We start from the raw sequence: 57,164 nt of genomic DNA on the forward strand, positions 1-57,164 counted from the left end.
ACCAGCCATCACATCCTGATCGACGGCTGGTCGATGCCGCTGCTGATGAAGGACCTGCTGACGCTGTACGCGCTCGGCGGCAATTCCCGGCATCTGCCCAAGGTGCCGTCCTACCGGGGCTACCTGGCCTGGCTGGCCGCGCAGAAGGCCGACGCCGCGCGCGAAGCCTGGCGGGCCGCGCTGAGCGGGATCACCGAGCCGACGCCGCTGGCGCCGGTCGATCCGGGCCGCGAAATCTCCGCGGGGGTGGGCGAAGTCGGCTTCGAACTGGCACAGTCCGACACCACCGCACTTACCCGGCTCGCCTCGGGTCTGGGCGTCACCGTGAACACCGTCGTGCAGGCGGCGTGGGGTCTGCTGATCGGGCGCAGCGTCGATCGCGACGATGTGGTCTTCGGCGCCACCGTCTCCGGCCGGCCGCCGCAGCTGGACGGCGTCGAGAGCATGGTCGGGCTGTTCCTCAACGCGATCCCGGTGCGGGTGCGCCTCGGCGCCACCGACACCCTGGGCGGGCTGCTGCGCCAGCTGCAAGCCGAACAGGCCGGGCTGCTCGATCACCATTACCTCGGGCTGAGCGATATTCAGGAAACCGTCGGCGTGGAAGGGCTTTTCGACTCTCTGGTGGTGTTCGAATCGTTCCCCGTCGACCGGGACGGCCTGGACAAGGCCAGTGCGATCGACGGCATGAGCGTCACCGGCGTCGGCGCGGTCAACGGCACGCACTACCCGCTCACCGTGATGGTGGTGCTGGACAGTCAGCTGCGGGTCTCGGTGAAGTACCTGCGCGACCTGTTCGACGAGCCGGCGGCACAGGCGCTCGCGCAACGGCTTTCGGCCCTGATCCGCCGCTTCGTGACCAACCCGCAGGCGCGCGTCGCCGACATCGACGTGCTGCTGGACGGCGAGCGGGCCGAGCTGGCCGCCCGCAACGCCACCGAGGTGCCGGAGCTGCTGGACGACGCGACGCTGCTGTCGCTGTTCGACGCTCAGGTGGCCCGCACGCCGGACGCGGTCGCGGTGCGCTACGGCGACGTCACGCTCAGCTACGCCGAGCTCGACCTGCGCTCCCGCGCGCTGGCCGCGGAGATCGCCCGCTGGGGTGTCGGGCCGGAATCGCTGGTGGGCGTGGCCATGCGGCGCGGTGTCGACCTGGTCGTCGCGATCTACGCGGTGCTGCGGGCCGGCGCGGGCTACCTGCCGATCGACCCGGATCACCCGGCCGAGCGCAATGAATACGTGCTGGCCAGTGCCGCCCCGGCCTGCGTGCTGACCACCGGCGATGCCTTCGTGACCGACACCGATATCGCGGTCGTCGCGGTGGATACCCTCTACCTGCCGCTGGATTCGGTCTCGCGCACCGACATCGGCGTGCACCCGGACAACGTCGCCTACGCCATCTACACCTCCGGCTCCACCGGCCGCCCCAAGGGCGTGGTGATCACGCACCGGCAGATGGTCAACCAGTTCCGCTGGGCGCAGCGGGCTTACCCGCACGACACCGGCGACGTGGTGCTGCACAAGACGCCGATCACCTTCGACATCTCCACCTGGGAGTTGTTCTGGCCCTTGCAGACCGGCGCCTCGATCGTGGTCGCCGAGCCCGACGGCCACCGCGATCCGGTGTATCTGGCGAAGATCATCGCCGAGAACGAGGTCAGCACGGTGCATTTCGTGCCGTCCATGCTGGATGCCTTCCTCGTGCCGGATTCGGCGGCGGACTACCCGAGCCTGCGCCGGGTGTTCGCCGCGGGTGAGGCGCTGTCCGCGGAGACCGCGACGACCTTCGCCGACACCGTTCCGGGTACCCAGCTGGTGAACTGGTACGGGCCCGCCGAGGCGACCGTGGTGACCGACTACCTGGTGGAAGGCACTGCCGCACTGGCGGTTCCGATCGGTACACCGGTGGCCAACACTCAGGTGCACGTGCTCGACCGGCAGCTGCGCCCGGTGCCGCCCGGTGCCGCGGGCGAGCTGTACATCGCGGGCGTACAGCTGGCCCGCGGCTACCTCGGTGCCCCCGCCCTCACCGCGGAGCGTTTCGTGGCGCACGAGGGCGGTACGCGCCTGTATCGCACCGGTGACATCGTCCGCTGGCGCGTTGGCGCGCTGGAGTACCTGGGGCGCAGCGACTTCCAGGTCAAGCTGCGCGGTCAGCGCGTCGAGCTCGGCGAGATCGAAACCGTGCTGCTCGGCCACGAATCCGTGCGTCACGCCGCCGTCTCCCTCGTCGGCGGCCCGTCGGGTGATCGGCTGGTCGCCTACCTGGTCGCCATGCCGGGGGAGACCGTCGACCAGACCGCGGTGCTGTTGCACGCGCGCGGCGCGCTGCCGTCGTACATGGTGCCGTCGGCGTTCGTCGTGCTGGATGCCTTGCCGCTCAACGCCAGTGGCAAGCTCGACCGCAAGGCACTGCCGGTCCCCGAACTCGCCGCCCGCCCGTACCGGCCGCCGACCACCCCGCTGGAGCGGACCATCGTCGAGGTGTTCGCCGAGATCCTCGGCGTCGAACGGGTCGGCCTGGACGACGACTTCTTCGATCTCGGCGGCAATTCACTGGTCGCCACCCGCGCGGTCAGCCGGTTGCGCACGCTCACCGGCGCCGAGGTCCGGGTGCAGTGGTTCTTCACCGATTCCACCCCCGGCGCGCTGGCCACCCGCATCCTCGCGGCGCTGGCCGGAGACCACGACTACGACCTGGACTCGAACGCGGCGCTCGGTGTGCTGCTGCCGATCCGCACCAGAGTGCCGCACGACACGGCCGCCGCCGAGCCGCTGTTCTGCCTGCACCCGATGTACGGATTGTCCTGGTGCTACGCGGGACTGGCTCGGTACGTGCCCGCCAGCAGGCCGATCTTCGGTCTGCAGTCGCCCGCGCTCACCGAAGACGGCTATCTGCCCGTGTCGCTGGCCGAGATGGCGAGCCGGTACGTCGCGGAGATCCGCGCCGTCCAGCCGGCCGGGCCGTACCGGCTGCTCGGCTGGTCGCTCGGCGGGGTGCTGGCGCACGCCGTCGCGACCGAACTGCAAGCCGCGGGTGAAGAGGTCGCGCTGCTGGCCATGCTGGACAGCCATCCCGACATCGACGTCACCGACTTCCGGGCCGCGATCCGGGAGGCGTTGAGCGAGCTCGGTATCGGCGCCGACGCGCTGCTGCCCACCGAGGGCGACATCCACGACCTCAGCGACGAGGCGCTGGCCGCGCTGCACGCCACCATCCCGCCGGACATGGCCGTGCTCACGCCGGAGCGGGTGCGCCGGATCTACCGCAGCGCGGTGCGTTCGGCCGAGCTCATCGCCGAGCATCGCCCGGAGGTGTTCCGCGGCAGGCTCGACTACTACAGCGCGGCCGGGCACGAGACCGCGGCAGCCAACTGGCAACCGTTCGTCGACGGCCGTGTCGAAGATCACCCGGTCGGCGTCGCACACGATCAGATGACCACGCCGGAGGCGCTGGCCGAGATCGGGCCGGGCCTGTCCGACCTGCTCGACCCGCGGGCGCACTAGGTGTGTGCGAAGGTGGGTCGGACGCGTCGGAACAGGGGTAGTTCAGGCATGATGGGGCAACCCTGCGGTAACGATCACCTCTTTTGCCGCGACTACATAAGCCGTATGGTCTGCCGTGGTGTGTCCAGGGCATCCACCGCAGGCGTGTGGGGAATGCAGATGGAATCTCGAGACGAAGCGAAGGTGCGAAATTGATACGTCGACAGACCCGGCGCAGCGGCCTACGTGCCGCCGCGGCGATCGCGGCCACGGCGGTCCTTGCGGGAGTGATGACCGGTCTCGGCGTGACCACCGCGTCGGCAGCCGACCCGATCATCGAGGGTAAGAGTCTGCTCGCCAACCCGACCGCCCCGGACGGATCACGTATCACCAAGGCCGAGTACAAGGATGCGCGCAACATCCGGCTGTACGTGTACTCGGCGGCGATGGACCAGAAGGTCATCATCGACGTCCAGCGCCCGGCCGACGCCTCGGTGCCGCGCCCGACCCTCTACCTGCTCAACGGCGCGGGTGGCGGCCAGGACGACGCCTCCTGGCAGGCGAAGACCGATGCGCTGCAGTTCCTTTCGGACAAGAACGTGAACGTGGTGCAGCCGATCGGTGGCAAGTGGAGCTACTACACCGACTGGATCAAGGACGACCCGGCGCTCGGGCGCAACAAGTGGAAGACCTTCTTCACCGAGGAGCTGCCGCCGCTGATCGACGGCGCGCTGGGCACCAACGGCGTGAACGCGATCTCCGGCCTGTCCACCTCGGGCACCACCGTGCTCGCGCTGCCGATCGCCAAGCCGGGCCTGTACAAGGCGGCCGCGGCCTACAGCGGTTGCGCGCAGACCAGCGACCCGGTCGGCTCGGAGTTCGTCAAGCTGACCGTCGAGACCTGGGGTGGCGGCAATACCGACAACATGTGGGGCCCGCAGGGTTCGGCGGAGTGGGTGGCCAACGATCCGTACGTGCACGCCGAAGGTCTGCGCGGACTGGACCTCTACATCTCCACCGGCAACGGCCTGCCCGGCCAGTACGACACCCTCGACGGCAAGTACGCGCTGCCCGGCGCCTACGGTCTGGCGAACCAGATCATCATCGGCGGCGTGATCGAGGCCGGCACCAACTACTGCACGAACAACCTCAAGGGGAAGCTGGACTCGCTGGGCATCCCGGCGACCTACAACTTCCGCAACAGCGGCACCCACTCGTGGGGCTACTGGCGCGACGAGTTCCAGCTGTCGTGGCCGGTGCTGGCCCGCGGCCTGGGCATCTGAGGCTTCAGCTTCACCAACTGAATACGGACTGACCGCCTGGTTATACCTTCGGGTATGACCAGGCGGTCGGCTTTCAGGGGTAGCTCTAACCAAAAAGTTCGGGAACCCGTAAAATTCTGTTCCGTGAGTGCAACGATGGTCGAGTCCGCTAAGTCTGTGTCCCAGCGGGCCCGTGCGGCCAGCCTCCTGCTGGGGCCGGCCTTCGTGGCGGCGATCGCCTATGTGGACCCCGGCAATGTGGCCTCGAATATCAGTGCGGGCGCGCAGTTCGGGTATCTGCTCGTATGGGTCATCGTGATGGCCAACGTGATGGCCGGACTCGTCCAATTCCTCTCCGCCAAGCTGGGATTGGTGACCGGTATGTCGTTGCCGGAGGCGGTGCGGGAACGGTCGGGCAAGTGGACCCGGCTCGGTTACTGGGGGCAGGCCGAGACCGTCGCCATGGCCACCGACCTGGCCGAGGTGGTCGGCGGCGCGATCGCACTCAACCTGTTGTTCCAGCTGCCGCTGCTGGTCGGCGGTGTGATCACCGGCGTGGTGTCGATGGGCCTGCTGCTGGTGCAGGACCGGCGCGGGCAGCGGCCGTTCGAGCGGGTGATCACCGGGCTGCTCGCCGTCATCGCCATCGGCTTCCTGGCCAGTGTGTTCATCTCACCGCCCTCGGTCGGCGGCACCCTCGGCGGACTGGTGCCCAGGTTCCAGGGCGCCGAGAGCGTGCTGCTCGCCGCGGCCATGATCGGCGCGACGGTGATGCCGCACGCGGTGTATCTGCATTCCGGCCTGGCCAGGGACCGGCACGGACACCCGGCGCCCGGCCCGCTGCGGGTGCGGCTGCTCAAGATCACCAAGGTGGACGTCGCACTGGCCATGGTGCTGGCAGGCACGGTGAACCTGGCCATGCTGCTGATGGCGGCGAATACGTTGCGCGACCGGGAAATCGAGACGCTGCAGGACGCGCACACCGCCGTCGGCGACGCGCTCGGACCGGTCGCGGCGCTGCTGCTGGCCATCGGCCTGCTCGCCTCCGGCCTGGCCTCGACCTCGGTCGGCGCCTACGCGGGCGCGATGATCATGCAGGGCCTGCTGCGCAAGCAGATTCCGCTGATGGTGCGCCGCCTGGTCACCCTGATCCCCGCCCTGGTGATCCTGGCCGTCGGCATCGATCCCACTCGGGCACTGATCATCTCCCAGGTGGTGCTGTCCTTCGGCATCCCGTTCGCGCTGATTCCGCTGGTGCGATTCACCAGCGATCGAGTCCTGATGGGCAACGACGTCAACCATCGCGTCACCACTGGACTAGCCTGGCTGATCGCGGCCATCATCTCGGCACTCAACGTCGCGCTGATCTATCTGACCCTCACCGGCGCCTGAAAGCCGCACGGCCGCCGGGGCATTCGGCGTCGATCGTCAGACCCAGTTCTCGATCCAGTACTTCCAGATCAGCGGCGCGTAACCGGCCAGCGGCGGCACCTTGATATCGGTGCCCGCGAGGGCGGCGGAGGTATTGCGGCAGTCGAACCAGCAGCTGAACTCGCTGTGCTCCAGCACATCTTGCGGAACGCCGACCCGGGGCAGCACCCAGCTCGCGCCCGGCACCTGCAACACCATGTCGAGCGCGCGCTTGGGCATCACCTCGACCAGGTGCGGCGCACCTGCCTCGTCGGCGAACAGGTTCAACGCCTCGGCCACGCTCTGTCTACGCGGATCGACCAGATGGTAGGTCGTCGCGTCCGAGCCTGGTTGGTGCGCAATATGATCCAGCGCCCGCGCTACGAAATCGACCGGGACCATGTTGGTTTCGCCGAGCTTGGGCACCAGCACCGGCAGAATGCGCGGCAACTGGGCGCCCATGCGCAGCAGCCGGAAAAAGTAGTAGGGGCCGTCGATCCGGTCGATCTCACCGGTCCGGGAATGGCCGATCACGATCGAGGGCCGGTAGATCCGCCAGGGCAGCGTGGCCGCGCGCACGATCCGCTCGGCCTCGAACTTGGCCCGCTGCGTCGGCGTGGCCAGCACCTGGCCCACGTCGAACATGTCCTCGGTGAACAGGCCCTCGGCCGAGCCGGCCACCTCCACCGTCGAGACATGATGGAGCAGACCGGCTTTCAAACTTTCGGCGACATCGACCACGTGCCGGGTACCGTCGGCTCGCTCCGCCAGGTCGTAGCTGGACGCCAGATGGAAGACATGATCGATCGCGCCGCGATGCTCGGCCAGCCACGCCGGGTCGATACCCAGCCCGGGCGCACCGAGGTCGCCGGGCACCGGTAGCACCCGATCCGCACCATGCCACTCGCGGGCACAGCAGGCGAACCGGTCGGCGGACTCGGCGCCCGGCCGTACCAGCACGTGGATGACACCCTCGCGTTTCAGCAGCTCGGGGATGAGGAACCGACCGATGAACCCAGTTGCCCCGGTAACCAGGTAGCCCATGAGGCATGAGCCTAGCTCTGTCCGCCTCTCCGGGACTTCAGGCCGGACTCGTGCGCGTTGGATGTCGCGTTGGCGACCGGCGGTTGGGTGGTGAGTGGGGTTGGCCTGTGCCCGGGGAGTTACCCATGTGCTTGCGAAATGAGTTGTTCTGGAGGGGATCCGGCGTTCGGCGGCGTCCGGTGCTCGGAACGGAGTGCGAAGTGGGGGTGGGTCAGTCGGCGAAGACCGCTTTGCGCTTGGTGAGCATGGCGGTGGCGCCCTCGATGAAGTCGGGGGAGGTCAATAGTTCGGTCTGGCCGGACTTTTCGGCTGCTAGGGCGGTGTCGAGGGCGGTCAGCGTCGCTTGGTTGAGGGCCTTCTTGGTGAGTTCGAGGGCGCGGCGGGGGCCTGCGGCGAGCTTGGCGGCGGCGGCTTCGACCTTCGCGTCGAGTTCGGCGTCGGGGACCACCGCGGTGAACAGGCCGGCCTGCTTCGCGGCGGTGGCGGGCAGGCGTTCGCCGAGCAGCGCCATCTCCGCGGCGAGGGGTCGGCCCGCGGCGGCGGCGATCATGGCGGCCGCGCCGCCGTCGGGCATCAGGCCGATATTGATGAAGGCGAGCAGGAGATAGGCGTCCTCGCTGGCGTAGACCAGATCGGCGGCCAGCGCGATGGCGACGCCGACGCCCGCCGCCGAGCCCTTGACGCGGGCGATCACCGGGACCGGTGCGTCGACGATGGCCTTCACCAGACGGTTCGCGGCGTCCATGGTCATGTCGGGGGTGATGCCGCGCTGGGCCTCGCGCGCGGTGGCCGAGAGGTCGGCGCCGGTGCAGAAATCGCCGCCCTCGCCGGTCAGCACGATCACCCGCACCGAGCGGTCCGTGGCAGCCGCGACGAAGGTGTCCCCGAGGGCGACCATGGTGTCGTAGTCGACGGCGTTCTTGCGCTTCGGGTTGGTGATCGTCACCCGCAGCACCTTGCCGTCGTGCACCGCCGAAAAGCCCGTTGCCGGCGCGGAGGACGCGACTGTCGCCGCAGAATCGGAATTACTCATGTCTGCTCCTACGCTGCAACTCAGCAGCTACTCTGCCATGAATACTGGTTAACTTTGCGAATTGTGGTTAACTTAGGTTCCATTGTCGGGCGCTGTCAACCAGCGGCGCCGCCGGAGAACGGAGAGGTGCATGGTCGCGGATCGCAGCGAGGTCGGCCTCGCTTCCGCGCGGCCGGATGCCGATTCCGGTGGCGGTGCGGGCCGGACCGCGGCGAGCCCGGTGCGCCGCAGGCCCAAGGACCGCAAGGTGCAGATCATCCGGGCGGCCGCGCGCGCGTTCAGCGATCGCGGGTACTACCCGGTCGGCGTGGACGAGATCGCCGCCGAAGTGGGGATCTCCGGGCCCGCGCTGTACCGGCATTTCACGAACAAGTACGCGTTGCTCGTCGCGGCCGCCGAAGAGGGTGCGCGGCACCTGCTGAACGTGGCCCGTGCCGCGGACGACACGGAACTGGAACCCGCGCAGCGGCTGGACGCACTGATCCGCGCGATCAGCGAACACACCATCGAGATCCGCCGCGAGGCCGGGCTGTACCGCTGGGAGCGGCGCTACCTGGAACGCGAAGACCGAGTCCGGATCCGGCAGATCTACGACGACTTGAACGGCACGCTCGCCGAACCCATTGCACTGCTGCGCCCGGAGTCGCCGCCCGCGGATGTCGCGATGCTGGCGGCCGCGGTGCTCAGCGCGATCGCCAGCATTTCCGCGCACCGCAGTGCGCTGTCCGGTGCCAGGCTGCTGCCGTTGTTGCACGACATGTCGTGGGCGATCCTGCGCGCCGAGTTGCCGCCCGCCCCGCCGGAACCGGATCCGGGACCCGTCACGCGCGGCCTGCCGGTGTCCTCGAAGCGCGAACAACTGCTCACCGAGGCGATCCGGATCTTCGGCAGGCAGGGCTATCACGAGGCGAGCATCGAGGAGATCGGCGCGGCCGTCGGCATCAACGCCTCCAGCGTGTACCGCTACTTCGCCAGCAAGTCCGACCTGCTCGCCGCCGCGTTCTATCGGACCGGCGATCGGGTCGCCCTCGCGATCACCGAGGCGCTGGCCGAGGCCACCAACCGCGAGGACGCGGTGCGCCGGATCGCCGAGCGGCAGGCCCGCCTGACCTTCGCGATGCCGGAGATCATGCCGGTCTACTACGCCGAATTCAGCAATCTGCCGCAGGCCGAGCAGCACAAACTGCGCGCCATTCAACGCCAGAACGTGCTGGAGTGGGCCAACCTGCTCGATGGTGATCCCGTCGAGGCGCGGTTCCGGGTGCACGCCGCCATCGGCCAGGTGATCGATGTCGGGCGGCTGCTCCGGTTCGACTCCCGCCCAGCCCAATTGGCTCGGGTGACCGCCTTGATGCAAGCCGTCCTGCTCGGTTCCGAGGCATAACCCGGCTTTCCGCACACCGAGTCGCTGTACGGAAAGCCGAGCAGCGCGCGGCAATTCAGGCGCGGCGACCGTGCCGAATGCGGAAGATGGTTCTGGCCAAACGCAGATGGCGTGGATGACGGTCGAACGTCGACAGGTTCACCGGCGCCTGATAACGCTTGCGGGCAATGGCCAAGGTGTGGCTGAACTCCCGCAGCCCTTGATCGCCGTGACTGTGCCCCTGCCCGTACTCGCCGACGCCGCCGAAGGGCAGCGCGGGGATGCCCGCGTAGGCGGTGGAGGAGTTGATGGTGACCACGCCGACGCGCAGGTGCTCGGCGAAGGTCTCGATCTCGTGCACGTCCCTGGTGAACACCGAGACCGCGACATCGTTGCCCACCGCGTTGATGCGCTGGGCGGCCTCCGCCATGCTGGTCACCTTGTTCACCACCAGCACCGGCCCGATGCCCTCGCCGGTGATCGCCAGGCTTTCCTCGGGCACCTCGGCGAGCACGACGGGTTCGATGTACGGCTCGCGGATCGAATCCAGTCCGCCGACCACCGCGCGACCGCCGCGGGCCAGCGCGTCGCGAATCTGCTTGCGCACCACCTCGACCTGCGACTCCAGGATCATCGGACCGTACGACGCGCGCTTGTCCGCGCCGGGCCGCAGTTTGACCGCCTGCGCGACGACGAGCTCCAGGAATCGGTCGTAGACCGACTCCGCGACGTAGGCCCGCTGGATGCCGGTGGCGTTCTGCCCGGCGTTGGCCATCGCGCCGAACACCGCGGCCTCGGCGGCGTCGTCGAGCTTCGCGTCGACGTGCACGATCATGCTGCCCTTGCCGCTGCGCTCCACGACCACCGGCGTCATCGTCTGGGTACACAGCGCGATCACCTCGCGCGCGCCGGACTCCGAACCGGCGTAGGCGATCTTGTCCACCTTCGCCCGGCACAGCGCGGCGCCGGTCGCCTGGTCGCCGGTAACCACTTGCAGCACCGGCTGATTGGGCGCCAGCCTGGTCCAGCTGTCGGCCAGCCAGACGCCGACGCCGGTGGTCAGCTCGTGCGGCTTGAACACCACGGTGTTGCCCGCGGCCATCGCGTAGGCGATCGACCCCATCGGCGTGAACACCGGGTTGTTCCACGGGCCGAGCACCCCGATCACGCCGAGCGGCAGGTAACCCACCGACGCGCGCTGATTGCGGGTCAGCCAGGTGGAGCCGAGCTTCTGCCTGCCGAGCGCGCGCGCCGCGTTCCGGGCCGCCCAGTCCAGGTTCTCCACCGCGAGCATCACCTCGATCGCGGCGTCCGCCTCGGGCTTTCCGGTCTCCTCGGACAGGATCTCGGCCAATTCGCCTGCGCGCCGGGTGATGTCGCGCTTCCAGTCGAGCAGCCAGCGCTTGCGCCCGCTGAATCCCAGTTCGGCCCACCACTTTTCGGCCGACCGCGCACCGCGCACGGTGCGATTGATTTCCCCGGCGCCCATGACGGCGTAGTTGCCGACGGTCTCGCCGGTGCGCGGGTCGTAGGACGTCAGCACGTTCGATCGGCCAGATCCTCCCGGCTGCGCCGCCACTCGTGGCTGCGCGGACTCGGCCATGATCACCTCTCGCAGTGTCGAAATCGGCGTGCGGGCCACCGGTGGAGCGGCCGCCGCGGACGAGTGAGTGTTCCCCCGATTAGCAGACTATGGTCGCCGCGCCGGGCCGACAAGGCTCGTCCGCTGCCGCCACGCTGCCCTTGACACGGTCCACCAGCGCCGATCTGCGTCGCGCCGGACGGATATCGGCGAGTGTGAGTAAGGACACAATTAATCCGCGGTCCTGTTGGGTACCGCGCGGGCGACCCGGTGTGAATCCTGCATGCCGGTAACATCACGCCAAGCGCTACGGATCATTCATCGGGACGTATACGCGCGCGCTCCGGCGGCCCCCGAGTCGTCGCAATTGCCGATAGTGGAGAGTTGATGCCGAGCTTGAACCAAGCAGATCTGCATGCCAGTGAGCCAGCGGTCCGGGTGACGGACGTCCGGAAGTCGTTCGGCGATGTGCATGCACTGCAGGGGGTCAGCTTCGTTGCCGACCGCGCCTCCGTCCTCGGCATCCTCGGCCCGAACGGTGCGGGCAAGACGACGATGGTGAAGATCCTGTCCACGCTGCTGCGCCCGGACTCCGGCACCGCCGTGGTCGCCGGGCACGACGTGCTCAAGGACGCGGCGGGGGTGCGCCGGTCGATCATGATGACCGGCCAGTACGCCGCCCTCGACGAGAACCTCTCCGGCCGGGAGAACCTGGAGCTCTTCGGTCGCCTGATGGGCCTGACCAAGAGCGCCGCCCGCAAGCGTGCCGACACCCTGCTCGAGGAGTTCGACCTGGTGAGCGCGGGCCGCCGCGCGGTGCGCCACTACTCGGGTGGCATGCGCCGCCGGGTCGACATCGCGTGCGGCCTGGTGGTGCGACCGGAGGTGGTGTTCCTCGACGAACCGACCACCGGCCTCGACCCGCGCAGCCGCCAGGGCGTGTGGGATCTGGTGAACGCGTTGAAGGCCCAAGGCATCACGGTCCTGCTGACCACGCAGTACCTCGAGGAAGCCGACGTGCTCAGCGACAACATCATCGTCATCGACAAGGGCACGGTGATCGCCGAGGGCACCGCCGACGAGCTCAAGGAGAAGACCGGCGGCAGCTACTGCGAGGTGGTCCCGCTGGACCCGACGCAGCTGCGCCTGACCGCCGATGCCCTCGGCGACCTGGTGCCCGCCGCGGTACTCGCCGACATCAACGGCGGCGACCGGCTCTCCATCCCGGCCCCCGAGGGTGCGGCCACGCTCACCGAGGCGCTGCGTCGCCTCGACAGCGCGGGCATCGACCTGGCCGACATCGCACTGCGCCGACCCTCGCTCGACGACGTGTTCCTGTCCATCACCGGACGTGCGGGTGGGACGGCGTGACAACGGCTACTGCCCCTGATCGGGCCGCGGACGCGGCCGCACTGTTCGCGGACCTACCCGAGGCTCGCCTGTCCTCGTTCGCGCAGTGGCGTGCGCTGTCCGGGCGCATCGTCTGGACCATGGCCACCAAGGGCGAGCTGATCGTCGCGGTGGTGACGCCGCTGGTGTTCACGCTCGGCTTCTACTTTCCGCTGCGCTTGGTGATGAAGTTCCAGGGCATCGACTACGCCCAGTACGTCATGCCGATCATCGTGCTGCAAACCATGGCTTTCACGATGATGTCGAACGCCCAGCTGGCGGCGTTCGAGGCGTTGACCGGGCTGAGTACCCGAATGCAGACCATGCCGATCGGCATGCTGGTTCCATTGTCCGCGCGGATCGCCGCCGGGCTGGTTCGCTCGGTCACCTCGCTGACCGCCGCCGTCATATTCGGCCACCTGATCGGCTTCCGCTTCGTCGCGGGCTTCGGGCAGGCGGTGTTGTTCTGTGTGTTCTCGTTGGCGGTCGGCACCACGCTCGCGCTCGGCGCCGACGCGCTCGGCAGTTTGACCAAGAGCCCGGAGTCGCTGAGCCAGGCGCTGACCCTGCCCACGTTGATCTTCGGCATGCTGTCCTGCGGGTTCGTCCCGGAACGCAGCTTCCCGGACTGGATTCAGGGATTCGTGCGCAATCAGCCGATCTCCCAGTTCTCCTTCGCGCTGCGTGACATGGCCGCGGGCGGTGTCACGTGGCAGGTGTTGTGGGTACCGCTGACCTGGGTGATCGGGCTCGCGCTCGTATTCATCCCACTGTCGATCTGGGCAAGCGTGAGGCGATCATGAGTTCGGTAGAGGCCACCATGGCACCCATCGACGAGACCGACAAGATCTCCTGGAAGACACCGCTTCCCGAGGTCGCGGCGACACCCGAGAACTCGCTGCGCAACTGGTTCACGCACAGCCTGATCCAGTGCAAGCGGCTGCTGCTGGTCTGGGCGCGTGATCCCGCGACCACGATCCAGACGCTGGTCTACCCGGCGCTCACGCTGCTGATGTTCAAGATCGTGCTCGGCAAGTCGATCACCAACTACACCGGCCAGCCGAGCATCTACGCGCAGATGGCGTTGCTCACTCTCGTCGCGGCGATGTCCGGCGCGGTGGTGAGTGCGCTCGGTTTCAAGGGCGAGAAGATGTCCGGCCTGCTCGGCCGGTTCTGGACCATGCCGATCCACCGGGCGGCGGGGTTGACCGGACGCCTGCTGGCCGAAGCGGTGCGGGTATTGGTCACTACCCTGTTCGTCGTCGGCGTCGGGCTGCTGCTCGGCTTCCGGTTCAACCAGGGCCCGCTCGCCGGTCTCGCGCTGATCGGCATCCCGGTGCTGTTCGGTATCGCCTTCGCCGTGCTCGTCACCGCGCTGGCCACCGTTACCGAGGGCGTGATGCTGGTGAACATCATCGGCATCATCAACACGCTGCTGATGTTCTTCAACACCGGCTTCGCACCGGCGTTCGCCTATCCGATCTGGTTGCAGTCGACGATCCAGAACCAGCCGATGAGCTGTGCGATCGACGCGATGCGCGGCCTGTCCTACGGCGGACCGGTCGCCGAGCCGCTGATGAAGACCGTGCTGTGGACGCTCGGCCTGATCGTGGTGTTCGCCTACCCCGCGGTGCGCGGCTATCGACGGGCGGCCGAGACCGGCGCCTGATCGAAGTCGTAGTCGAGCCAGCGATTGCGGTGGGTCCAGCCGACCAGGTCGTAGCGCCAGTGGAACGGCCAGGTGTGCGAGACGGTGTTGAACAGGACCGCGCCGAGGGCGGTGTAGTCGTCGTGCGCGGACAGCAGGGCGCGCTGTCCGCGCGGCGAGGCGTTGAAGAACGCGTCGAACATGGCGATCGACTGCTCGGTGGTCAGCCGGCCGAGTCCCCAGAGGCCGCGCATCCGCATCCAGTACACCAATCGGGCGCGGGGTGGCCACAGTGCGGCGATCGGGTCGCGACCCTGCTGTAGCGCGCTGATCGCGGTGTCCACCAGCGCTAGCGAGTCGGCGACGCTGTAGCCGGTGCAGGGATGCATCATGCCGCCGCGGGATCCGAACGGAACCGCCTGGGCGACGCCCTTTTTCGGCGGCCGCTGATCGAGCGGATAGTGCGCGGCCTCCGTCGGTTCCGTGCCGGTGAGCCGAATGCCGTGCGCGGCAAGCCGATTCAGGGTCCGTTTGCGCAGCTCGTGCTGCGGCATGCCACCGCGCAGGCCGAGGCTGGTCTCCTCGAAGATCACCGTGCCGTCGCCGAGCGGCACCGAGTAGAGGAACGACGGCGGCTCGTCGGGGCCTGCGCCGTTCTCCGGCCGCCAGTCCAGCAGCAGCCCCTCGCCCTCCTCGACCATCGGCGCGGCCGTCTCGGCGGCGACGAAGATGCCGTGCGCGCTGGCGGCCCGGCGCCGGCCGAGGGTGGGCAGGCCGCGGGTGTCGAAAACGGTCGCCGCGCGCACCGTCGTCCCGTCGGCGAGGGTGACGATGTGCGCGTCGACCTGGGTGGCGCGCCCCGCCAGCACGGTGGCGCCGTCGAGCGGGAGCGCCTCGCGCAGGCCCGTTTTCGACAGCACGCAGTAGGGACGATCGATGCGCAGCGCGGTTTTGGTCCAGACGGTGGGCTGCGGAATGGTGCTGGCGATTGCGCTCGCAGGCAGCCAGTCCGGCAGTTCATCGACCCAGCAGGAATAGGTCGGCGGCCACAGCCGATCGGGCCGCGGATCGATCGCGGTCACGCTGAGCCCGGCGCGCAGCGCGCGATGCGCCAGCGCCCGGCCGGTCGGACCGAGCCCGACCACACACACGTCGACATCTCGGACCGCGCTGACACCCATGAGGGCATTCAATCCGCTGCGGCCGGGCCGACGCAACTGTCCGCGCACATCGAGCCCCCGGAAATCGGGTCTCGCATTAAACCGAACACGGTGAAAGCACGCACTCCGAGAATTGTGTTTCGCAGTGCCCCCAGAATTGGTGGCCCTGCAACTTCAGTGATGAAAAAGTGCTGTGTCACACCGTAGTCTCGGTGCCGGACGCGGGTGGTTTCCGCGTTCAGGAGAAGGGGAATCATGAGTGGCAATACCCTCCGTAGGCTTGGTGTGCTCGCGGTCACAGCCGGTGCGGCTGTATTCGCGGTTATGCCGGCATCGGCGCACGGTGCGCCCGCGGAGTCCGCAATTGTTGCGGTGCAAGAGCACGATGCGCGAAAGCTCACCTTGACAATTCGCTCGGCGGCCATGGATCGCGATATCCAGGTGGAGACCCAGCGGGCGGCCGACACCAGCGTGCCCCGGCCGGTGCTCTACCTGCTGCAGGGTGCGGGCGGCGGCGAGGACGGCGTCACCTGGGAGACGGAAACCGATGCGCTGCAGTTCCTTTCGGCCAAGAATGTGCACGTGGTCTCGCCGATCGGCGGCATGTTCAGCTACTACGCGGATTGGATCAACGACGATCCGCGGCTGGGCAAGCAGAAGTGGAAGACCTTTCTGACGCGCGAATTGCCGCCCCTCATCGATAAATATCTGGCGACCAGCGGGCGCAATGCCATCGCGGGCCTCTCGATGGCGGGCACCACCACGCTCGCGCTCGCCGCGACCACCGGCGACCTCTACTCCAGCGTCGCCGCCTACAGCGGCTGCGCGCAGATCAGCGACCCGGTCGGCCAGGAGTTCATGAAGCTCACCGTGGAGACCTGGGGCTGGGCGAAGCTGGCCAACATGTACGGCGCGGCCAACGACCCGCGCTGGGCGGCCAACGACCCGTACGTGCAGGCCGAGGGGCTGCGCGGCAAGTCCATCTACATTTCCAGCGGCGGCGGCATCCCCGGAAAATACGATGAATTGAACGGCAAGTATTCGCTGCCCGGCGTGGACGGTATCGCGGCTCAGCTCATCAAAGGCGGCGCCATCGAGGCGGCCACCAATTACTGCTCACGCAATATGCAGACCCGCTTGAATACGCTCGGTATTCCGGCAACGTATGACATTCACCCGGACGGCACCCATTCCTGGGGATATTGGGAAGACGCGTTGAAGAACTCGTGGCCCGCGCTGTCTGCTCCGTTGGGAATTTGAGATGTGGATTCGCAAACAGGCCGTGCGGATCGCCGGCCTGATGTTCGCTGCCGCCTGCGCGGCGGTACTGCACGCGCCCGCCGCGGCGGCCGCCCCGCCGATCCCGGCCTTCGCCGGCGCCAACGACTGGGCCTGCCGCCCGTTGGTGGTGCACCCGCAGCCGGTCGTGCTCGTACACGGTTCGGGCACCGACGCGGCCAACAGTTTCGCGATGCTCGCCCCGCTGCTGCGGGCCGAGGGCCACTGTGTCTTCGCCGCGAATCTCGGCCCCACCCCCGGCCTGCGTGATGTGGTCAGCGGCCAAGCCGGTTCCAGCGCAGTGGGTATCGGCCCGGTCGGCGCCGCGGTGCTCGGCCGCACCATCTACGGCGTCGCCGACATCGATCGCATGGCGACCGAGTTGAGCGACGTCGTGCAGGCCGTGCAGAAAGCCACCGGCGCGCAGCAGGTGGCGCTGGTCGGTCACTCCACCGGTGGCAACGTGATCCGTCAGTACCTGCGCTCGCACGGCCCGGCCGCGGTGACCCAGGTGATCACGCTCGGTACCCCGTATCGGGGCTCGACCTGGGCCGGACTCCGCGACAACTACCCCGACCTGGCCTCGCTCGGTCTGGAGAACGCGCAGATCGCCGCCCAGGTCTTCGGAACTCCGGGTCAGCAGCAGGTGGTTGGGTCACCGCTGCTGAACCGGCTGAACGCGGGAGGCGAGACCGTGCCCGGTGTCCGGTACACGGCCCTCGCCTCCCGCGCCGACGAGATCATCACCCCGCAGGAGACCGCGCTGCTCACCGCGCCCACCGGTGACAACCGCAATATCTGGCTGCAGGACGGGTGCCCGGCCGATATCGCCAATCACAGTGGGCTGCTGGGGGATCCGCGTGCGGCCGCGGCGGTGCTCGGCGCACTGGCCAACGACAACCGCCCGCTGCCTTGCTGAGAAAAGGTGCGACTACTTCGGCGTGATCCAGGTGGTGATGTCGGCGTGCACGACCTCGAGGCCGTGCTTGTCGTAGATCGACACCGGAATGATCAGGTCCCGGCCCTCGGTGATCGTCGCGAAGTCGGGGACCTCCGGCAGCTTCGCGACGGCCCGCAGGCTGGTCTCGGCTTTGGCCAGGTACTGCACGTTCATCGCCTTCGGGATCCAGCGGTGCGTGTCCGGCACGGTCGCCTCGCTCAGCATGCCCATGGCCACCTCGGCCAGGTTGCAGGCGGCGATGGCGTGGTAGGTGCCGAGGTGGTTGTGGATGCCGAACCACTTCGGCGAGGTCACCTCGCACAGGCCCGGCTCGAGTCGCACCACGCTCGGCAGCACCGTGCCGAAGTACGGCACCCGCGCCACCATGCCCAGCGAGAACAGCGTGTGGCCGAGCCGATTGTCCGGCAGTTTCTGCCAGCTGCGGTAGGTCGCGGTCGCTTTCGTCATGCGGTCATCTTACTGCGGAGTAAGTTCGGTCTGTCGAGTGTGCCCCAAATCACGATGGCAGCGGGCTCTGGGGCTGTCTGGTCGCCTGTCCGAGTTGTTATGTTTGTCCGTTGCGCCGATCGGTGGCGGGACTGGGGGCCGACGCCATTTCTGTTGGCGTAGAGGGGAACCGGGAGTTCTCGAGCATGGGTATTCGCACAATCGCCGCCGCGCTGGGTATCGCGCTGGGCGGCGCTGTCCTCGCGACATCCGCAGGGGCGGGCCAGGCGGCCGCCATTACTCCGGTCATCGCGCCGCAGGACGGCATCTATCTCGGCCTCGAACTCGATCACAATGGGACGGTCGCGTTGCAGCGCAGTCCGCTCATGGGGGTGCTGAACGGTCCGCTGACCACCGACGGGCTGTTCTACCTCGATGAGGAGTCCGTCTATCAGGGCGGCGAGCTGATCGACGGCATCCAGTACAGCGACGACCTCGAGTTCTCGGGCGTCACCGCGGAAGCGGCCGATAGCCGCAGCGGTTCGATCGCGATCGCCGTGGTCGATCCGGCGGCCTACGACGGCTCGAAGTATGTGATCGTCCAGGTGCTGCGCTGACCTGAGCCGCCTCCGGCGGGTGGGGCCGGATCGGCCGAACAGGCGAGCGGCGGCGGCCGTGCTGGTTCCTCGGAATCGGCACGGCCGCCGCCGTTGTTGCCGGGCCGGCACGCCGATGACCTGGGCGGAGCCGTTCGTGAGGGCCGGATTTGAAGTAGCCGAGCGCGTCGGGCATACTGTTCGGGTTGCCTTGCACCGGGCCGTGCCTGTTTCCGAGTTGAGACGGGATGGCTAGGGAAGGCGAGCAGTACCAATCGTGTACCTCACCGGTTAGTCCGGTGTGGGTACGTCCGGGAACACGATTCCAGGCCTGAGATGAAGTTCGATCCAGCGCCGAAGAATGAGCGGATGGGCGACACGCCCGACCGCGTGGACCGGAGAACCATGACAGATGAACAGCGGCGAGGATCGAGCATGCGTGCTTGATCGCGGTCTCACGTGAGACGTCTTCGTGTGTTCGGGCTGTGCAAATTGAGGGTGGTACGGAAGCCAGCTTCCGGATCACGAAGGTATAAGCGGAGAAAAGGACACTTAGCGTGGCGGGACAGAAGATCCGCATCAGGCTCAAGGCCTACGACCACGAGGCGATCGACGCGTCAGCGCGCAAGATCGTTGAGACGGTGACCCGCACCGGGGCCCGTGTGGTCGGGCCGGTGCCGTTGCCGACCGAGAAGAACGTGTACTGCGTCATCCGTTCGCCGCACAAGTACAAGGACTCGCGCGAGCACTTCGAGATGCGTACGCACAAGCGGCTTATCGACATCCTCGACCCGACGCCGAAGACGGTCGACGCGCTCATGCGCATCGACCTCCCGGCCAGCGTCGACGTCAACATTCAGTGACGGGGACTGGAGATATGACTGACAACAAGAACAGGCCCGCGGCGGGCATCCTCGGCACCAAGCTCGGGATGACCCAGGTGTTCGACGAGAAGAATCGCGTCGTTCCCGTGACCGTCATCAAGGCCGGACCGAACGTGATCACCCAGATCCGCACCGTGGAACGCGACGGCTACAGCGCCGTGCAGGTTGCCTTCGGCGCCATCGACCCGCGCAAGGTGAACAAGCCGGTCTCCGGCCAGTTCGCCAAGGCCGGTGTCACCCCGCGTCGCCACGTTGCCGAGATCCGCGTCGCCGACGCGTCCACCTTCGAGGTCGGCCAGGAGATCAACGCCGACGTCTTCGAAGAGGGCACCTACGTCGACGTGACGGGTACCAGCAAGGGCAAGGGCTTCGCCGGCACCATGAAGCGTCACGGCTTCGCCGGTCAGGGCGCTTCGCACGGTGCGCAGGCTGTGCACCGTCGCCCCGGCTCCATCGGTGGCTGCGCCACCCCCGGCCGCGTGTTCAAGGGCATGCGCATGTCGGGCCGCATGGGTAATGACCGCGTCACCACGCAGAACCTCTCGGTTCACAAGGTCGACGCCGAAAACGGCCTGCTGCTGATCAAGGGAGCGATCCCGGGTCGTCGCGGCAATGTCGTGATCGTCAAGAGCGCAGTGAAGGGTGGTGCGCACGCATGACCAGCCTCGAAAAGAAGGCCAACCTGACCCTGCCGGTCAAGGAACTGGGCGGCAAGACCAATGGCACCGTCGATCTCCCCGCGGAGATCTTCGACGCGACCGCGAACATCTCGCTGATGCACCAGGTGGTCATCGCGCAGCTGGCCGCGGCCCGCCAGGGCACGCACTCCACCAAGACCCGCGGTGAAGTCCGCGGTGGTGGCAAGAAGCCGTACCGGCAGAAGGGCACCGGCCGCGCCCGTCAGGGCTCGACCCGCGCGCCGCAGTTCACCGGTGGTGGCGTCGTGCACGGCCCGCAGCCGCGCGACTACAGCCAGCGCACCCCCAAGAAGATGATCCGCGCCGCACTGCGTGGAGCACTTTCGGACCGGGCGCGTAACGAGCGCATCCACGTGATCACCGAACTGGTTGCCGGGCAGGACCCGTCGACCAAGACGGCCAAGAGCTTCCTCGCGGAGCTGTCGGACCGCAAGAAGTTCCTCCTCGTCCTCGGACGTGAGGACATCGCGGCCTGGAAGAGCGTGCAGAACCTCGAGTTCGTGCACCCGATCGCGCCGGACCAGCTCAACACCTATGACGTGCTGGAAAGCGACGAGGTCGTGTTCAGCGTGGAGGCTCTCAACGCCTTCGTGCACGGCCCCGCCGAGGCGGCACAGGAGGAGAGCAAGTGACCACCATCGCCGACCCCCGCGACATCCTGCTGGCGCCGGTCATCTCGGAGAAGTCCTACGGACTCATCGAGGAAGGCACCTACACCTTCATCGTGCACCCGGATTCCAACAAGACGCAGATCAAGATCGCCGTCGAGAAGGTCTTCGGTGTCACGGTTACCAGCGTCAACACCGCCAACCGTCAGGGCAAGCGCAAGCGGACCCGCTTCGGTTACGGCAAGCGCAAGAACACCAAGCGCGCGCTCGTGACCATCTCGGCCGACAGCAAGCCCATCGAGATCTTCGGAGGCCCGGTCGCGTAAGCGCCTGGGACTCCAGAAAGAAGAGAAGAACTCATGGCAATTCGTAAGTACAAGCCGACAACCCCGGGTCGCCGCGGGTCGTCCGTTTCGGACTTCGCTGAGATCACTCGGTCGACCCCCGAGAAGTCGCTGATCCGTCCGCTGCACAGCAAGGGTGGTCGTAATGCGCACGGTCGCATCACCACCCGGCACCGCGGTGGCGGCCACAAGCGGGCCTACCGTCTGATCGACTTCCGTCGACTGGACAAGGACGGCATCCCGGCCAAGGTCGCGCACATCGAGTACGACCCGAACCGCACCGCGAACATCGCGCTGCTGCACTTCGTGGACGGCGAGAAGCGCTACATCATCGCGCCCAAGGGCATCGCGCAGGGCACCCCGATCGAGTCCGGCCCCACGGCCGACATCAAGCCGGGTAACAACCTGCCGCTGCGCAACATCCCGACCGGTACCACCATCCATGCGGTGGAGCTGCGTCCGGGCGGCGGCGCGAAGATGGCCCGTTCGGCCGGATCCAGCATCCAGCTGCTCGGTAAGGAAGGCTCCTACGCCACGCTGCGTATGCCCTCCGGTGAAATCCGCCGCGTCGACGTGCGCTGCCGCGCCACCGTCGGCGAGGTCGGCAACGCCGAGCAGTCGAACATCAACTGGGGCAAGGCCGGCCGTATGCGCTGGAAGGGCCGTCGCCCCACCGTCCGTGGTGTCGTGATGAACCCGGTCGACCACCCGCACGGTGGTGGTGAAGGTAAGACCTCCGGTGGTCGCCACCCGGTCTCGCCGTGGGGACAGCCGGAAGGCCGTACCCGCAAGCCCAACCGCCCGAGCGACAAGCTCATCGTCCGCCGCCGCAAGTCCGGCAAGAACAAGCGCTGAAGGAGGAGGTAAGAAATGCCACGCAGCCTCAAGAAAGGCCCGTTCGTCGACGACCACCTCCTCGCGAAGGTGGACGTGCAGAACGAAAAGGGCACGAAGCAGGTCATCAAGACCTGGTCGCGTCGTTCGACCATCATCCCCGATTTCATCGGCCACACCTTCGCCGTCCATGACGGTCGCAAGCACGTGCCGGTGTTCGTCTCGGACAACATGGTCGGGCACAAGCTCGGTGAGTTCGCGCCGACCAGGACGTTCAAGAGCCACATCAAGGACGACCGGAAGAGCAAGCGGCGATGACGACTGACACTCAGAATCCGACTGCACGCGCGACGGCCAAGCACGTTCGCGTGACCCCGATGAAGGCTCGTCGCGTCGTGGACCTCGTCCGCGGCAAGCGAGTCGAGGATGCCCTGGCGATCCTGAAGTTCGCGCCCCAGGCCGCGAGCGAGCCAGTTGCCAAGGTCGTGGCCAGTGCCGCGGCGAACGCCGAGAACAACCTCGGCCTGAACCCGGCCACCCTGGTCATCTCGACGGCCTACGTCGACGAGGGTGCGACCATGAAGCGGTTCCAGCCGCGCGCCCAGGGTCGTGCGTTCCGCATCCGCAAGCGCACCAGCCACATCACCATCGAGGTCGAGAGCATCCCCACCGCCGGTGGAGCAACTCGCAACCGCCGGAAGGGAGGGGCAAAGTAAATGGGACAGAAAATCAATCCCCATGGCTTCCGCCTCGGTATCACCACCGACTGGAAGTCGCGTTGGTACGCGGACAAGCAGTACGCGGACTACGTCAAGGAAGATGTCGCCATCCGTAAGCTCCTCGCCACCGGCATGGAGCGGGCGGGCATCTCCAAGGTGGAGATCGAGCGCACCCGTGATCGGGTTCGCGTCGACATCCACACCGCTCGTCCGGGCATCGTCATCGGCCGCCGTGGCGCCGAGGCCGATCGCATCCGGGCCGAGCTGGAGAAGCTCACCAAGAAGCAGGTGCAGCTGAACATCCTCGAGGTCAAGAACCCCGAATCGGATGCGCAGCTCGTTGCTCAGGCCGTGGCCGAGCAGCTGTCCAACCGCGTGGCGTTCCGTCGTGCGATGCGTAAGGCCATCCAGTCGGCCATGCGTTCGCCGAACGTCAAGGGCATCCGCGTGCAGTGCTCGGGCCGCCTCGGTGGCGCCGAAATGTCGCGCTCGGAGTTCTACCGCGAGGGTCGGGTGCCGCTGCACACGCTGCGCGCCGACATCGACTACGGCCTCTACGAGGCCAAGACCACCTTCGGTCGCATCGGCGTGAAGGTCTGGATCTACAAGGGCGACATCGTCGGTGGCAAGCGTGAGCTCGCCGCCGCGGCCGCTCCGGCAGGCGATCGTGATCGTCCGCGCCGCGAGCGTCCGTCTCGCCCGCGTCGCTCCGGATCCGCCGGTACCACGGCGACCAGCACCGAGGCCGGGCGCGCCGCCACCGCGGTGGTGGACGCTCCGGCAGAGACACAGGAGGGCTGACGCAATGCTGATGCCTCGTAAGGTCAAGCACCGCAAGCAGCACCACCCCGGTCGTTCCGGCATGGCCAAGGGCGGCACCTCGGTGGCGTTCGGCGAGTTCGGGATCCAGGCGCTGGAGCCTGCTTACGTGACCAACCGGCAGATCGAGTCGGCACGTATCGCGATGACCCGCCACATCAAGCGTGGCGGCAAGATCTGGATCAACATCTACCCGGATCGCCCGCTCACCAAGAAGCCTGCCGAAACCCGCATGGGTTCCGGTAAGGGTTCGCCGGAGTGGTGGATCGCGAACGTCAAGCCCGGCCGCGTGATGTTCGAGATGAGTTACCCCAATGAGGAGATTGCTCGTGAGGCCCTGCGCCGCGCGATGCACAAGCTCCCGATGAAGTGCCGGATCGTGACCAGGGAGGAGCAGTTCTGATGGCTACCGAAACACCGGCCGCAGAGCTCCGCGAGCTCACCGAAGAAGAGTTGGTGCAGAAGCTGCGCGACTCCAAGGAAGAGCTGTTCAACCTGCGCTTCCAGATGGCGACGGGTCAGCTGGACAACAACCGTCGGCTGCGCGTGGTTCGTCACGAGATCGCGCGCATCTACACGGTCATGCGCGAGCGCGAGCTCGGTCTGGCCTCCGGACCCGCTGACAAGGGAGATGCGGCATGAGCGAACAGAAAGAGCAGCAGCGCGCCAGCCGCAAGGTTCGAGTTGGCTACGTTGTCTCGGACAAGATGACCAAGACGATCGTCGTCGAGCTGGAAGACCGTAACCGGCACAAGCTCTACGGCAAGATCATTCGCACCACCTCCAAGGTGAAGGCGCATGACGAGAACGAGATCGCCGGCATCGGCGACCGCGTCCAGCTGATGGAGACCCGACCGCTGTCGGCGACCAAGCGCTGGCGTCTGGTCGAGGTGCTGGAGAAGGCCAAGTAGGCCGCTCCGATCTTCGAGGCGAAGGCCCGCTTCCCGGTTGGGAGGCGGGCCTTCGTCGTTTCGCGCGGCAGTTCGAAATCCACGTTACTTTCACGTGGGCCACGTGATAGCCTGTGGCATGTCCAAGAGAAATGTGACGCTTCAGCTGGACGAAGAGGTGATCACACAGGCGAAAGTCATTGCGGCTCGGCAGGGGACGTCGGTCAGTGCGCTACTGGCGCAACAGGTGCGCGAGCTCGCCGCCGATGCCGCTCGCTACGAGGCCGCGAAGGTTCAGGCGTTGCAGCTCATGGCGGAGGCGGCGGCGCGGGGCAGTGGTGGTCGCGTGACGTGGAGCCGAGAAGATCTTTACGACCGGGCGGGGGACCGAGACGAATGAAATCGGAGCGGGTTTTCATCGATACCAACGTGCTCATCTATGCCTATGAAGCTGGGGACGACCGTCGCAGCACGATTGCGCGAGAAGTCCTCGCGGACCTGTGGGAGCGTAAGGTCGGCTTGCTGAGCACGCAGGTCCTCCAGGAGTTCTACTCCGTGGCCACCCGCAAGTTGCGGCCGAAGCTGAGCCCCGCCGAGGTCCGCCGCATCATTGCGTTGTACAGCGAATGGTGCGCCCGCGATACCGACCCGCTGATCCTCATGAACGCTTCGTTCCTCGCGGAAACGCACAGCGTGTCGTGGTGGGATGCATTGATCGTCGAGGCTGCGTCCCAGTCCGGCGCGAAATACATTCTGTCGGAAGATCTTCAACACGGCCGCAGCTTCCTCGGGCTAGAGGTGCGCAACCCTTTCCTCGAACGAGCGGGTTAGCCCAGACCCACAGGAGATCGCGGCGAGGCGGTCCAGCGGGCGCGTACTGCGGTTGCCGGTCGCGCCCGTCCTTGTAGTGTCGTGTTGACGGCGAACACTGCGTCGAAGCACCTGGCCTCGGTAGCAGTGCCGGCCGATGCGGAGGTGGGATTGTTGGTGCAGCCATACGACCGGGCGCTGCTGCGTAAGCACTTGCTACAGACCCGGATAGCGGGCGATGTCGCGACGCCACGCGAGGGAAATCTGGCGCATTACCGCAGAATGGTCGCCAAGGACCCCGGGTACCAATTCGGGTTGGCGTTGAAGGACTGGACGTTCGACGAGACCTTGGACATGATGGCACGGCTGTGTGGGGTCAACCCCGACCCGCGGCACCGGCAAGGCGCCGACACCATCGGCGTGGACCTGACCATCGAGGCGCTCGACGAGATGGGCGCCAGAATCGGGCAGGCCGCGCGCGATCGAGAAACAGTGCTGCTGGCCACCGGACACCCCGGGCCGCTCATGGGCGTCTACCGCGCAGTCGAAGACGCGTTGCGCGCCGCCGGATGCGAGGTACTCACCCCCGCCGCGGGCTGGTCGTACCCCGTCATCACCGCGAACGGCTCGCGGATACGCGAAATCGTCTACAGCTCAGGCGTTGCCGCGCTCAGCACCGGCGGCCGATTGCAGCACACGCACGACCCGAACCCCATGCAGGCGATGCTGCAAGAACTGCGCGACCGCCCCGAACCGCATCCCTGGCCCGACCTGGTCATCGCCGACCACGGCTGGGCCGGCGCCGCGGGTGAAGCGGGCATCGACACCGTCGGTTTCGCCGACTCCAACGACCCAGCCCTGTTCGCGGGCCGCGCCGAAGGCAAGATCGCTGTTACCGTCCCGCTCGACGACGGTGTCTTCCCCGAGTACTACGAACCCATGACCGACTACCTGCTCGACCGCGCGGGTCTCGCCAGCTGAACCGACCCGACGGTCGAGCGCAAATGTGAACCACCGCTTGATCATTGGGCGGCAAGTGACAGCGGCGAAATTCATGGGATAAATCGGTAGCGGCTTGTCGGTGCAGCGTGACAAGCTCGGTCGGTGCGGTCCTATCGGGTGGTTTTGGCGAGTGCGGATGTGCGCAACGTACTGCTGCTCGGGGCGCTGGTGCGCATCCCGTTCTTCGCCGGGGCCGTGCTGCTCGCACTGCACGTGGTGCAGACGTTGCACGGTTCCTACGTGCAGGCCGGTGTGCTGAGCACCATCGCCACCGTGTGCATCGCGCTCAGCGGGCCGTGGCGCGGGCGGCTGCTCGATCGATTCGGACTGCGCCGCACGGTCGCGCCGTCCATTCTGGTCGGCGCGGTGTGCTGGTCGATCGCGCCGTTCGTCGACTACGTGCCGCTGCTCATCTTCGCCGCGATCGCCGGACTGTTCGACGTCCCCATCTTCACCGTCGTCCGGCAGGCGGTCATCGCCGCGACGACCGAGCAGAACCGGCAGCCCGCCCTCGCGTTGGAGTCGGTGTCGGTCGAGTGCGCCTTCATGGTCGGGCCGATCGTCGGTGTCGCCGCCGCCAGCATCTGGTCGACCACGATGGTGTTGTTCTTCGTGCAAATGACTTTGGTGCTCGCCGGCATCCTGCTCTGGGTGCGCAATCCACCACTGCGCTCCGCCCAGGACGCCGACCGCGCGAACGCCGTCGCCGTTCCGCGCCGCAGCTGGTTCCGCCTCGAGTTCGTCGCCCTGTGCGTTGGCGCGAGCGCGGCCATCGCCGTGCTGGCCGGCTCCGAACTGACCTTCGTCTCCGCCATCCGCGAGTTCGACGCGCAGAAATGGCTCGGCGTCGTGCTCGCCGTCTGGGGCTTCGGCTCGGTGGTCGGCGGCCTCACCTACGGCGCGCTGCACCGCAAGATCTCCACCTACCTCCTGCTCGCCGCGCTCGGGGCCGTCACCTTGCCGATGGCCTTCGCCATCGGCCCCGTCTCCCTCGCCATCACCGGCCTGGTCGCCGGATTATTCTGCGCCCCAACGATTACCGCCTCCATCGACCAGATGAGCCGAATAGTCCCCGAAGGCGGCCGTGGCGAAGCCATCGGCTGGCACAGCGCCGCCCTCACCCTCGGTAACGGCATCGGCAGCTCGATGGCAGGCATCGCCATCGACGCGGGCGGCTTCCCCGCAGGCTTCGGGGCCGCAGCCGCCCTCGGCCTGGGCATCGGCCTCGGCATCCCGTTGCTCCTGGCCCTGCACAACCGCCGCCACCCAGCCGTCGACAAAGAACCGAGCCAAGTCGGCGCCTGAGCCTCGGCAGCTAAGTCCGCTGTGAGAGTTCATCCGTCGTGATCGAGCGCGGTCTCGCCTGCCTGTAGTGATCAACGACAGACAGGGCCTTGCGTTATACGTATACATCTACATATAGTGGTCGCGACGGGTGCTGGTGTGCAGTGGCCCGGGGAAATCGAGACCGAGGATCTGGGCCGGCGGGGCGAATGAGGGGTCCGTTGGTCTGGATCGATGCGTGCATGCGCATTTACGTATGGATGGAGTCGTCATGAGTAGTGAATCGGTGCAGGCGGTTGCGGTCGAGGGGGGTGTCGACTTCGAGAAGGCGGACCCGGAGGGGTTTCCGGAAGTCGTGCTGAAGGTGGGTCCCGGGGGGTGGCTCTTTTACACATCTGACGCCGCCGACGAAGGCGTAGGGGGAGGTCTCGGGGGGCGCCGGGACCTTTAAAAAAAAAAACGAGTGTGAGGGGCACGGTGCGGGAGGTCGAGTGAGGACACAGAGGCGCATGTAGACGGTGGTGTGNGCCGGGCGGCGGGTGGGGGAGTCGACGCAGGTCACCAAGGCGGGGGTCGAGCTGGTCCGGGTCTATCGGAGCCGCAAAGGGAAGTACGTGGTGCACAAGCAAAGTGCGGAATGGACCGATTTCTCGGTAGTGGCCGATTGGGTCAAGGAATTGAAGAAGATGCAGAAGACGAACTGGCGTGGCGGGCTGGACCTGGACAATCAGAGTTGGGGCGACCGCACGCTGGAGGTGGTGGATTCGTTCGAGGAACTGCGAGAGCGGGTGCCCGCCAAGATCTTCCGCACACTCACCGATACTTCCGCGCACCCTCCCATCGAGGATCTCGACATCTGAGCGGCAGCTCGGATACCGAAAGGACTCAGTCCCATGTTTGCTCGACTCGGGCAGTTGGTCGTGCACCATCCGTGGAAGGTGATCGGCCTGTGGCTGCTCATCATCGTCGGTGTGGTGGCGACGGCGCCGCAACTCAAATCGACCACCGATCAATCCGACTTCCTGCCTTCGCATTACGAGTCGATTCAGGCACTCGACATGCAACAGAAGGCCTTTCCGCAGAGTGCGGCGCCCGCGGCGCTGATCGTCTTCGCCCGCTCCGACGGAGCGCAGTTGAGCGATAGCGATACGGCCGCGGTGGCATCCATCGGCGCGAAGCTGAGTGCGGCCAACATCAAGGATGTCACTGGGCTACAGCCGATTCCGCCGTCGGAGAACCGGCTGATCCAAGTGATCGCGGTGCAGCTGACGAAGGTGACCAGTGCGGGCGATACGACACAGAGTGACGCGGTCGAGGCGCTGCGTGACGCGCTGAAGACGGAAGTGCAAGGCGGCGAACTGAAGGCGGGCATCACCGGTCAGGCGGCGCAGATGCTGGATCAGATGGAGTCCAGCGAGAAGGGCATGGCGATCATCGGTGTCGCGACGATCGTGCTGATCCTCGTGCTGTTGCTGATCATCTTCCGCAGCCCGGTGATCGCGCTGCTGCCGATTGTCACCATCGGCGCCGTCTCCAGTCTGGTCGGCGGGCTGATCGCGATGACGGCCGAGGCCTTCGATCTGAAGGTGGACAGTTCGGTGAACGCCATCCTGCTGGTCGTATTGTTCGGCGTCGGCACCGATTACATCCTGTTCCTGATGTTCCGCTACCGGGAACGGCTGCGGGCGGGGGAAGATCCGAAGACCGCCATGGTCAGCGCCGTCACCCGGGTCGGCGAGGCCATCACCTCCGCGGCGGCGGCGGTGATCATCGCGTTCATGGCGCTGACCCTGTCCACGCTCGGCATGTTCCGGGCGCTCGGTCCGGCGCTGGCCATCGCGGTCGCGGTGGCGCTGGTCGCCGGTCTCACGTTGGTCCCGGCCGTTGTTTCGTTGTTGGGCACCAAGGTGTTCTGGCCGTCCAAAGCCTGGCAGGCGGAGCCGAAGGGTGCACGTTTCGCCGCGCTCGGTGCGGCGCTCGGCCGTCGTCCCGCCGCCTTCGCGGTGGTCTCCGGCGGTCTGCTCGTCGCGCTGGGCATCCTGGCCGTCGGCTTCAATCCGACCTTCGATCTGAGTTCGGGCTCGACCTCGGATGCGTCCGAATCGGTGGTCTACAACAAGGAACTGCTCAAGGGCATGCCGGCCGGCGCCACTCAGCCGTCGGACGTGTTGTTGCGGGCCGACAACGGCGCGCTGACCAGCGACCAGCTCGCGACCTACCGGACGGCGTTGACCGCGGTGCCCGGCGTGGGACAGGTGGCGGAACCGCTGCTGTCCGAGAACAAGACGACTGCCAACTTCCAGGTGACACTCACCGCCGCACCGGAATCGGACGCCGCCATCGAGACGGTCCGTAATCCATTGCGCGACGCCGCGCATGCGGCCGCGCCGGCCGGCACGACCGCCGCCGTCGGCGGGATGACGGCCATCTTCGTCGACTTCCAGGACGCGATGAACCACGACTACGCGATCGTATTCCCGGTAGCGGCGATCCTGATCATGATCGTGCTGGCCTTGCTGCTGCGCAGTCTGGTGGCGCCGTGGTATCTGATGGCGTCGGTGTTCCTCGGCTTCGCCGCCACGCTCGGCGCCGCGGTGCTGGTGTTCCAGCACCTCCAGGGGGAGACCGGCCTGATCTTCACGCTGCCGGTGATCATGTACCTGTTCGTGGTCGCGCTCGGCACGGACTACAACATCCTCATGGTGGCCCGGTTGCGCGAAGAGGCCAGAGAAGGGCGCGATCCGCGCCAGGCGGCGGCGCTCGGTTTGCAGCACACCGGCCCGACGGTCGCGGCGGCAGGCCTGATCCTCGCAGGCACCTTCGCCTCGATGATGTTGGCGGGCAACAACGTTCTCTCGCAGATGGGGTTCGCCATCTCGGTCGGCATCGGTATCGCGGCCTTCGTGATGGCGATGTTCTTCACCCCGGCGCTCACAGCGTTGCTCGGGCACCGTGCGTGGTGGCCGGGGCACGGTGACGAGCAGCCTGGTGCGTCCGCGGAGCGAAGGGCACAACCCACCAGCGAGGTGACGGCGCCGACCGCACGCTGATCGTGTCGAGCGGAAAAGGGCTGCCCTCCGGTCACTCCGGAGGGCAGCCCTGCTGTTGTCGAACGGGAATGACCCGCGCGGATCAGCCGCTGATGGCGAAGGGGCGGCGGACCTTGATCCCCGCCTCCACCGCACGGGCTACGGCCGCACGGGAGACGCCGACCTCGTTGGCAATGCCCGGAGTCAACCAGGATTCGTCGGCGAGACGAAGGATCTCGGCGAGCTGCTCGACGGAGAGATTCGACATCCCGCGACGTGCGATCTCGTGTGCGAGAGCGGTGATTTCGTCGTCCTCATCGATCTCGTCCTCGTCGTCCAGGAGCTCCGGCTCCATATCCACAACGGGCGCGGCGCGGCCAACAATGCTGGCGGGTTCGGTGCGCCGGCTAGGGCGCGGCGGTTCAGGATTCTCCTCGAAGACGAGTTGTTCGATCTCGGCATCGGAGATGCCTGCGGCGGCCGACTTTCGGCGGCTGGTGGTGGGGCGAGAAACCGTTTCCCCCGAGATCGCCTGTGCGACAGTGTCGGCGATCGTTGCTGCGGCCTTACGAATGGGGTCACCAGGGTGAGGCTCTTCTGGCTCGTCGCCGAGCGACGCGTCTGCGATGGGCCCGGGCGCCGGGGCGGTGGGTCCGGAATCGGCGGGTTCACGCGGCATGTCGTCTATCGGAAACAGCGGCATCGCGTGCCCATTGTGCGAGGCCTGGCCGTTCGTCGGCGTCCGGCCGCTGTCGACGGTGCGGCCGTTGACGTGTGCGGTGTCGCCGTTGCTGGATGGTGTGGTTCGGGCGGCGCCATTGACCGGCTGGCCATTCGTTGACGTGGGTCGGCCGCCGTCGGTGGCGTGATCGTCGGTGACCGCGCGGCCGTTCGTCAGGGTGTGGCCGTTGGTCGCGATCGCATGGCCGTTGCTGGACGCGACGGTGTGGAAAGGCGGATGCGCGGCCGTTCCGGTGGAACTCGAGGTGGCGACCGCGTCCCGAGGTGCGCGGTTGGCCGAATCAGCTTGCAGCGCAGACCCGTTGGTCGCGGGGCGCGCATTGTCGATGGACGGTGCAGTACGCGGGTCGCGCAACTCGACGGGCAGTGGATGACCGTTGATGGCCGAGAACGGCGCTGCGACATGCCCATTGGTCGCAACATGGCTGTTGGTGGTGACATGGCCGTTGGTGCCGGAATGGTCCGCTACCGGTGCCGAAGCAGCCGCGCGCTGATCGTCAGCCGAAACCGAGCGCGTGGCATGCCCGTTGGTCGCGGGGCGAGAGCCTTCAGTGGGCCCATACGTCCCACGCTGGGCGCTGTCGGCCGAGAACGGCGACACCGCATGCCCGTTGGCCGCCGGCTCTGCCTGGTGGATCCGCGATTTCTCCGAATGTCTATCGGCACCCGTCGAGCCTGCGTCCGCATCAGCTCCAGGCGCCCGAGCAGCGATCGTCGCCTCGTACGAATCGACTCCACCGAGCAACCACCGCCGATCATCCGGCGCATCGACGGTGAGCCCGACGCGCGAATCCCGTTCGCTGACCCGGTGCCGGACCGTCGTATCCCGATCCATCACCGGCGCACCATCGATGAGCAGCGCATAACGCGCGGAAACCCAGGCGTGCAACCAGATCACGACGCCGACCATGATGGGCGCGATCGAGTATTCCGCGGCGCGCCCCCACGACCCCGTGGCCAGATGCGGCCCGGCGTTCAACGCGATGGTGGTGCCGAGCAGCGCGGTCTCGAAGAAGATCACCTTGCCGCGGGCGAGCTCGCGCCCCCAGCGGGCGGCGGTGGTCGCGGCGACCATGATGGTGATGATCGGAATCGAGATCATCGCCTCGATCCCGTAGCTCAACCAGTACAGCGGGTCGGACATGTCGCCGCTGGGCACCAGGTTGTGCTGCACGTTCACCCCCGCCCACACCATGCCGAGCACGACTACGGCGATCAGCGCCCGCGACGACCATTCGGCGCGCCGGTAGAGCTGGGCCAACCGCGCGTCCTCGCTCGACACCCGCCGCCGCGCGGCCAGCGCCCGCCGATGCCACCGCTCGTCCGCCTCGTCGGCCCGCCGAATCTTGGCCGCGGTCCGGCGATCTCGCTTCTCCGCGGCCAGCTCTTCTTCGACCGCCCGCCGCCGCTGCTTACGCCGCTGCGCCCGAACCCATTCCGCGAGCTCGCGTTCCGCCCCTATTTCCCCCTCGGACAACACCTCGAACAGCGCCGTGTCGTGCTGCAGCGGCAATTTGCCACGGGCCGTCTCGACCCGCTGCGCCAACGCGGCGATCTCGGAACTACCGGTGGATTGTTCGTCGCGCATCGCGAGCCTTCCCGGAGCAGATCGTCAGCAGACCTACTTGCTCGAACGTATGTGTGATCGCAATGAGGCTAAACCGGCCACCGGCCGAGGTCAATGCCGACGCTCGAAAACCAGTGCGAATATCTCGGACGTTCGCGTGACACGCCGCTAAAAGCAACACGCCGTCGGACCCGAGCTGAAATAGCGCCTGCAACGGCGGCAGACAAGGCGGGAATTCCTATGCGAGATGCACGATTTCGGCGGCGTATGTGGTGAGAAAGGCGCGTGCGCGATCGACCGGCGCGGCTGCTCAATTCATAGTGGTATGCCAAACGATGGCAGCAGCCAGCGCTCCCGCGCCATTGACCGACCAATGCAGCGCGATCGGTGCCAGCAGACTGCCGCTGCGCCGGCGCAACCAGGTGAATACGACACCGGCGGCCGCGGTAGCCACGACGGCGAGCAGAATGCCGATGATCTGCCCCATGACGCCACCGCCGACGAATCCGGAAAGCCCGCGATTGCTACTGGTCAAACCCAGCGACGAGGCGATGTGCCACAACCCGAAAAGCAGTGACCCGGCAGCGAAGACGCCGCGCGCGCCATAAACCCGATCGAGCGTGCCGTGCAGCACGCCACGGAACGCCAGCTCCTCGGGAATCACCGTCTGCAAGGGAATCACGATCATCGAGGCGATCAGCGCGCCGGAGATGGTGGCGTAGCGATCGGCCAGGAAGAACGGCCGGGTGATCGGCAGTGCCGCTCCGATGGCCACCGCCGCGAGCACCACGCCGACCGCGCCGAGCGCGTAGAGCGTGCCGCGGCGCCAGTGCCGGGGAGAGAGGCCGAATTCATGCCAGTTCATGCCGCGGCGGCGCATCAACGCCAGCAGCACGAGGGCGGCCACAGGCACGGTCACAATGCTGGCCCAGGCGGTGGTGAAGTGCGCGATCAGATTGGTCCCCGCCAGGACCACGACAACCACGGCCACGTCGGCATATGCATGCAATTTGTGGCGGGGCGGAGTGGTTTCCGCGAGGTCCTGTGCGAGCATCCCGCCCAGTGTACGGATGGGTGCCAGGCCTGCCGCGTGGTCCGTCATTTGGGGTCGGCATACCCGAATCGGCCGGATTCATCGGTCTCGATGTGGTGGCGCGCCGCAGCGGTTACTGTGACTAGAACTTGTTTCAGTTACAGGAGCCGCGCCCGACGTGGCCTGAGCCACCGCGGCGGGCGCCCCGGGCCGGCTGACTGCCAGTGTTTGTCAGCCGGCCCATCCCACCGGGTCGGTCCAGGCTTGCAGTTTGCGGGTGGTCTCGAAGCGGCGTGGCACGTTGCTGATCGGATCGGTGAACTCGAGCGATGCGGCGAGCAACTGCAGCGGCCGGGTGAAGTCGTCGACCGGCTTGTCGGTCAGCACGGGATAGAAGTCGTCGCCGAGGATCGGGACGCCGAGGCCGTTCATGTGCAGCCGCAGCTGATGGGTCCGGCCGGTCAACGGGCGCAACCGATACCGGCCGAGCCCGTCGCGATGCTCGACCAGCTCGATCGAGGTCTCGGCATTGGGCTCGCCGTCGACCTCCTGCGCTGCGAGCACATGCTTCTCTTTCATGATCCGGCTGCGCACGACGCGCGGCAGGCTCAGCGCCGGATCGTACGGCGCGATCGCCTCGTACTCCTTACGGACGGTCCGCTTGTGGAACATCGTCTGATACGCCCCGCGCCGCGCCGGGTTGATGATGAACAGCACCAGCCCGGCCGTCACCCGATCCAGCCGATGCGCCGGTATCAAGTCCGGCAGTTCGAGGTCGCGGCGCAAACGCACCAGCGCGGTCTGCAGGATGTGCTGGCCGCGCGGAATGGTCGCGAGGAAGTGCGGTTTGTCCACGACGAGCAGGTCGTCGTCGCGGTGCACGATGGTGAGCTCGAACGGCACCGGCGTCTCGACCGGCAGGTCGCGGTGGAACCACACCGCCCCGCCGGGAACGTAGGGCGCGTCCGGCCTGATCGGGCCGTCGAGATCCACGATCCCGCCGTCGCGCAGCAACTCATCGATCCGGGCCGGATCCACCCGGGGCAGCCGCTCGACCAAATGGTCGCGAATCGTCGCCCAGTCGCCGTCCTCCGGCAGCCGGAGCCGGGCCGGGTCCAGGCCGTGCCGCTTCGGCAACGGCGGTTGCTGCCGCCTTCTCATCGGCATCGACCCTAGTCGCCGGGGGTTTCGCCGCGCGCTGCCGGGTCAGTGGGCGCGTATCGCGATGCCGGGGTAGTCGAGCACGAAACCGGACTCGTCATAGGTGAGCGTGCAGCGGAAATCGAACTGCGGGGCCTGGTAGGCGAACCGCTGATGCGAACCGTCGTCGGCGATCCGACGGTAGACCTGCTCCAGCCGGGTCACCTCCAATCCGGCGGCGTGCACGTAGGCTGCCGGCGCATCGATCGTCGCTTCCACGTCGAGGCCGAGCCGGTGCACCGGGAACGCGTTGGTCAGGGCCGAAGCCTCCAGATCGACATCGAGGCAACCGCTCAGCCCGGCGTGCGGCACCCCGTCGACCGTCCAATTGCCCGCACCGTCGGTGTCCAGCGCGACCGTGTGCCAGCCGCCGGGACACCGGGTCGCGACCCTGGCTCGCCGGGTGTGCCACGACGGGTCGAGGGTGAGCTGATAGTCCACCGCCCAGGCGCGGCCGTCCTCGACCGCCGTGGCGCATCCGTCGATCTGTACGCCGCTCTCGGTCACCTTGAAGTAGGCGATCTCGAAACCGGTGCGTGCGCCGCGATGCTGCCAGGCGGCCGACTGCGGTGCGGGTTCGAACATGATCGGCGCGAATTCAGAAGCCGCGCAGGCGATCCGGGCGAATCCGGACGACAGCGGAGTATTCGGTGAAGAACTGCTCGGCGGTCATCGAGATGTCCTTCAGGCCATCGGTGTATTTCGCTGTGTACGTGGCGATTTCGTCGGGCGTGGCGGCCACGTCATCGATGCGGGCGGTGCCGGTGAATACGACGACTTCGCCGCCCCACTCGGTGGCGTTGAAGTTCAGCGCGACGCGCGGGTTGCGGGCCAGGTTGCGCAGCTTGGCCTGATCGGGCTTGCTGAACAGCAGGAACTCGTCGTCGCCCCACTGGAACCAGACCGGATTGGGTTGCGGGGTTCCGGAGGCCCCGACGGTGGTCAGCCAGATGACGCGTTCTTTGTCGAGTCGCTCGGCGACCTTGGCGCCGAAGTCGGTGCTCGGGTCGACGACGGGGGCAGCAGCGGATCGGTCGGATGCCGTTGTGGTCATGCACGGGACAACACCGCGATAGCCGGGACGATTCCTGTTCGGCGCATTTCGGCTGCCGCGGTCCCGGGACGTGCCACGGCAGGTCCCGGGTACGCGCGCAGCGGGCTACGGCGTCGCCCGCTCGTCGAGCACCATCCGCCGCGCTTCCACCAAGGTCCGCCGTGCTCGGCGGCGCATCCGGCACATATCCACGCTGCAGTTCAAATGCACCTGCATGGCGCGGTGGGCCTGATCCGGTGTCAGCGCACCCGGGTCGATAGAACACGGCGAAATTGTGGAAATGATCCGTGTAACAAACATATTCACGACTCCAATGTGGTGTTTCCGTATGGTGAAAGCTAGCCATGTATCCGCGCTATCGGGCCTGGTCGAGCCGCCGTTCATGGAGCGTTCCCCGAGGTGACGGATATCGGAAAGCCTTGTGTACGAAGCCGTTTTCGCAGGTAACCGGAACAAGTCCGCAGCGCGACAAGCTATTCGGCGATAAACACGCGCATTTCTGAAGGAGGTCGAATGAACACCGAGATGCTGGACGAACTTTGGCGATCGTGGGCCGAACGCGGGGCTGCCCTGACGGAGGAACAATGGGCGACGCCGACCCGGCTGCCCGGCTGGTCGGTGCGCGCGCTGTTCGCGCATGTAGCGCCCGATCCCGCGATCATGGCGACGATGCGTGACGCCCGGGTGACGGGCCCACCGGCAGCCGCCAACGGATCGGAGATCCTGCGAATCTTCAACGCTCCCGGCGGTTTAGCGCACACGGCAGCCGACGACATCGCCGGGCAAGCCAGTGCAACGGCGGAGCGTATCGACACCGACGCACTGCTACGCCGCTTCGTCGAGGACGGCCCGCGGGCGCTGGGGGAACTCGGCGCTATCGACCCGGCCACCGTGCTGCCGCACCCGCACCTCGGTGCCGTGACCTATCAGGCCCTGCTCGAGGTGGCCATCGTCGACGTCACCGTGCACCTGCTCGATCTGATCGCGGCGGTCGGCGGGCCGCCGGTGCCGCAGGCCACGCTGCGCAGCGTGGTGCAGGTGTTGGCCGCCGTAGCCGACCCGGCTGACTTCATCGAGGCCGCGACCGGGCGGAGTACGAGCACGGTGTTGCCGGTGATGCGATAGCGGACCGCCGGCAAACCCGCATTCCGGCAAAGTTAGGCTAACCTATCTTCTCGGCTCGGGTTGTGTGACGATGAGCCGGTTCGGGGGAGGCACTGGTGATGACGGCGAGAGGCAGCAAACTATGACGGTGGAGGTCGCGCCGCTACCTGTGGCGGAGACGGGGAACCGGCCGCCGCGCGCGGCGCGGCAAGTGCGCAAGAAGGCGGAAGCCTTGGCGCGTAAGGAGATCCTGGCCCCCGTGCGACGGGCGCTCACCCTTGCGAGCCTCCTCGTGGCCGTCGCCTCGGTGTGCACCGTGCTGCCGTTCGTGCTGATCGTCGAGGCCTGCCGGGAACTGCTAGCCGACCAGGTCGATACGGATCGGGTCTGGCGGCTGCTCCTTGTTGCCGTTGTCGTGCTCGTCGTGCGCGGCCTGCTGCAAGCCGTAGCCCTGACCTGGTCGCATCTGGTCGACGCGAATTACCAGCTGTCGCTGCGCAGGCTGCTCGCGGCCAAATTGACCAGGGTGCCGCTGGGCTGGTTCAGCGATCGTTCTGCCGGTGCGGTGAAGAAGCTGCTGCAAGACGACGTCGAGGCGCTGCACTATCTGGTGGCGCACGCGCGGCTGGAGTTCGTCGGCGCGCTCACCGTCCCGCTCATCACCCTCGGCTACCTGTTCACCGTCGAGTGGCGACTGGCCTTGGTGCTGCTGGTTCCGCTGGTCGCTTATGCCGTGACCTACAGCAGGATGCTGGACCAGGACGGCCGCGACCGTTTGACGGTCTACAACCGCTGGGAGCGCCGCACCCAGGAGGCGACCATCGAATTCGTCGACGGCATCCAGGTGGTGCGGGCATTCGGCCAGGCGGGTAAGGCGCACAGCGTATTCCAGGAGGCGGTGGACGGCCAGGCGGCCAGCCTCGACCGGTTGAAGACCCCGATGATCCGGCTGCAATCGGGCTCCGACCTGGTGGTCGCGCCGGTCTTCGTGATGCTGTTGATCGTGCTGGCCGGCCTCGCCGGCGTCGGCCTGCACTGGGTGGAACCGGTGGACGTGCTGCCGTTCCTGCTGGTCGGACTGGGTTTGGGCAGCGCGCTGCTCGGGCTCGGGTACGGCACGCAGGCGCTGCGCACCGCCGGTGCCGCCGCCGTCCGGCTGCACGAGTTGCAGCAGACGCCGGAATTGAGCACGGACGCACCCGATTCGGATCGGCCGACCGCCGCGCCGGCCGGTGTCGTTCGGTTCGAGGGCGTCACGTTCGGCTATCGCACAGACCATGATGTCCTGCGCGACATCGACATCGAACTAGCACCGGGCACCCTCACCGCGCTGGTCGGCCCGAGCGGGTCGGGCAAGTCGACGCTCGCCAAGCTGTTGCCCCGGTTCTACGACGTCGGCTCCGGCCGGATCACCATCGGCGGCCGGGATATCCGGCACTACTCGACCGAGGAGCTGTATCGCACAGTCGGTTTCGTCTTCCAGGACGTTCGGCTGATCGGCGGCACCGTGCGCGACAACCTGCTGTTGGCGAGGCCGGACGCCGATGACGCGGCAGTGGCCCAGGCGGCCCGCGCCGCCCAGATCCACGACCGCATCATGGCGCTGCCGCGCGGCTACGACTCCGAGATCGGAGTCGAGGCCGTCCTGTCCGGCGGTGAGGCACAGCGGCTTTCGATCGCTCGCGCGCTGCTGGCCGACACACCGGTGCTCGTGCTGGACGAGGCGACCGCCTTCGCCGACCCGGAATCCGAAGCGGCGGTGCAGGACGCGCTCGCGGTGCTGGTCGCCGGGCGCACCGTCCTGGTCATCGCCCATCGGCTGCACACCATCACCGGCGTCGACCGAATCCTGGTGCTGGAGAACGGCAACCTCGTCGAGCAGGGCGACCATCGCAGGCTGCGCGACGCGGGCGGGACCTATCAGCGGCTGTGGGAAATCAACGAGGCGGCCCTCGGTGCGATCGCCTTCGCCGAGACGGAGGAACACCGATGATTCGCAAGGTACTCGGGCTGGTGCCCGCCGAATTCGATCCGCTGACCCCGAAACTGCTCGCCGCGATCGTCGCACAGGCGTTGAGCCAGGCGGCGGCCTATCTGCTGCTCGTCCCGGTGCTGGAGGCGTTGTTCGACGACGATCTGGCCCGCGCCTGGATGTGGACGCTGTGGATGGTGGCCGCGGTCTCGGCCGTCGTGGTGTTCGGCTTCATGCAGGCGGTGATCGGGCTGCGCATCGGGGTCGGCATGCAGCGCGGACTGCAGACCAGGCTGGGCGATCATCTCAACGCCTTGCCGCTCGGCTGGTTCGAGTCGCAGAGTGCGGGCGTGCTGTCCCGGGTCGTCGTCGAAAATGTCCGGGAAATCCAGGGTTTGGTCGCCTATCTGCTGACCAAGGTGATCACCAGCATCCTGGTACCACTGGGTGTCGCGGTGGGCATGCTGTTCATCGACTGGCGGATCTCGGTCGCCATGCTGCTCGCGGCGCCCGTGCTGTACGCGATCAACAGCCTGGCCAACCGGGCCTACACCCGCTCCGATGCGCGGATGCACGCGGCCGCGGCCGAAGCGGACGCGCGGGTGCTGGAGTTCGCGCAAGCCCAGCCGGTGCTGCGGGCCTTCGGTGCGGTCGGGGCGGGCAACCGGGCGCTGGAGGCGGCGCTGCTCGGGCAGCGGTCCGCGATCTCGCGGCTCATGGTCGCGACGGTGCCCGGACTGATCGTGTTCGGATTATTCGTGCAGGCGGTGTTTCTGCTGCTGGTCTACGTCGCCGTGGGCCGGGTGACCGAAGGCGCCATCTCGGCGGCCGCCGCCATCGCGCTGATCGCGGTGAGTTCCCGGTTCATCGAGCCGCTGAATCAGGCTGCGCAGCTGGCCAATGCGCTGCGCTCCGCCGCGGCCGCTGCGGACCGGGTCGGCACGCTGCTCGCGGAACCGGTACTGCCCGAGGCGAAGACCGCGGTGACGCCCGGCGTGCCGGCAGTCGTGTTCGACAAGGTGAGTTTCGGCTACCGGCCGGGGGAGCCGGTCGTCACCGACCTGACGTTCAGCGTCCCGGCGGGCACCACCACCGCGATCGTCGGCCCGAGCGGTGCGGGTAAGACCACCCTGTTGCGGCTGGTGGCCCGGTTCTACGACATCGACGCAGGCCGAGTCGTAGTCGGCGAGCACGATGTGCGGGAGCAACCGTCGGAGACGTTGCTGAACCAGCTGTCGCTGGTCTTTCAGAACGTGTACCTGTTCGACCAGTCGGTGGCGGACAACATCCGCATCGGCAAACCGAACGCCACCGACGCCGAAGTGCGCCGGGCCGCCGAAGCCGCGCGCGTCGACGAGATCGTCGAACGGCTCCCGGACGGCTGGGACACGCTGGTAGGCGAGGGTGGCGCGGCGCTGTCCGGCGGTGAGCGGCAACGGGTTTCCATCGCCCGCGCGCTGCTCAAGGACGCCCCGATCGTGCTGCTGGACGAGGCGACCAGCGCGCTCGACCCGCACAGCGAGGCGGTCGTGGTGCGTGGCATGCACGAACTCACCAGGGACCGAACGGTCATCGTCGTCGCACACCGCCTCGCCACCATCGCGCACGCCGACCAGATCCTGTTCTTGGACGGCGGTCGGATAGTCGAACGCGGTACGCACAGCGAGCTTTTGGCGGCTGGTGGTCGCTACGCCGACTTCTGGAACGAACGCTCCCGCGCGACCGGATGGCGACTGGAACCCGCAGGGGTCTGAGCCGACGCTGATAGCACACCGCTCGAACTCGCCTAAGGCGCAAGAGTTCTGGTGTTCAGCGCACCGACCCGCCGCGGATGTCTCGGTAGCGGGCCGCGGCGACGCTGGGATCGGCGCGCCCCGCCCCGAGCGGCTCCTGGAGAAACGCCACCAGAATGTCGTTGGTGGCCCGCTGAGTTTCCCGTGCCCCGCGCGCGCCGCCGATCAACTGCGCCGCCAGGAATCTTGCCGGGTCGGCGAGGAAGCGCGGAGCGTCGGTGAAGCTGTAGTGGTTCGCCTCGGCGATCTCGAAGCGAAAGCCCGGCGCGGTGGACCGGGCGAGCAACGATCCATTGCCGTCCAGGAACTGCTCGGAGTGTTCGGTCTCCGCATAATCGCTCTGCACCAACAGAAACGGCTTGTGCAATGACCGCTGGGGCAGTTTGCCGTACAACGTGCCGTCGATATTCGCCGCGGCCATCAGGCGGGGATCGTCGGCCAGCGCGGCCGCCGCGGCCGCGCCTCCGAACGAATGACCGACGGCGGCAACATGTTCGATGTCGAGGCGACCGGACAGGCGCGGCCCCAGCGTATCCGGGCGGTGCAGCTGATCGACCACGAAGCGCAGATCCGCCGCCCGGACATCGAGTTGCACGCTCATATAGCGCGATCCGTCCGGGTCGTTGTCCGGGAAGTGTTGCCTCGGTGTCGCGATGGTGCCGTCGGCGAGTTCGGTGACCGCGACCTCGTACGGATGATCGACGGCGAGCACCACGAAGCCCCGGCTCGCGAGGTCGGCGATCAACCCGGTGTAAAAGGCGCGTGGCGCACCGTATCCGGGCGAGAACAGCACAACAGGCCAGTGGGCCCGGTCCGGGTTGACCGGCAGGTTCAGCCGAGCGTGGGTATCGACGCGGTGATAGCCGCGCATGAGTAAGCCCGGCAGCACCGTGACCTGCTCCGGCAGCTGATTCAGCCCGTCGAGATACACGGCGGGTCGACCGTTCCCCGCCGGGTCCGCCGGATACCAGGCCTGCACAATGACATTGCGCCGATCCTCGGCCGAATCCGTCGCGGGTTCCGGCCTGTTCCGGTCGACCCAGCGAAAGATCTCGGTACCCACCGCATATGGCCCGGTCGGTCGCGGCAGGTCGGGGACAGGAACCACCGCCCAGGCGAGCGCCGCGGGCACCATCAGCAACCCGACACCACCGCGAGCCAGCGTCAGCGGCAGCCGTCGCGCACGGGTCGCCGTCGGGTCACCGGCCCACTTCGCCTGCGCGACAACGAGTCCGCCCGCCACCGCGATCAGCACATACGTCGGTGCGAACTGCCAGTAGAACCCCTCGATCAACCACTGGAGGACACAGCCGACGACGAGCACCGGCACCACCACTGGGGCCACCCGGCGCGCGACCCGGCGAGACGCGACCGCCGACACCGCGAACGCGATGGCGCCGAGCGCCAGCAGGACATCCATGATCGACATGCGTCGCTGACCTCCACTCCGGCGCCGGTCCCACGGAAGTCCGTCGACCGGCCCTGAGTACCAGCGTGCGGCAACTACCGCCGCGTGCGCGTCGACAACTGGTCGCGATCGAGGTCATCCTCGGGGATGAGTGGCTACCCCGGCGGACACCGCCGCCGACCTACTTCCAGTAAGCCTGCGACTTGATCGAGGTCTTGGGCAGGCCGTGGGTCGTCTTGAGCGACTTGACGATCGAACGCGTGGTGTGGCCGTCGCAGGCCACCCAGGCGAACGCGTCCTTCGGGATCTCCAGCTGCTGCGCCTGCTCGCGCAGCAGTCGGCCGTTGTCGACGCGCTGCAGCCAGGTCACCTGGTGCTGCGGCTTGTTCCGTACCGGCAGCGTGGTGTCGGACTCGTACTGCCATTCCAGCCACACCCGGGCCGGGGTGTCGCCGATCGCGTCGAGCAGCGAGTTGATCGCGGCCAGTGACGCGGTGTCGCCGAAGACGACGAACTCGCTCGGCAGCGGATCCGGTAGCTGGAAGTCCGAACCGAGCACCGACACATCGATCTCGGTGCCGACGGTCGCGTTCTGCGCCCAGACGGCGGCCGGGCCGTTGTGTATCGCGAAGTCGATCCAGAAGCGGTCACCCGCGGGATCCGGGTCGACCAGCGTGTAGCCCCGCTGATGTTCCTTCTCACCGTTGGGGATCCACAGTCGGACCCACTGCGTCGGGTGCACGGCGTGGTCTTCCAGCAGCCCCCCGGCGGAGAAGCCGAGCCGCACGAACTTGTCCGTGATGGTCTCGGTCGACGTGACGGTGAGGCGGTAGTCCTCGGCGCGCCACGCCTTCAGCATCAAGCCTTCGAATCCTCTACCCATGTGGGTAAGGCTAACCTAAGAACAGCGGGAATTCGCGTGTGTCGTGGGCCACACTGCGGCAGCCGGAAATGGCCTCCGGTGCGCGGGAGGCCATTCCCGTTGTAGCGCAGTTATTTACACGGTGCAGGGCAGGAAAGCGACGCTGGCGATGGTGCACTGCGCCTCGCGAGTGAGCTTCCAGGTGCCGTCGATGTTCTTCCAGGTGAGATCGAAATGGAAGGGGTCGTAGCCATCGACCGCGGTTTGCAGGGTGGCGCCGAGGATATCGCCGTTGACGGTCACCGGGCCAAGGATGTTCCACCGGAAGCTGGGCGGGGTGGCCGCCATGGCGGTGCCGACCTGATCGGCCAGCGGCAGGCCCGCCTCGCCTGCTTCGAGCTCGGCGGCACGGGCGGACCGTGCCGCGCCGGTGTTCAGCACGACCTGCAGCTTTGCCTTCAGCTCGCCCGTGCCGGGTGCGCTGGCCTGCATCGGGGCGACGATCGGCGCTGCGGCCGCGGGGACCGTGGTCGCGACCGAGCCGAAGGTGCCGATGAGAGTTGCTGCGGTGAGCGCGATTAACGACGCCGACTTCTTTGTTGTGGTGCGGAGCATTCTGTCCATCCAATCGTTGCGTGTGATGCCATTGTGCGGCCAACCCTCTCGCAATATAAGGTAAGCCTACGCAAACATAGCTGGGCGGGGGATTGTTGTTGTGGGCGCGAACGCAACATCAATGACACTGCGCGCGAGAGTGGAGAACCGGTGGAGACACTTCTGGTAGTCGGCGCGGGGCCGAAAGCCCTTGCGGTGGCGGCGAAGTCGCACGTCTTACGGAACCTGGGACTGCCTGCGCCGCGGGTGGTGGTGGTCGAGGCGCATGCCGTCGGCGGCAACTGGCTGCCCAGCGGCGGCTGGACCGACGGGCAGCACCGGCTCGGCACCAGCCCGGAAAAGGACATCGGCTTCCCGTACCGCTCGACCTGGGCACGTGGCCACAACCAGGCCATCAACGCGGCGATGAAGGCATTCAACTGGACCTCGTTCCTGGTCGAGCACGGCACCTTCGCCGAGTGGATCGATCGAGGGCGCCCGAGCCCGCACCATCACACCTGGGCCAGGTACCTGCAGTGGGTCGCCCGCGCGATCGACCTCGACCTGGTCATCGGCACGGTGCGGTCGATCCGGCAGGGGGACAACGGATGGTCGGCCTCGGTGACCGACGCCGAAGGTCGCGACACCGAGTTGGCCGCCGACGGTCTGATGATCACCGGCCCCGGGCGCAGCACCAGGACGCTGGCCGAGCACTCGCGCATCCTCAGCATCGCCGAGTTCTGGGAACTCGCCGGACGTCGCGCACTGCCCGCGGCGTCCAGAGCCGCGGTGATCGGCGGCGGCGAGACCGCCGGGTCCGCCCTGGACGAGTTGGTCCGGCACGAGATGCTGACCATCTCGGTGATCTCGCCGATGGCGACCATCTATACCCGCGGCGAAAGTTATTTCGAGAACGCGCTTTTCAGCGATCCGAGCAAATGGGCGGCGCTGAGCATGCAGGAACGCCGAGATGTCATCCGCCGCACCGATCGCGGCGTCTTCTCGGTGCGGGTGCAGGAAAACCTGCTGGGCGACAACCGAGTCCATCATCTGCAGGGCCGGGTGGTGCGCGTCGCCGACCACGCGGACGGTGTCGCCGTCACTCTGCGCAACGAACTGCGCGCGGATCAGGTGCACACTTTCGACCTGGCGATCGATGCCACCGGCGGCCAGCCGTTGTGGTTCCTCGAGCTGTTCGACTCCTACGCAACGGATCTGCTGGAGCTCGCGGTCGGCGGCCCACTCACCCAGTCGCGGCTCGAGTCGTCGATCGGCTACGACCTGGCGGTGTCCGGGCTGGCGTCGAAGCTGTATCTGCCCAACCTCGCGGCCCTCGCGCAGGGGCCGGGGTTTCCGAATCTGAGCTGTCTGGGGGAGCTTTCGGATCGGGTGCTGAGCCCGGAGCCGGCTCGTGCCGGATCCGGCGCCCGGCGCCTGGTGGTTCGGTAAGGATCGGACGTGCTCGAGCGGTCAGCGCCGCAGGGCGGGCATATCCTCGGGTTCACGCGGGAGGGTGTGCAGCGAGATCCGGCGATCGGGACGAATGTCGAACTCGCCGAGATGGCGCCAGCCGTTCTTCTGCAATGCTTTACGCATCGGCAGGTTCCGATAGTCGGGGTCGCACATCAGCCGTCGGCACTGCGGCTCGGCGCGCCACACCTCGGTGGCCAGCTGAGCGATCCACGCCGACATGACGCCCCGGCCCACCAGGCTCGGCTCCGCCGTGGCGATGTGGAAGCCCATGTCCAGGGCGTCGGCTTCGTACAGCTTGGCGATCTCGTCCTTCGCGGCGCGGTACAGCTCGACATACGCGACGTCGCTACGCCCGAGGTCGGGTCGATCGACGGCCGCGAAATCGAAGCCGAGAATGCATGGCCGCGAGTAGGTTCCGGCCAGCTGCGCCCTGCTGTCGATCCGCCGCCGGTCCGCCGACCACGCCTGCTCCCAGGTCTCGACCAGATGCGGGCGAGCCATCCATTCGGCGAGCGTCTCGGGGTCGGCGCTGTCCGGGTCGACCATGCGCAGCGAATAAGGCTCAGGGAAGCTCGGCACCACCGGTTCGGGAGCTTCGCGAACACTGTCGGAAATGTCGGTCAGCTCGCGGGGAAAGACGTACGGCGTCCCCGTTCCATTCCTCGGCATGGTGCTCCGTTCGTCCGTTACCTATGTCACTATCGCCATTAGGGTAGCCTACGCTAAGCTTACGCTGCAAGATTGGGCCGGCTGAGTACGCGGCGTCGTCAATATCGCACCGAACCGGCGGTTTCTTTTGGCGTACAACGTATTTCGGCAGCATCGGACGTTTCGCGAATGTGTGACGGCCATTTCGGGTCGTACGCGCCACGCGTGGTAACGACTGCCGGTGCAATATCCGCGATGGGTAGGAGTAGGGCATGGCACGGGAACTCGGTTGGCTGCGGCAATTCCAGGCGCCGAGCTCTGATTCACTGCCGCCACTGCTGATCTTTCCGCATGCGGGTACCGGCGCCTCTGCTTATCGAGTGATGGCCAAGCGGCTCAGTGTGCATTTCGACGTGGTGATCTTCCAATACCCTGGTCGTCAGGATCGTGCCCGTGAGGCGGCGCTGGCGACCTTGCCGGAGATCGCGGCCGGCGCCTTCGAGGCCTTTCGGGCTTCGGCGCACAACCGTGGCCTGCCGATCACCGTCTTCGGGCACAGCATGGGTGGCATCGTCGGGTTCGAGTTCGTGCGATTGGCCGAGGTCGCGGGCATGAATGTCCGGCTTCTCGTACCCTCGGCGACCGCCGCGCCCGCGAAAGTCGCCGAACTGCCCGACCATCCGGACGACGACGAAGCATTGCTCGACCACGCCGCCGTGCTCAACGGCACCGGCGGTGAGGTGCTGGCCAGCCGGGAGATCATGAAATTGGCCTTGCCGGTCATGAAGGCCGACTACCGGGCATTCGACGCCTACTCCTGTGCGGCGGACGTGCGAATCGATGCGCCGATCCAGGTGCTCGGCGGTGACGAGGACCCGTTCATCACGCCGCGCTATCTGTATGCGTGGTCGGCCCATAGCCGTGCGGATGTCCAGGTGACCGTGTTCACCGGCGGACATTTCTACCTGAACGAACATATCGACGGCATCGCTGAATTGCTTGTGTCGGCTACCAGCGCGATCGCCTAGCGGTCGAACGAAGGACATGATGAGTACCTCGAGCACGGATGATCCGATCGTCGTCGTCGGAATGGCAGTAGAGGCGCCGGGCGGTATCGATACCCTGTCCGCGCTGTGGGAAGTACTTGTCGAGTCCCGTGAATTGATAGGACGATTTCCGCGCGATCGGGAATGGCCGATAGCGGAAGTTCTCGCGCTCGGAAATATCGAAGGCTGGAGCGATGTCCGTGATGCCGGTGGTTTTCTCACCGGTGCAACGGAATTCGACCCTTTGTTCTTCGGCATCACGCCACGGGAAGCGGTCGCGATGGATCCGCAGCAGCGGGTCGCGATGCGCGTCGCCTGGCAGGCGCTCGAGCACGCTGGGATCAATCCAGGTGCGCTGGAGGGCGATTCGGCCGGATGCTGGATGGGCGTATCCACCAGCGAATACGGCCCGCGCGCGGCTGAGGTCAACGAGTTCAGCGGCTATCGGGTCACCGGCTCGGCGCTCGGTGCGGTGGCAGGCCGAATCTCGCACTCGCTCGGCCTGATCGGTCCGTCGATCAGTGTGGACACCGCCTGCGCGTCGTCGCTGACCGCAGTCCATCAGGCCGCCGCGGCCATCCGCTCGGGCGAGTGCGAGTGGGCACTGGCGGGCGGGGTCTGCGTGATGGGCTCGCCCGCCGCTTTCTACGAATTCTCGAAGAACAACGCCCTCGCCGCCGACGGCCACTGCCGTTCGTACGCCGCCGACGCGACCGGCACGCTCTGGGGCGAAGGCGCGGGGGTGGTTGTGCTGGAACGCGAGTCGCGGGCCCGGCAGCTCGGCCACCGCGTCTACGGGCGTCTGCTCGGCTCGCGCATCAACCACAACGGCAAGGGCGCGCCGATCGCGGTGCCCAGCGCGCAGGCACAGGAGCGGTTGATCCGCGACACCCTGGCCGCGGCGGGGATCGCGGCGGACGCGGTGGGTGTGATCGAGGGCCACGGTACCGGCACCCCGGTCGGCGACCCGCTGGAGCTGACCGCGCTGGCGAAGACCTACGGAACCACCGAGCGCGGCACCGCCGGGCCGTGGCTCGGTTCGGTCAAGTCGAACGCCGGGCATGCCCAGGCGGCCGCGGGGATGCTGGGCCTGATCAAGGTGCTGCTGTGCGGCGCGAACGGCACCGTCGTGCCGAGTCTGCACGCGGACCGTCCGACCACCGAGATCGACTGGGCGGCAACCAGCTTGCGACTCGCCACCGAAGTCGAGGCATGGGAGCCGGTGGACGGTGTCCGTTACGGCGCCGTCTCCTCGTTCGGTGTCGCGGGTACCAACGCGCACGCCATCGTGGCGATGCCCGTGCTGGAGGAGACCGATGTCTGACTATCGATTGCCGGACGGCACCATCCCGGTACTGCTGTCCTCCGACACCGACGCCGGGTTGCGCGCCGAGGCCGCGGCGCTGCTGGGCTACCTCGAGCAGCACTCCGCCGTGTCCCCGGATCGGGTGGCGGACATGATATTTCGCACTCGCGTCGCCCGGCGACGGCGCGCGCTCGCTATGGTGACCACCCATCAGGAGCTCTGCGACGCCGTACGGTCGATCGCCACCGGCGCCGAGCATCCGGCGGTGGTTTCGACGGCAGGGACGGCCCGCGCGCATCGCATCGGTTTCATCTTTCCCGGCCAGGGCAGTCAACGCCCCGGCATGGGGCGGGTCTATTACGACTGCTCACCGACGTTTCGCGCGGCCATCGAGGAATGCGCGACGATCTTCGAGGACCGGTACGGCCATGCGCAGCCGCTGCACTACCTGCTGGGCGATGAGGGCCGGTTCGAGGACACCGTCCAGGTGGTGCAGCCTGCGCTGTTGTTCCAGATGACCGGCCTCGCCGCGATGTGGCAGGCGGCCGGCGTCAGCCCGGCCGCGACGATCGGCCACAGCCAGGGCGAGCTGTCGGCCGGCGCGGTCTCCGGTGTGATGACACTGCGTGATTCGGTGCTGGTGGTCACTCATCGGGCCATGCTGGTGGATCAGCTCAGCCCGGACGGCTACTCGATGGCTGTGCTCGGGATGGATCGTGAAGCCTGTGAAGCGTTGCTGGCCAGGCACTCCGGCTGGGCTGAGCTGTCGGTGGTCAACTCGCCACACATCCTGGCCATCTCCGGGGACCGGGCGACCATCGTCGACGCGGTGGCCACCGCGACCGCGCGCGGGCAGTTCGCGAAGGAAATCCGGGTGGCCTACCCGGCGCACACCTCCATGGTGGTCGAGATCGGCCGCAAGGTCGGCAACTTCATGGGTGACGAACTGAGCAGCCCGAACTTCGCGCCCACCGAAATCCCCTGCTATGGAGCGACTCTCGGCGAACCGATCACCCCCGACCTGGCCCAGGCGGAGTACTGGTACTGGAATCTGCGCAACCGGGTCCGGTTCGACCGGGCCATCGTCGCGGCGGCCACCGACGGCGTCGACCTGTTCATCGAGATCTCCGAGCATCCGATGTTGCAGCTGGCCGTCCAGGAGAACCTGACCCTGGTCCCGCGCGATCCGATGCTGCCCCCGCGCGATGTACAGGTGATCGGCACCTCGCGGCGCACCGCGACCGGGCTCCGCGAGTTCACTCACCATCTGGCCACCGTCGCGGTGCACGATCTGAACTACCGGTGGGCGGCGCTGCGCACCTCGACCACGGTCTCGCTGCCGTTGCGGGACTTCCCGGCAACGCGCATGAATCCCAAGAAGCTGTGGGCGCCGTACCCCGTCGACCCGGCCGCACGAGCCGAGCCGTCCGTGCCGAACGAGCCGCCGAAGCCGCAACGTCTGGTGGAACACTGGGAGCGGCTGGACCGTCGATCGCTGGTTCCGCCACGCAGCATCGCGCTGATCGACCACACGGGCCGGTGTGCAGAGCTGGTGTCCGCCATGGTTTCCGCGGCCGACCGGCACGGTGCGACCGCCACCGCGGTCGACGGCTCAGCGGCCGGCGAGTTCGATACCGCGGTGGTGCTGCTGCCACCGACACCGGAGATCGACAGCGCCGGATCGGTCGCCGACATCACCGACTTCTTCGCCACCAGGGCCTGGGTGCACGGTTTGACGAGATTGCGGCCCGGTACCGAATGTTGGCTCGTGACGGTCGGTGGTGAAGCCGTCGTGCCGAATGATCCGGTGCCGCACCTGTTCCACGGGTCGGTCAGCGCCGGATTCCGAGCCGTCTCCACCGAGCACTCCGAGATACGGTTGCGCCACCTCGACCTCGCGGCCACGGAAGCGGCTGCCGAGCAAGCGATCCGGATCGTCGGTGCGCTGCATACCGCAGGCGAGCCCGAGCTGGCCTTGCGCGCGGGCAGCACCTACGTCAAGCGGTTACGGCCCGATACGTCCGCGCCGGGAGCCGCGGCGGATCTCGATCATGTGTTGATCGTCGGCGGTACCGGGCAACTCGGACTGCGGTTCTGTGAACACTACGTCCGGGCCGGGGCCGCGCGGATCACGCTGCTGAGTCGCACCGGTGCATCCGAGGCGGTAGCCGGGCAGCTGGACCGGATCCGAGGCCTCGGTGCCGCCGAGGTCATCGTCGCCCGTTGCGACATCGGCGACGCGGCGGCCGTCCGCCGGTATGCCGAGGACAGTGCGGGCCGGCCAATCAGTCTGCTGATCCATGCTGCGGTCAATTATGTCGACGCCGAATTGGCCGACATCACACCGGAAATGGTGGCGACCGCCGCCCGATCGAAGCTCGTCGGCCTCGACCACGTGCTGGGTGCGGTAGCCCGTACCGAGGCTTGCCGGGTGGTGCTGTGTTCGTCTTTCGCGGCCACCATGGGCGGACGCGGGCAGATCCTCTACGCGGTGACGAACCGGATGCTCGACGTCACCGCGCGCCGGTTGCGGGCGCAGGGCATCGACTGCGTCTCGTTGCAGTGGGGGCTGTGGGCGGTGGTGGGCCAGCTGGACGAGGCCGGTGCGTCCCGGGTGTCGAGTGCGGGCGTGATCCCGATGGATCCGGCTGCCGCCATCGCGGCGGGGCTGTGCGATCAGCCCGGCGACGCGGTGGTCTGTTCAGCGGATTGGTCGCTGCTGCACCAGATATTGAGCGTGTACGGACATGGCTCGGCGGTCGCCGGGCTGGTACCTGCGCCGTCTACTGCACCGCCGGTCCAGCCTGCGACACCGGTCACCGCCGGGGTGCCTGCCGCCACAGTGGCCGCTGCGCCGGTCGCCACGATGGCGGCGAACGCCCCATCCTTGGCCACGCAGATGCGCGTCGAACTCGAAAAGGTGATGGGGGCAGCGGATTCCGACGTGATCGACGGATCCGTCCCGCTGATCGCCCTCGGCCTCGACTCGCTGCAAGCACTGGATCTGCGCAAGCGGGTGCAGGCCGAACTGAACCGCGATCTTCCGGTGGCCGCGATCCTGGGCGGTGCGTCGCTGGACGACGTCGTGCGCCTGATGGCCGATAGCAACGTCTGAGCGAGGGAATTGCATGTCGAACAACGAGCCGACGACCGCGCTGGATCGGCGCAAGGAGCTGCTGCGCCGGCGTCTCGCCGAAAGCGGCCTTGCCGCGGCACCGGTCGCCGCCGCCCCGGTGCGGCGGGCGGAACCCGGTGTACCCCAGCCACTCTCGCCCGGCCAGCGCCGCATGTGGTTTCTGCAGACGCGCGATCCCGACGACGTCACCCTCAACATCTGTGTCGCTTACCGGCTGAACGGTGCGCTCGACGAGGCACGGCTGCGCGCCGCGGTCGCGACGGTCGTCGCACGGCATGCGGTGCTACGCACCACCTACGGCGTGGATGCCGACGGCGAGCCCTATCAGCTCGTCCGTTCGGACCTCGAATCGGCGTGGCAGGTGCATGATCTACGTGACCTGCCCGAAATCGGCCGGGCGAGCAGGCTCGAAGTGCTCGCGCGGCGGGAGTTCAACAGGCCGTTCGACCTGACCGCGGAGCCGCCGCTGCGAATGTCGCTGGTGCGCACCGGGAACGAAGAGTTCGCTCTGGTCCTGGTGGTGCATCACATTGCCTGGGACGACAACTCGTGGGCCGTCTTCTTCGCCGAGCTCAATGCCGCATACAACGGTGCCGCGCCGCTGCCCGAGCTCGGCCCGCAGTTCATCGATGTCGCGGTGCCCGGCACGTCTGCGGGCGACGATGCCGGCCTCGAATACTGGCGCCGGACCTTGCGTCCGCTGCCGGAAGCCCTGGAGCTACCCGGGAACGCGCGGGCCGGTACCGGTCCGGCCAAGCAGGCCGAACGCCGGACCCTGGCGCTGCCGGGGGCGCTGGTCGACCGGGTGGAGACCTTTGCCAGGGCGCATGCGGCCACCCCGTTCATGGTGTGGCTCGCCGCCTTCGACGCGGTGATCCACCGGTACACCGCCGCAACGGATTTCCTGGTCTCGGTCCCGGTCACGGTGCGCGAGACCGCGGCGGCCGAAGCGCTCATCGGTTACTTCGGCAACACCCTGCTGCTGCGCGCCACGGTCAGTGCTGACACGACCTTCGCCACCTTCGTTGCCGCCGTCCGCGATAGCTGCACGGGCGCGTTCGCGCATCAGAGCGTCGGCATCGATCGTGTTGTCCGCGAGGCGAACCCGGATCGGGTCAGCGGCCGCGACGGCCTGGAGCAGCTGGTGCGGCTGGGTTTCAGCGTGCGGAAGAGCGCCGATGGCTTCGCCTTCGACGGCATCGACTCGACCCAGCTGGACCTGGCCGGCCAGGTCGCGCAGGTACCGCTCGGCCTGACTGTGGTGCTGGAACCCGAGGGTGCCTACCTCGAGGCCGAATACCAAGTGGCCGTGCTGGAACCGGAGTTGGTCGAGCAGCTGCTCGACCACTGTGTGCAACTGCTCGACAGCGCGCTGACCACCCCGGACCGCAAGCTGGGCGACATCGATATCCTCGGCCCGAACGACCGCGCCACAATCTTGGCGCTTTCGCACGGCGAGATCGTGCCTACCTCGCGGGCCACGCTGGTTTCGCTGTTCGAGGATCGGGTGCGTGCGACCCCGGACGCGCCGGCCATCGTCGCGCCCGGCGAGCGCGGCACCGCCGACCTCGAACTGGACTACGCCGCACTGAATCGGCGCTCGAATCGTTTGGCGCACTGGCTGATCGGTCAGGGCATCGGTGCCGAGCAGACCGTCGGATTGCGGTTGTCGAACTCGGTCGAGTTCGTCGTCGCGGTCTTCGCTGTGCTGAAGGCGGGGGCTGCCTACCTGCCGATCGACCCGGCCTATCCGGACGAGCGCATCGATTACCTCGTCGCCGACGCCGCGCCCAGCCTGGTGCTCGGCCGGGTCGAACTGGATGCCGCCGAGACGGCCGCGACCGGCCTGCCGGACACCGATCCGACCGATGCCGACCGGGTGCGGCCGCTGCGCCCCGGCAACCTCGCCTACGTCATCTACACCTCCGGCTCCACCGGAAAACCCAAGGGTGTCCCGGTCGCCCACGCCGCCATCGCCGAGCACATCTCCGCCTTCGTCGCCGAATGGAGCATGACCGCCGACGACCGGCTGCTGCAGTCGTCGTCGGTCAGCTTCGACGCGTCCCTGCTGGACATCTTCGTGACCTTGACGCTGGGCGCGCGGCTGGTGATCCCGAAACGTGATGCCTTCCGCGACATTCCCTACGTGGCGGAGTTGATCACCCGCTGCGGTGTCACGGTGTTGCACATGGTGCCGTCGATGCTGAGCACCTTCTTGCTGCTGCCCGACGTGAGCGAATGGCGGGCGCTGCGCCATGTTCCGGTCGGCGGTGAGGCGCTGCCCGGTGAGGTCGCCGACAAGTTCGCCGGCGTTTTCGACGCGGAGCTGCGCAACCACTACGGCCCGACCGAGGCGGTGGTGTGCGCCACGCACATGCCGGTGGACGGACCCCAGGGCACGCGGATCGTGCCGATCGGCGTGCCCAATCAGAACGTCGCCGTGTACCTGCTCGACCGGGCGTTGCAGCTGGTGCCGACCGGCGTGGTCGGCGAAATCTATCTGGGTGGTGCGCAACTCGCGCGCGGCTACCTGAACCGGCCCGGCGCGACGGCCGAACGATTCGTCGCGGATCCGTTCGGACCCGGCGCCCGGCTGTACCGCACCGGGGATCTGGCCCGGCGCAACAGCAACGGCGAGATCGAGTTCGTCGGCCGGGCCGACGAGCAGGTGAAGGTGCGCGGGTTCCGGATCGAGCTCGGCGAGGTCGAGGCCGCGATCAGCACCCACCCGGCGGTCGGTCACTGCGTTGTCACGGTGGTCGCGGATCCGGCGGTCGGCCCCATGCTGGCCGCGTACCTGGTTCCCGCCCCGGCCGAAACGGGCAGCGGGAGTATCGATCTGGAGCAGGTGCGCCTGCATGCGGCGGCCGTACTGCCGGAATACATGGTGCCCCGCGCGTTCGCGGTGATCGATGAGATCCCGCTGACCATCAACGGCAAACTCGACAAGCGAGCGCTGCCCGACCCGACGCCTGCCGTTGAGCGCCGGTACCGGGAACCGGCTACCGCCACCGAGCGGCGCATGTGCGCGATCTTCGCGCGACTGTTCAAGCTGGAGCGAGTGGGCGCGGACGATTCCTTCTTCGAACTCGGCGGCCACTCGTTGCTGGCCGCCCGGTTGGTCGCGCAGATCCGCGCTGAGTTCGGGGTCGAGTTCGACGTGCGCGTCGCCTTCGACACCCCGACGGCGGCGGGTCTGGCGGAGCGGTTGGTCGCCCAGTTCCGCGCCGAGTTCGACATCGACCTCGACGCGGTGGAACACGATGAACCTGCCGAAAACCGCTCGGCGGCAACGATCTCGGACCGGCCGCTGTTGGAGCCACGGCCGCGCCAAGGCCTGATTCCGTTGTCGTACTCGCAGCTCGCGATGTGGTTCCAGTGCTGGATGGAGGGCCCGAGCGCGGCAGGCAACCTGCCGTTCGCGGTCCGGCTGGACGGACCGCTCGACCATGCCGCGCTGACCGCGGCGGTCGGCGACGTGGTGGCCAGGCACGAGGCGCTGCGCACCACCTTCCCCGAAAGTGGCGGTGTGCCACACCAACTCGTGCACCCGGCCGACGAGGTGCCGGTGCCGATCACGCGGATCGACGCGGATCGGATCGATGCGGAGCTGGCCGAGATCGCGCGGTATCGGTTCGCGCTGGACGGTGAACCGCTGCTCCAGGTGCGGTTGCTCGAGGTCGATGCGCAAACGCACGTGCTGTCCCTGCTGGTACACCACATGGTCGCCGATCATGCGTCGTTCGGCGTCTTCCTCGCGGATCTGGTCACCGCGTATCGGGCGCGCATCGACGCCGGACGGGCCCCGGAGTGGGCACCGCTGCCGGTCCAGTACGCCGATTACGCACTGTGGCAGCGAGAGGCCTTCGACCAGGGCACGGCAGGCACCCCGAGTCCGTTCGCACAGTCCCAGCTCGACTACTGGCGTAGCGCGCTGGCCGGGCTGCCCGACGAGATCGCGGTGGCGCACGATCGGCCACGTCCGCCGGTGCTCGGCAAGCGCGGCGAGGTGGTGACGTTCACCGTGCCGTCGGCGCGCCGGGATGGCTTGACGGCGCTCGCCGAACAGTGTGGCGCCAGCGAATTCATGGTCTATTCGGCGGTGGTCGCGACGGTGCTGCATCGACTCGGTGGCGGCAGCGACATCCCACTCGGCACCCCGGTGGCGGGCCGGGTCGACGAGACGATCGAGAATTCGATCGGCCTCTTCGCGAACATGGTGGTGCTGCGCAACGACCTGTCCGGCCGGCCGACCCTGCGCGACACGGTGATCAGGAGCCGCGATGTCGTGCTGGATGCGCACGGGCATCAGGAACTGCCGATCGAGCGACTCGTCGAGGCACTCAACCCGCCTCGGTCGCGCGCACGGAACCCTTTGTTCCAGAGCATGATCCACTTCCGTGGCGCGGATTGGGCACCGGCGGCCCTCGACCTCACCGGCTCCGGTGGCACCACGGCCACCGTCCTGCCGGTGGACTTCGACATCTCGTTCCTGGATCTGAATCTGAGTTTCACGGTGACGCCGACCGGCGGTTTGGCCGTCCGGGTCGTCGTCAACGCGGACCTCTACGACCCGGCGACCGCACAGCTGATCGCCGACGCGGTAGCCGCGACGCTGGACGCGTACGCCACCGCTGCGGATACCGCCGTCGCCGACCTGCGCATACTGCCGGAGTCCGACCTCGCGCGGCTGCTCGCGCCGCCGCTCGCCGCGGTACCGGCTGCGATGACCGTGGCGCGCCCAACGGGCGATGGACCGCGGACGCAGACCGAACAGACGTTGATCGCGCTGCTCGAGGAATTGCTGGAGATCACCGACGTCGAGGCGGACGACGGATTCTTCGCCCTGGGCGGTGACAGTGTGATCTCCATTCAGTGGTCGGCCCGCGCGGCCGCGCTCGGCGTGCCGCTCACGCCGCAGCTGGTGTTCGAGCATCCGACCATCGCGGAGCTGGCCGCCGCGCTCGACGCGGCCGCGGAACAACCTGCGCCAGAAACTGATCCGGCACAGCACGGGCAGGTGGCGCACGCGCCGATGAGTGCGTCCGGTCTGGACGCGGCCGCGCTGGCCGCACTGACCGCGTCGTGGCAGGCGCAGTCGTGACGGCGCCACCGCAGATCGAGGACATCCTCGCGCTCAGCCCGCTGCAGGAGGGGCTCTACTCGCTGTCGCAGTTGACCGGTGACGAGATCGACCTGTACACCATGCAATTCGTCGTCGACATCGACGGACCGGTGGACGTGGCGCTGTTGCGCGCGAGTGCGCAGGCCATGCTCGACCGGCACCCGAACCTGCGTGTGTCGTTCTGGGATCGGGAGGTGCCGAAGCCGGTGCAGATCGTGCCCACCCGGGCCGAGCTGCCATGGGCCGAACGGGTCGCGTTGCCCGCGGAATTCGCGGCGATCGCGGAGTCGGAGCGGCGGCGGCCATTCGATCTGAATCATGGTCCGGCACTGCGTATTCTGCTGCTCACCGTGCCGGGTAGCGTGCCCCGCCGGCGGCTGCTGCTGACCGCCCACCACATCCTGATGGACGGCTGGGCGGTCGCGGTGTTCTTCACCGAGCTGCTTGCGGTGTATCAGGCAGGCGGGTTCGCGGATTCGCTGCCCGCGCCGCGGCCGTATCGGGATTACATCGGGTGGCTGGCCGCTCAGGACAGCGCCGCGGCGC

General features: G+C 67.5%; 51 protein-coding genes (2 of these 51 only partly in view). 37 read left to right on the plus strand and 14 right to left on the minus strand.

What is annotated here, in order from left to right; genetic code table 11:
• The 3 genes from DBO33_RS05825 to DBO33_RS05835 all read left to right on the plus strand — a co-directional run.
• Positions 1-3,504, plus strand: the end of a protein-coding gene (locus DBO33_RS05825) for a non-ribosomal peptide synthase/polyketide synthase (protein ID WP_407670482.1). The gene continues 13,323 nt to the left of window position 1, outside the view; only the last 3,504 of its 16,827 coding nucleotides appear in the window; its start codon lies beyond the left edge, outside the window; it ends in the stop codon at positions 3,502-3,504.
• A 269-nt stretch (positions 3,505-3,773) separates the two neighbouring features.
• Positions 3,774-4,766 (plus strand): alpha/beta hydrolase, encoded by a 993-nt coding sequence (locus DBO33_RS05830; RefSeq protein ID WP_107654101.1) that lies wholly within the window; start codon positions 3,774-3,776, stop codon positions 4,764-4,766.
• Between the two features lie 135 nt (positions 4,767-4,901).
• A complete protein-coding gene (locus DBO33_RS05835; protein ID WP_107654102.1) occupies positions 4,902-6,137 on the plus strand; it encodes an Nramp family divalent metal transporter in 1,236 nt (411 codons plus the stop codon).
• Positions 6,138-6,173: 36 nt separating this feature from the next.
• Here DBO33_RS05835 and DBO33_RS05840 read toward each other — a convergent pair whose 3' ends face one another.
• Positions 6,174-7,199, minus strand: coding sequence for an SDR family oxidoreductase (locus tag DBO33_RS05840; RefSeq protein ID WP_107654103.1), 1,026 nt, complete (start codon positions 7,197-7,199; stop codon positions 6,174-6,176).
• 211 nt (positions 7,200-7,410) lie between these two features.
• Positions 7,411-8,232 carry an enoyl-CoA hydratase-related protein gene (locus DBO33_RS05845; protein WP_107654104.1) on the minus strand — a complete coding sequence of 274 codons (822 nt, stop codon included), beginning with the start codon at positions 8,230-8,232 and terminating at the stop codon, positions 7,411-7,413.
• Positions 8,233-8,362: 130 nt separating this feature from the next.
• On the opposite strand from DBO33_RS05845, the gene DBO33_RS05850 reads away from it, so the two are divergent.
• Positions 8,363-9,616, plus strand: coding sequence for a TetR/AcrR family transcriptional regulator (locus DBO33_RS05850; protein ID WP_107654105.1), 1,254 nt, complete (start codon positions 8,363-8,365; stop codon positions 9,614-9,616).
• A 55-nt stretch (positions 9,617-9,671) separates the two neighbouring features.
• On the opposite strand, the gene DBO33_RS05855 is transcribed toward DBO33_RS05850, so the two are convergent.
• Entirely contained in the window at positions 9,672-11,198 is a 1,527-nt protein-coding gene (locus DBO33_RS05855) for an aldehyde dehydrogenase family protein (RefSeq protein ID WP_107660018.1), read from the minus strand.
• Positions 11,199-11,564: 366 nt separating this feature from the next.
• On the opposite strand from DBO33_RS05855, the gene DBO33_RS05860 reads away from it, so the two are divergent.
• Genes DBO33_RS05860 through DBO33_RS05870 form a run of 3 tightly spaced genes read left to right on the plus strand, consistent with a single transcriptional unit; the run spans position 11,565 to position 14,235 of the window.
• Positions 11,565-12,548 carry an ATP-binding cassette domain-containing protein gene (locus tag DBO33_RS05860; protein ID WP_107654106.1) on the plus strand — a complete coding sequence of 328 codons (984 nt, stop codon included), beginning with the start codon at positions 11,565-11,567 and terminating at the stop codon, positions 12,546-12,548.
• The gene (locus tag DBO33_RS05865) at positions 12,545-13,369 is read left to right on the plus strand and encodes an ABC transporter permease (RefSeq protein WP_199856539.1); all 825 of its coding nucleotides are present in this window, start codon (positions 12,545-12,547) and stop codon (positions 13,367-13,369) included. Before DBO33_RS05860 ends, DBO33_RS05865 begins: the two co-directional genes overlap by 4 nt.
• Positions 13,366-14,235: an ABC transporter permease gene (locus DBO33_RS05870; RefSeq protein WP_199856540.1), complete on the plus strand. Its 870-nt coding sequence runs from the start codon at positions 13,366-13,368 to the stop codon at positions 14,233-14,235. Before DBO33_RS05865 ends, DBO33_RS05870 begins: the two co-directional genes overlap by 4 nt.
• Here the strand turns inward: DBO33_RS05870 and DBO33_RS05875 are convergent.
• Positions 14,205-15,395, minus strand: coding sequence for a lycopene cyclase family protein (locus tag DBO33_RS05875; protein WP_107654107.1), 1,191 nt, complete (start codon positions 15,393-15,395; stop codon positions 14,205-14,207). The two genes, DBO33_RS05870 and DBO33_RS05875, sit on opposite strands and share 31 nt — an antisense overlap.
• A gap of 303 nt (positions 15,396-15,698) precedes the next feature.
• Here DBO33_RS05875 and DBO33_RS05880 point away from each other — a divergent pair, with 303 nt between their 5' ends.
• Together DBO33_RS05880 and DBO33_RS05885 are read left to right on the plus strand one after the other, a co-directional pair.
• Positions 15,699-16,634 carry an alpha/beta hydrolase gene (locus DBO33_RS05880; RefSeq protein ID WP_234390707.1) on the plus strand — a complete coding sequence of 312 codons (936 nt, stop codon included), beginning with the start codon at positions 15,699-15,701 and terminating at the stop codon, positions 16,632-16,634.
• A 1-nt stretch (position 16,635) separates the two neighbouring features.
• Positions 16,636-17,571: an esterase/lipase family protein gene (locus DBO33_RS05885; protein ID WP_107654109.1), complete on the plus strand. Its 936-nt coding sequence runs from the start codon at positions 16,636-16,638 to the stop codon at positions 17,569-17,571.
• Positions 17,572-17,583: 12 nt separating this feature from the next.
• On the opposite strand, the gene DBO33_RS05890 is transcribed toward DBO33_RS05885, so the two are convergent.
• On the minus strand, positions 17,584-18,060 hold the full coding sequence (locus DBO33_RS05890) for a hotdog fold domain-containing protein (protein ID WP_107654110.1): 477 nt from the start codon (positions 18,058-18,060) through the stop codon (positions 17,584-17,586).
• 185 nt (positions 18,061-18,245) lie between these two features.
• On the opposite strand from DBO33_RS05890, the gene DBO33_RS05895 reads away from it, so the two are divergent.
• The 19 genes from DBO33_RS05895 to DBO33_RS05985 all read left to right on the plus strand — a co-directional run bounded on the left by DBO33_RS05895 (position 18,246) and on the right by DBO33_RS05985 (position 30,577).
• Complete coding sequence (locus DBO33_RS05895; protein ID WP_107654111.1) at positions 18,246-18,656, plus strand: hypothetical protein; 411 nt, start codon at positions 18,246-18,248, stop codon at positions 18,654-18,656.
• Between the two features lie 536 nt (positions 18,657-19,192).
• A complete protein-coding gene (gene rpsJ / locus DBO33_RS05900) occupies positions 19,193-19,498 on the plus strand; it encodes a 30S ribosomal protein S10 (RefSeq protein ID WP_003938093.1) in 306 nt (101 codons plus the stop codon).
• Between the two features lie 14 nt (positions 19,499-19,512).
• Complete coding sequence (gene rplC, locus DBO33_RS05905; protein ID WP_040731331.1) at positions 19,513-20,178, plus strand: 50S ribosomal protein L3; 666 nt, start codon at positions 19,513-19,515, stop codon at positions 20,176-20,178.
• The gene (gene rplD, locus DBO33_RS05910; protein WP_107654112.1) at positions 20,175-20,849 is read left to right on the plus strand and encodes a 50S ribosomal protein L4; all 675 of its coding nucleotides are present in this window, start codon (positions 20,175-20,177) and stop codon (positions 20,847-20,849) included. Before rplC ends, rplD begins: the two co-directional genes overlap by 4 nt.
• Positions 20,846-21,151 (plus strand): 50S ribosomal protein L23, encoded by a 306-nt coding sequence (rplW, locus tag DBO33_RS05915; RefSeq protein WP_040731336.1) that lies wholly within the window; start codon positions 20,846-20,848, stop codon positions 21,149-21,151. The genes rplD and rplW overlap by 4 nt, the downstream gene beginning before the upstream one ends.
• Positions 21,152-21,184: 33 nt before the next feature.
• Positions 21,185-22,024 (plus strand): 50S ribosomal protein L2, encoded by an 840-nt coding sequence (gene rplB, locus DBO33_RS05920; protein ID WP_107654113.1) that lies wholly within the window; start codon positions 21,185-21,187, stop codon positions 22,022-22,024.
• A 15-nt stretch (positions 22,025-22,039) separates the two neighbouring features.
• Entirely contained in the window at positions 22,040-22,321 is a 282-nt protein-coding gene (rpsS, locus tag DBO33_RS05925) for a 30S ribosomal protein S19 (RefSeq protein WP_107654114.1), read from the plus strand.
• A complete protein-coding gene (gene rplV, locus DBO33_RS05930) occupies positions 22,318-22,719 on the plus strand; it encodes a 50S ribosomal protein L22 (protein WP_107654115.1) in 402 nt (133 codons plus the stop codon). The genes rpsS and rplV overlap by 4 nt, the downstream gene beginning before the upstream one ends.
• Complete coding sequence (rpsC, locus tag DBO33_RS05935) at positions 22,720-23,523, plus strand: 30S ribosomal protein S3 (protein ID WP_107654116.1); 804 nt, start codon at positions 22,720-22,722, stop codon at positions 23,521-23,523.
• A 4-nt stretch (positions 23,524-23,527) separates the two neighbouring features.
• Entirely contained in the window at positions 23,528-23,944 is a 417-nt protein-coding gene (gene rplP / locus DBO33_RS05940; protein WP_025347180.1) for a 50S ribosomal protein L16, read from the plus strand.
• Positions 23,944-24,183, plus strand: coding sequence for a 50S ribosomal protein L29 (rpmC, locus tag DBO33_RS05945; RefSeq protein ID WP_039822417.1), 240 nt, complete (start codon positions 23,944-23,946; stop codon positions 24,181-24,183). Before rplP ends, rpmC begins: the two co-directional genes overlap by 1 nt.
• Positions 24,180-24,452, plus strand: coding sequence for a 30S ribosomal protein S17 (gene rpsQ / locus DBO33_RS05950; protein WP_107654117.1), 273 nt, complete (start codon positions 24,180-24,182; stop codon positions 24,450-24,452). Before rpmC ends, rpsQ begins: the two co-directional genes overlap by 4 nt.
• A gap of 118 nt (positions 24,453-24,570) precedes the next feature.
• Complete coding sequence (locus DBO33_RS05955; protein WP_159080128.1) at positions 24,571-24,831, plus strand: DUF6364 family protein; 261 nt, start codon at positions 24,571-24,573, stop codon at positions 24,829-24,831.
• Positions 24,828-25,262 carry a PIN domain-containing protein gene (locus tag DBO33_RS05960; protein ID WP_107654119.1) on the plus strand — a complete coding sequence of 145 codons (435 nt, stop codon included), beginning with the start codon at positions 24,828-24,830 and terminating at the stop codon, positions 25,260-25,262. Before DBO33_RS05955 ends, DBO33_RS05960 begins: the two co-directional genes overlap by 4 nt.
• Positions 25,263-25,418: 156 nt before the next feature.
• Positions 25,419-26,222, plus strand: coding sequence for a phosphatase (locus tag DBO33_RS05965; RefSeq protein ID WP_107660021.1), 804 nt, complete (start codon positions 25,419-25,421; stop codon positions 26,220-26,222).
• 123 nt (positions 26,223-26,345) lie between these two features.
• Positions 26,346-27,548, plus strand: a complete 1,203-nt coding sequence (locus DBO33_RS05970; RefSeq protein WP_234390708.1) for an MFS transporter — start codon at positions 26,346-26,348, stop codon at positions 27,546-27,548.
• Positions 27,549-27,798: 250 nt separating this feature from the next.
• Complete coding sequence (locus DBO33_RS05975) at positions 27,799-27,978, plus strand: hypothetical protein (protein ID WP_159080129.1); 180 nt, start codon at positions 27,799-27,801, stop codon at positions 27,976-27,978.
• Between the two features lie 88 nt (positions 27,979-28,066).
• Positions 28,067-28,387 carry an EXLDI protein gene (locus DBO33_RS05980; RefSeq protein ID WP_159080130.1) on the plus strand — a complete coding sequence of 107 codons (321 nt, stop codon included), beginning with the start codon at positions 28,067-28,069 and terminating at the stop codon, positions 28,385-28,387.
• A gap of 33 nt (positions 28,388-28,420) precedes the next feature.
• Positions 28,421-30,577, plus strand: coding sequence for an MMPL family transporter (locus tag DBO33_RS05985; protein WP_107654123.1), 2,157 nt, complete (start codon positions 28,421-28,423; stop codon positions 30,575-30,577).
• 82 nt (positions 30,578-30,659) lie between these two features.
• Here DBO33_RS05985 and DBO33_RS05990 read toward each other — a convergent pair whose 3' ends face one another.
• From DBO33_RS05990 to DBO33_RS06010, 5 genes are all read right to left on the minus strand, one after another.
• Positions 30,660-32,885: a hypothetical protein gene (locus DBO33_RS05990; protein ID WP_107654124.1), complete on the minus strand. Its 2,226-nt coding sequence runs from the start codon at positions 32,883-32,885 to the stop codon at positions 30,660-30,662.
• Between the two features lie 289 nt (positions 32,886-33,174).
• Entirely contained in the window at positions 33,175-33,918 is a 744-nt protein-coding gene (locus tag DBO33_RS05995; protein ID WP_107660022.1) for a CPBP family intramembrane glutamic endopeptidase, read from the minus strand.
• 210 nt (positions 33,919-34,128) lie between these two features.
• Complete coding sequence (locus DBO33_RS06000; protein WP_107654125.1) at positions 34,129-35,058, minus strand: RluA family pseudouridine synthase; 930 nt, start codon at positions 35,056-35,058, stop codon at positions 34,129-34,131.
• 45 nt (positions 35,059-35,103) lie between these two features.
• Complete coding sequence (locus tag DBO33_RS06005) at positions 35,104-35,682, minus strand: putative glycolipid-binding domain-containing protein (protein WP_107654126.1); 579 nt, start codon at positions 35,680-35,682, stop codon at positions 35,104-35,106.
• 13 nt (positions 35,683-35,695) lie between these two features.
• Positions 35,696-36,151 carry a TIGR03667 family PPOX class F420-dependent oxidoreductase gene (locus tag DBO33_RS06010; protein WP_107654127.1) on the minus strand — a complete coding sequence of 152 codons (456 nt, stop codon included), beginning with the start codon at positions 36,149-36,151 and terminating at the stop codon, positions 35,696-35,698.
• 513 nt (positions 36,152-36,664) lie between these two features.
• Here DBO33_RS06010 and DBO33_RS06020 point away from each other — a divergent pair.
• The 3 genes from DBO33_RS06020 to DBO33_RS06030 all read left to right on the plus strand — a co-directional run bounded on the left by DBO33_RS06020 (position 36,665) and on the right by DBO33_RS06030 (position 40,981).
• A complete protein-coding gene (locus DBO33_RS06020; protein WP_107654129.1) occupies positions 36,665-37,276 on the plus strand; it encodes a maleylpyruvate isomerase N-terminal domain-containing protein in 612 nt (203 codons plus the stop codon).
• Positions 37,277-37,397: 121 nt separating this feature from the next.
• Positions 37,398-39,248 carry an ABC transporter ATP-binding protein gene (locus tag DBO33_RS06025; RefSeq protein WP_107654130.1) on the plus strand — a complete coding sequence of 617 codons (1,851 nt, stop codon included), beginning with the start codon at positions 37,398-37,400 and terminating at the stop codon, positions 39,246-39,248.
• The gene (locus DBO33_RS06030) at positions 39,245-40,981 is read left to right on the plus strand and encodes an ABC transporter ATP-binding protein (protein ID WP_107654131.1); all 1,737 of its coding nucleotides are present in this window, start codon (positions 39,245-39,247) and stop codon (positions 40,979-40,981) included. The genes DBO33_RS06025 and DBO33_RS06030 overlap by 4 nt, the downstream gene beginning before the upstream one ends.
• Before the next feature lie 55 nt (positions 40,982-41,036).
• Here the strand turns inward: DBO33_RS06030 and DBO33_RS06035 are convergent, their stop codons facing one another.
• The 3 genes from DBO33_RS06035 to DBO33_RS06045 all read right to left on the minus strand — a co-directional run bounded on the left by DBO33_RS06035 (position 41,037) and on the right by DBO33_RS06045 (position 43,905).
• Entirely contained in the window at positions 41,037-42,449 is a 1,413-nt protein-coding gene (locus tag DBO33_RS06035) for an alpha/beta hydrolase family protein (protein ID WP_107654132.1), read from the minus strand.
• Between the two features lie 160 nt (positions 42,450-42,609).
• Positions 42,610-43,311, minus strand: a complete 702-nt coding sequence (locus tag DBO33_RS06040; RefSeq protein ID WP_107654133.1) for a siderophore-interacting protein — start codon at positions 43,309-43,311, stop codon at positions 42,610-42,612.
• Between the two features lie 114 nt (positions 43,312-43,425).
• Entirely contained in the window at positions 43,426-43,905 is a 480-nt protein-coding gene (locus DBO33_RS06045; RefSeq protein ID WP_107654134.1) for a hypothetical protein, read from the minus strand.
• Between the two features lie 150 nt (positions 43,906-44,055).
• On the opposite strand from DBO33_RS06045, the gene DBO33_RS06050 reads away from it, so the two are divergent.
• Positions 44,056-45,333, plus strand: a complete 1,278-nt coding sequence (locus DBO33_RS06050) for a SidA/IucD/PvdA family monooxygenase (RefSeq protein ID WP_107654135.1) — start codon at positions 44,056-44,058, stop codon at positions 45,331-45,333.
• Between the two features lie 21 nt (positions 45,334-45,354).
• Here DBO33_RS06050 and DBO33_RS06055 read toward each other — a convergent pair whose 3' ends face one another.
• On the minus strand, positions 45,355-46,026 hold the full coding sequence (locus DBO33_RS06055) for a GNAT family N-acetyltransferase (protein WP_107654136.1): 672 nt from the start codon (positions 46,024-46,026) through the stop codon (positions 45,355-45,357).
• A 251-nt stretch (positions 46,027-46,277) separates the two neighbouring features.
• Here DBO33_RS06055 and DBO33_RS06060 point away from each other — a divergent pair, with 251 nt between their 5' ends.
• The 5 genes in view from DBO33_RS06060 to DBO33_RS06080 are tightly spaced (at most 19 nt apart) and all read left to right on the plus strand, a layout consistent with a single transcriptional unit that may run on beyond the window.
• Positions 46,278-47,033, plus strand: coding sequence for a thioesterase II family protein (locus DBO33_RS06060; RefSeq protein WP_107654137.1), 756 nt, complete (start codon positions 46,278-46,280; stop codon positions 47,031-47,033).
• 19 nt (positions 47,034-47,052) lie between these two features.
• Positions 47,053-48,375, plus strand: coding sequence for a beta-ketoacyl [acyl carrier protein] synthase domain-containing protein (locus DBO33_RS06065; protein WP_107660023.1), 1,323 nt, complete (start codon positions 47,053-47,055; stop codon positions 48,373-48,375).
• The gene (gene nbtC / locus DBO33_RS06070; RefSeq protein ID WP_107654138.1) at positions 48,368-51,472 is read left to right on the plus strand and encodes a nocobactin polyketide synthase NbtC; all 3,105 of its coding nucleotides are present in this window, start codon (positions 48,368-48,370) and stop codon (positions 51,470-51,472) included. The genes DBO33_RS06065 and nbtC overlap by 8 nt, the downstream gene beginning before the upstream one ends.
• Before the next feature lie 13 nt (positions 51,473-51,485).
• Positions 51,486-56,597, plus strand: coding sequence for a non-ribosomal peptide synthetase (locus tag DBO33_RS06075; protein WP_107654139.1), 5,112 nt, complete (start codon positions 51,486-51,488; stop codon positions 56,595-56,597).
• Positions 56,594-57,164 carry the beginning of a non-ribosomal peptide synthetase gene (locus tag DBO33_RS06080; protein WP_234390709.1) on the plus strand. It continues 3,962 nt past the right edge of the window, so 571 of the gene's 4,533 nt are visible here — the first part of the coding sequence; the start codon lies at positions 56,594-56,596; its stop codon lies off the right edge, out of view. Before DBO33_RS06075 ends, DBO33_RS06080 begins: the two co-directional genes overlap by 4 nt.

It is taken from the genome of Nocardia suismassiliense, from assembly GCF_900269665.1.
GTDB classification, from domain to species: Bacteria; Actinomycetota; Actinomycetes; order Mycobacteriales; family Mycobacteriaceae; genus Nocardia; species Nocardia suismassiliense.

Excerpts from the sequence above, each read along its gene's own strand:
- DBO33_RS05850 (WP_107654105.1), top strand. The coding sequence starts at position 8,363 with ATGGTCGCGGATCGCAGCGAGGTCGGCCTCGCTTCCGCGCGGCCGGAT.
- DBO33_RS05990 (WP_107654124.1), bottom strand. The coding sequence starts at position 32,885 with ATGCGCGACGAACAATCCACCGGTAGTTCCGAGATCGCCGCGTTGGCG.
- DBO33_RS05895 (WP_107654111.1), top strand. The coding sequence starts at position 18,246 with ATGGGTATTCGCACAATCGCCGCCGCGCTGGGTATCGCGCTGGGCGGC.
- DBO33_RS05840 (WP_107654103.1), bottom strand. The coding sequence starts at position 7,199 with ATGGGCTACCTGGTTACCGGGGCAACTGGGTTCATCGGTCGGTTCCTC.
- DBO33_RS05955 (WP_159080128.1), top strand. The coding sequence starts at position 24,571 with ATGTCCAAGAGAAATGTGACGCTTCAGCTGGACGAAGAGGTGATCACA.
- DBO33_RS06000 (WP_107654125.1), bottom strand. The coding sequence starts at position 35,058 with ATGAGAAGGCGGCAGCAACCGCCGTTGCCGAAGCGGCACGGCCTGGAC.
- DBO33_RS06045 (WP_107654134.1), bottom strand. The coding sequence starts at position 43,905 with ATGCTCCGCACCACAACAAAGAAGTCGGCGTCGTTAATCGCGCTCACC.
- DBO33_RS05880 (WP_234390707.1), top strand. The coding sequence starts at position 15,699 with ATGCCGGCATCGGCGCACGGTGCGCCCGCGGAGTCCGCAATTGTTGCG.
- DBO33_RS05975 (WP_159080129.1), top strand. The coding sequence starts at position 27,799 with ATGAGTAGTGAATCGGTGCAGGCGGTTGCGGTCGAGGGGGGTGTCGAC.
- DBO33_RS05845 (WP_107654104.1), bottom strand. The coding sequence starts at position 8,232 with ATGAGTAATTCCGATTCTGCGGCGACAGTCGCGTCCTCCGCGCCGGCA.
- rplV (WP_107654115.1), top strand. The coding sequence starts at position 22,318 with ATGACGACTGACACTCAGAATCCGACTGCACGCGCGACGGCCAAGCAC.
- rplD (WP_107654112.1), top strand. The coding sequence starts at position 20,175 with ATGACCAGCCTCGAAAAGAAGGCCAACCTGACCCTGCCGGTCAAGGAA.
- DBO33_RS06055 (WP_107654136.1), bottom strand. The coding sequence starts at position 46,026 with ATGCCGAGGAATGGAACGGGGACGCCGTACGTCTTTCCCCGCGAGCTG.
- DBO33_RS06075 (WP_107654139.1), top strand. The coding sequence starts at position 51,486 with ATGTCGAACAACGAGCCGACGACCGCGCTGGATCGGCGCAAGGAGCTG.
- nbtC (WP_107654138.1), top strand. The coding sequence starts at position 48,368 with ATGTCTGACTATCGATTGCCGGACGGCACCATCCCGGTACTGCTGTCC.
- DBO33_RS05985 (WP_107654123.1), top strand. The coding sequence starts at position 28,421 with ATGTTTGCTCGACTCGGGCAGTTGGTCGTGCACCATCCGTGGAAGGTG.
- rpmC (WP_039822417.1), top strand. The coding sequence starts at position 23,944 with ATGGCTACCGAAACACCGGCCGCAGAGCTCCGCGAGCTCACCGAAGAA.
- rplC (WP_040731331.1), top strand. The coding sequence starts at position 19,513 with ATGACTGACAACAAGAACAGGCCCGCGGCGGGCATCCTCGGCACCAAG.
- DBO33_RS05855 (WP_107660018.1), bottom strand. The coding sequence starts at position 11,198 with ATGGCCGAGTCCGCGCAGCCACGAGTGGCGGCGCAGCCGGGAGGATCT.
- DBO33_RS05890 (WP_107654110.1), bottom strand. The coding sequence starts at position 18,060 with ATGACGAAAGCGACCGCGACCTACCGCAGCTGGCAGAAACTGCCGGAC.
- DBO33_RS06010 (WP_107654127.1), bottom strand. The coding sequence starts at position 36,151 with ATGACCACAACGGCATCCGACCGATCCGCTGCTGCCCCCGTCGTCGAC.
- DBO33_RS06065 (WP_107660023.1), top strand. The coding sequence starts at position 47,053 with ATGAGTACCTCGAGCACGGATGATCCGATCGTCGTCGTCGGAATGGCA.
- DBO33_RS05860 (WP_107654106.1), top strand. The coding sequence starts at position 11,565 with ATGCCGAGCTTGAACCAAGCAGATCTGCATGCCAGTGAGCCAGCGGTC.
- DBO33_RS06030 (WP_107654131.1), top strand. The coding sequence starts at position 39,245 with ATGATTCGCAAGGTACTCGGGCTGGTGCCCGCCGAATTCGATCCGCTG.
- DBO33_RS06025 (WP_107654130.1), top strand. The coding sequence starts at position 37,398 with ATGACGGTGGAGGTCGCGCCGCTACCTGTGGCGGAGACGGGGAACCGG.
- DBO33_RS05870 (WP_199856540.1), top strand. The coding sequence starts at position 13,366 with ATGAGTTCGGTAGAGGCCACCATGGCACCCATCGACGAGACCGACAAG.
- rpsC (WP_107654116.1), top strand. The coding sequence starts at position 22,720 with ATGGGACAGAAAATCAATCCCCATGGCTTCCGCCTCGGTATCACCACC.
- DBO33_RS05885 (WP_107654109.1), top strand. The coding sequence starts at position 16,636 with ATGTGGATTCGCAAACAGGCCGTGCGGATCGCCGGCCTGATGTTCGCT.
- DBO33_RS06005 (WP_107654126.1), bottom strand. The coding sequence starts at position 35,682 with ATGTTCGAACCCGCACCGCAGTCGGCCGCCTGGCAGCATCGCGGCGCA.
- DBO33_RS05835 (WP_107654102.1), top strand. The coding sequence starts at position 4,902 with ATGGTCGAGTCCGCTAAGTCTGTGTCCCAGCGGGCCCGTGCGGCCAGC.
- DBO33_RS06040 (WP_107654133.1), bottom strand. The coding sequence starts at position 43,311 with ATGGGTAGAGGATTCGAAGGCTTGATGCTGAAGGCGTGGCGCGCCGAG.
- DBO33_RS05830 (WP_107654101.1), top strand. The coding sequence starts at position 3,774 with ATGACCGGTCTCGGCGTGACCACCGCGTCGGCAGCCGACCCGATCATC.
- DBO33_RS05875 (WP_107654107.1), bottom strand. The coding sequence starts at position 15,395 with ATGGGTGTCAGCGCGGTCCGAGATGTCGACGTGTGTGTGGTCGGGCTC.
- rpsS (WP_107654114.1), top strand. The coding sequence starts at position 22,040 with ATGCCACGCAGCCTCAAGAAAGGCCCGTTCGTCGACGACCACCTCCTC.
- DBO33_RS06060 (WP_107654137.1), top strand. The coding sequence starts at position 46,278 with ATGGCACGGGAACTCGGTTGGCTGCGGCAATTCCAGGCGCCGAGCTCT.
- rplP (WP_025347180.1), top strand. The coding sequence starts at position 23,528 with ATGCTGATGCCTCGTAAGGTCAAGCACCGCAAGCAGCACCACCCCGGT.
- DBO33_RS05960 (WP_107654119.1), top strand. The coding sequence starts at position 24,828 with ATGAAATCGGAGCGGGTTTTCATCGATACCAACGTGCTCATCTATGCC.
- DBO33_RS05995 (WP_107660022.1), bottom strand. The coding sequence starts at position 33,918 with ATGCTCGCACAGGACCTCGCGGAAACCACTCCGCCCCGCCACAAATTG.
- DBO33_RS06020 (WP_107654129.1), top strand. The coding sequence starts at position 36,665 with ATGAACACCGAGATGCTGGACGAACTTTGGCGATCGTGGGCCGAACGC.
- rplB (WP_107654113.1), top strand. The coding sequence starts at position 21,185 with ATGGCAATTCGTAAGTACAAGCCGACAACCCCGGGTCGCCGCGGGTCG.
- rpsQ (WP_107654117.1), top strand. The coding sequence starts at position 24,180 with ATGAGCGAACAGAAAGAGCAGCAGCGCGCCAGCCGCAAGGTTCGAGTT.
- DBO33_RS06035 (WP_107654132.1), bottom strand. The coding sequence starts at position 42,449 with ATGTCGATCATGGATGTCCTGCTGGCGCTCGGCGCCATCGCGTTCGCG.